At 58.1% G+C, this 46,511-nt stretch carries 45 protein-coding genes; 25 read left to right on the top strand and 20 right to left on the bottom strand.

Features of this window, described 5'->3' with window-relative positions; genetic code table 11:
- The 12 genes from PHX69_RS02100 to PHX69_RS02045 form a co-directional block, all read right to left on the bottom strand.
- Positions 1-847, bottom strand: an 847-nt coding sequence (locus PHX69_RS02100; RefSeq protein WP_288042149.1) for an EscU/YscU/HrcU family type III secretion system export apparatus switch protein, incomplete at its 3' end; no start/stop codon positions are given.
- An 87-nt stretch (positions 848-934) separates the two neighbouring features.
- Positions 935-1,573 carry a protein phosphatase CheZ gene (locus PHX69_RS02095; protein ID WP_119014148.1) on the bottom strand — a complete coding sequence of 213 codons (639 nt, stop codon included), beginning with the start codon at positions 1,571-1,573 and terminating at the stop codon, positions 935-937.
- Between the two features lie 11 nt (positions 1,574-1,584).
- On the bottom strand, positions 1,585-1,971 hold the full coding sequence (gene cheY, locus PHX69_RS02090) for a chemotaxis response regulator CheY (RefSeq protein WP_119014149.1): 387 nt from the start codon (positions 1,969-1,971) through the stop codon (positions 1,585-1,587).
- Positions 1,972-2,034: 63 nt separating this feature from the next.
- Positions 2,035-2,979 carry a flagellar motor protein MotB gene (motB, locus tag PHX69_RS02085; protein ID WP_288042147.1) on the bottom strand — a complete coding sequence of 315 codons (945 nt, stop codon included), beginning with the start codon at positions 2,977-2,979 and terminating at the stop codon, positions 2,035-2,037.
- 9 nt (positions 2,980-2,988) lie between these two features.
- A complete protein-coding gene (gene motA / locus PHX69_RS02080; RefSeq protein ID WP_119014151.1) occupies positions 2,989-3,849 on the bottom strand; it encodes a flagellar motor stator protein MotA in 861 nt (286 codons plus the stop codon).
- 218 nt (positions 3,850-4,067) lie between these two features.
- Positions 4,068-6,917, bottom strand: a complete 2,850-nt coding sequence (locus tag PHX69_RS02075) for a beta strand repeat-containing protein (RefSeq protein ID WP_288042146.1) — start codon at positions 6,915-6,917, stop codon at positions 4,068-4,070.
- Between the two features lie 89 nt (positions 6,918-7,006).
- The gene (locus PHX69_RS02070; RefSeq protein WP_288042144.1) at positions 7,007-10,219 is read right to left on the bottom strand and encodes an Ig-like domain-containing protein; all 3,213 of its coding nucleotides are present in this window, start codon (positions 10,217-10,219) and stop codon (positions 7,007-7,009) included.
- A 313-nt stretch (positions 10,220-10,532) separates the two neighbouring features.
- A complete protein-coding gene (locus tag PHX69_RS02065; RefSeq protein WP_288042142.1) occupies positions 10,533-10,688 on the bottom strand; it encodes a hypothetical protein in 156 nt (51 codons plus the stop codon).
- Positions 10,675-10,956 carry a hypothetical protein gene (locus PHX69_RS02060; protein WP_288042140.1) on the bottom strand — a complete coding sequence of 94 codons (282 nt, stop codon included), beginning with the start codon at positions 10,954-10,956 and terminating at the stop codon, positions 10,675-10,677. Before PHX69_RS02060 ends, PHX69_RS02065 begins: the two co-directional genes overlap by 14 nt.
- Before the next feature lie 357 nt (positions 10,957-11,313).
- Positions 11,314-11,574, bottom strand: coding sequence for a hypothetical protein (locus PHX69_RS02055; protein ID WP_288042138.1), 261 nt, complete (start codon positions 11,572-11,574; stop codon positions 11,314-11,316).
- A gap of 136 nt (positions 11,575-11,710) precedes the next feature.
- Positions 11,711-12,046: a helix-turn-helix domain-containing protein gene (locus PHX69_RS02050; protein ID WP_288042137.1), complete on the bottom strand. Its 336-nt coding sequence runs from the start codon at positions 12,044-12,046 to the stop codon at positions 11,711-11,713.
- Positions 12,027-12,404, bottom strand: a complete 378-nt coding sequence (locus PHX69_RS02045; protein WP_288042136.1) for a type II toxin-antitoxin system RelE/ParE family toxin — start codon at positions 12,402-12,404, stop codon at positions 12,027-12,029. The genes PHX69_RS02050 and PHX69_RS02045 overlap by 20 nt, the downstream gene beginning before the upstream one ends.
- A gap of 281 nt (positions 12,405-12,685) precedes the next feature.
- Here PHX69_RS02045 and PHX69_RS02040 point away from each other — a divergent pair, with 281 nt between their 5' ends.
- Entirely contained in the window at positions 12,686-14,221 is a 1,536-nt protein-coding gene (locus PHX69_RS02040) for a class I SAM-dependent methyltransferase (RefSeq protein ID WP_288042134.1), read from the top strand.
- A 191-nt stretch (positions 14,222-14,412) separates the two neighbouring features.
- Here the strand turns inward: PHX69_RS02040 and PHX69_RS02035 are convergent, their stop codons facing one another.
- The 4 genes from PHX69_RS02035 to PHX69_RS02020 form a co-directional block, all read right to left on the bottom strand.
- Positions 14,413-14,703, bottom strand: a complete 291-nt coding sequence (locus tag PHX69_RS02035) for a HigA family addiction module antitoxin (protein ID WP_288042133.1) — start codon at positions 14,701-14,703, stop codon at positions 14,413-14,415.
- Between the two features lie 10 nt (positions 14,704-14,713).
- Positions 14,714-14,992 (bottom strand): type II toxin-antitoxin system RelE/ParE family toxin, encoded by a 279-nt coding sequence (locus PHX69_RS02030; RefSeq protein WP_288042132.1) that lies wholly within the window; start codon positions 14,990-14,992, stop codon positions 14,714-14,716.
- 373 nt (positions 14,993-15,365) lie between these two features.
- Positions 15,366-17,999: an Ig-like domain-containing protein gene (locus PHX69_RS02025; protein ID WP_288042131.1), complete on the bottom strand. Its 2,634-nt coding sequence runs from the start codon at positions 17,997-17,999 to the stop codon at positions 15,366-15,368.
- Positions 18,000-18,388: 389 nt separating this feature from the next.
- Positions 18,389-20,029 carry a flagellin N-terminal helical domain-containing protein gene (locus tag PHX69_RS02020; RefSeq protein ID WP_288042130.1) on the bottom strand — a complete coding sequence of 547 codons (1,641 nt, stop codon included), beginning with the start codon at positions 20,027-20,029 and terminating at the stop codon, positions 18,389-18,391.
- Between the two features lie 304 nt (positions 20,030-20,333).
- On the opposite strand from PHX69_RS02020, the gene PHX69_RS02015 reads away from it, so the two are divergent.
- From PHX69_RS02015 to PHX69_RS02000, 4 genes are all read left to right on the top strand, one after another.
- The gene (locus PHX69_RS02015) at positions 20,334-21,917 is read left to right on the top strand and encodes a flagellin N-terminal helical domain-containing protein (RefSeq protein ID WP_288042128.1); all 1,584 of its coding nucleotides are present in this window, start codon (positions 20,334-20,336) and stop codon (positions 21,915-21,917) included.
- 174 nt (positions 21,918-22,091) lie between these two features.
- Positions 22,092-23,591, top strand: coding sequence for a flagellar filament capping protein FliD (fliD, locus tag PHX69_RS02010; RefSeq protein WP_288042127.1), 1,500 nt, complete (start codon positions 22,092-22,094; stop codon positions 23,589-23,591).
- 63 nt (positions 23,592-23,654) lie between these two features.
- A complete protein-coding gene (fliS, locus tag PHX69_RS02005; protein WP_119014164.1) occupies positions 23,655-24,095 on the top strand; it encodes a flagellar export chaperone FliS in 441 nt (146 codons plus the stop codon).
- 3 nt (positions 24,096-24,098) lie between these two features.
- Positions 24,099-24,398 (top strand): flagellar protein FliT, encoded by a 300-nt coding sequence (locus PHX69_RS02000; protein WP_119014165.1) that lies wholly within the window; start codon positions 24,099-24,101, stop codon positions 24,396-24,398.
- Positions 24,399-24,602: 204 nt separating this feature from the next.
- Here PHX69_RS02000 and fliE read toward each other — a convergent pair whose 3' ends face one another.
- Positions 24,603-24,920 (bottom strand): flagellar hook-basal body complex protein FliE, encoded by a 318-nt coding sequence (gene fliE / locus PHX69_RS01995; RefSeq protein WP_119014177.1) that lies wholly within the window; start codon positions 24,918-24,920, stop codon positions 24,603-24,605.
- A 174-nt stretch (positions 24,921-25,094) separates the two neighbouring features.
- On the opposite strand from fliE, the gene fliF reads away from it, so the two are divergent.
- From fliF to fliR, 13 genes are all read left to right on the top strand, one after another.
- Positions 25,095-26,771 (top strand): flagellar basal-body MS-ring/collar protein FliF, encoded by a 1,677-nt coding sequence (gene fliF, locus PHX69_RS01990; RefSeq protein WP_119014166.1) that lies wholly within the window; start codon positions 25,095-25,097, stop codon positions 26,769-26,771.
- A 27-nt stretch (positions 26,772-26,798) separates the two neighbouring features.
- A complete protein-coding gene (gene fliG / locus PHX69_RS01985) occupies positions 26,799-27,794 on the top strand; it encodes a flagellar motor switch protein FliG (RefSeq protein WP_288042125.1) in 996 nt (331 codons plus the stop codon).
- A complete protein-coding gene (locus tag PHX69_RS01980; protein ID WP_288042124.1) occupies positions 27,778-28,584 on the top strand; it encodes a FliH/SctL family protein in 807 nt (268 codons plus the stop codon). Before fliG ends, PHX69_RS01980 begins: the two co-directional genes overlap by 17 nt.
- Positions 28,574-29,974 (top strand): flagellar protein export ATPase FliI, encoded by a 1,401-nt coding sequence (fliI, locus tag PHX69_RS01975; protein WP_288042122.1) that lies wholly within the window; start codon positions 28,574-28,576, stop codon positions 29,972-29,974. Before PHX69_RS01980 ends, fliI begins: the two co-directional genes overlap by 11 nt.
- 16 nt (positions 29,975-29,990) lie before the next feature.
- Entirely contained in the window at positions 29,991-30,440 is a 450-nt protein-coding gene (gene fliJ / locus PHX69_RS01970; RefSeq protein WP_119014168.1) for a flagellar export protein FliJ, read from the top strand.
- Positions 30,441-30,573: 133 nt separating this feature from the next.
- Positions 30,574-31,833 (top strand): flagellar hook-length control protein FliK, encoded by a 1,260-nt coding sequence (locus PHX69_RS01965; protein WP_288042121.1) that lies wholly within the window; start codon positions 30,574-30,576, stop codon positions 31,831-31,833.
- 166 nt (positions 31,834-31,999) lie between these two features.
- The gene (locus tag PHX69_RS01960) at positions 32,000-32,563 is read left to right on the top strand and encodes a flagellar basal body-associated FliL family protein (RefSeq protein WP_241524991.1); all 564 of its coding nucleotides are present in this window, start codon (positions 32,000-32,002) and stop codon (positions 32,561-32,563) included.
- 19 nt (positions 32,564-32,582) lie between these two features.
- A complete protein-coding gene (gene fliM / locus PHX69_RS01955; RefSeq protein ID WP_119014170.1) occupies positions 32,583-33,587 on the top strand; it encodes a flagellar motor switch protein FliM in 1,005 nt (334 codons plus the stop codon).
- Complete coding sequence (gene fliN / locus PHX69_RS01950; RefSeq protein WP_119014171.1) at positions 33,577-34,002, top strand: flagellar motor switch protein FliN; 426 nt, start codon at positions 33,577-33,579, stop codon at positions 34,000-34,002. The genes fliM and fliN overlap by 11 nt, the downstream gene beginning before the upstream one ends.
- A 7-nt stretch (positions 34,003-34,009) precedes the next feature.
- A complete protein-coding gene (locus tag PHX69_RS01945) occupies positions 34,010-34,357 on the top strand; it encodes a FliO/MopB family protein (RefSeq protein WP_119014172.1) in 348 nt (115 codons plus the stop codon).
- 67 nt (positions 34,358-34,424) lie between these two features.
- Entirely contained in the window at positions 34,425-35,141 is a 717-nt protein-coding gene (fliP, locus tag PHX69_RS01940) for a flagellar type III secretion system pore protein FliP (protein WP_132750473.1), read from the top strand.
- A gap of 11 nt (positions 35,142-35,152) precedes the next feature.
- Positions 35,153-35,422, top strand: a complete 270-nt coding sequence (gene fliQ, locus PHX69_RS01935) for a flagellar biosynthesis protein FliQ (RefSeq protein WP_119014828.1) — start codon at positions 35,153-35,155, stop codon at positions 35,420-35,422.
- 15 nt (positions 35,423-35,437) lie between these two features.
- Positions 35,438-36,208, top strand: coding sequence for a flagellar biosynthetic protein FliR (gene fliR, locus PHX69_RS01930; protein ID WP_119014838.1), 771 nt, complete (start codon positions 35,438-35,440; stop codon positions 36,206-36,208).
- Between the two features lie 21 nt (positions 36,209-36,229).
- On the opposite strand, the gene PHX69_RS01925 is transcribed toward fliR, so the two are convergent.
- Together PHX69_RS01925 and PHX69_RS01920 are read right to left on the bottom strand one after the other, a co-directional pair.
- Positions 36,230-36,859, bottom strand: coding sequence for a response regulator (locus tag PHX69_RS01925; RefSeq protein WP_119014829.1), 630 nt, complete (start codon positions 36,857-36,859; stop codon positions 36,230-36,232).
- On the bottom strand, positions 36,856-37,962 hold the full coding sequence (locus tag PHX69_RS01920; RefSeq protein ID WP_241525039.1) for a hybrid sensor histidine kinase/response regulator: 1,107 nt from the start codon (positions 37,960-37,962) through the stop codon (positions 36,856-36,858). Before PHX69_RS01920 ends, PHX69_RS01925 begins: the two co-directional genes overlap by 4 nt.
- Positions 37,963-38,139: 177 nt before the next feature.
- On the opposite strand from PHX69_RS01920, the gene PHX69_RS01915 reads away from it, so the two are divergent.
- From PHX69_RS01915 to PHX69_RS01885, 7 genes are all read left to right on the top strand, one after another.
- The gene (locus tag PHX69_RS01915; RefSeq protein ID WP_119014839.1) at positions 38,140-38,586 is read left to right on the top strand and encodes a hypothetical protein; all 447 of its coding nucleotides are present in this window, start codon (positions 38,140-38,142) and stop codon (positions 38,584-38,586) included.
- A gap of 52 nt (positions 38,587-38,638) precedes the next feature.
- A complete protein-coding gene (locus PHX69_RS01910; RefSeq protein ID WP_119014831.1) occupies positions 38,639-39,001 on the top strand; it encodes a response regulator in 363 nt (120 codons plus the stop codon).
- A gap of 39 nt (positions 39,002-39,040) precedes the next feature.
- A complete protein-coding gene (locus tag PHX69_RS01905; RefSeq protein ID WP_288042112.1) occupies positions 39,041-41,152 on the top strand; it encodes a chemotaxis protein CheW in 2,112 nt (703 codons plus the stop codon).
- 31 nt (positions 41,153-41,183) lie between these two features.
- The gene (locus tag PHX69_RS01900) at positions 41,184-41,672 is read left to right on the top strand and encodes a chemotaxis protein CheW (RefSeq protein WP_119014833.1); all 489 of its coding nucleotides are present in this window, start codon (positions 41,184-41,186) and stop codon (positions 41,670-41,672) included.
- A 90-nt stretch (positions 41,673-41,762) separates the two neighbouring features.
- The gene (locus tag PHX69_RS01895) at positions 41,763-42,659 is read left to right on the top strand and encodes a CheR family methyltransferase (RefSeq protein ID WP_119014834.1); all 897 of its coding nucleotides are present in this window, start codon (positions 41,763-41,765) and stop codon (positions 42,657-42,659) included.
- A 30-nt stretch (positions 42,660-42,689) separates the two neighbouring features.
- Positions 42,690-43,451, top strand: coding sequence for a chemoreceptor glutamine deamidase CheD (gene cheD, locus PHX69_RS01890; protein ID WP_374761701.1), 762 nt, complete (start codon positions 42,690-42,692; stop codon positions 43,449-43,451).
- 15 nt (positions 43,452-43,466) lie between these two features.
- A complete protein-coding gene (locus tag PHX69_RS01885; RefSeq protein ID WP_119014836.1) occupies positions 43,467-44,564 on the top strand; it encodes a protein-glutamate methylesterase/protein-glutamine glutaminase in 1,098 nt (365 codons plus the stop codon).
- Between the two features lie 25 nt (positions 44,565-44,589).
- Here PHX69_RS01885 and PHX69_RS01880 read toward each other — a convergent pair whose 3' ends face one another.
- Complete coding sequence (locus PHX69_RS01880) at positions 44,590-46,485, bottom strand: ATP-binding cassette domain-containing protein (protein ID WP_288042150.1); 1,896 nt, start codon at positions 46,483-46,485, stop codon at positions 44,590-44,592.
- Positions 46,486-46,511: the final 26 nt, after the last annotated feature.

Here is a 46,511-nt window from a genome sequence, read left to right as displayed (position 1 = left end):
CGCTCATGGTGTCGTCGTACTTCAGCGCCACGGCATAGTGGGTGGGGTTCATCACCACAAAGTCGGCCTTGGGTACGGCAGTGACGCTGGCGCCGTCGGCAATCTCGCGCTGGCGCTGGCGCTGGCGGCCCTTGATTTGCGGGTTGCCATCGGATTCCTTGTGCTCTTGCTTGACTTCCTGGTGCGACATCTTCAAACGCGACTTGAAGAAGAACAGCTGCAGCGGTACATCGATCAGCGCCGTCAAAAAAACCACCAGCAGCAGCATGGCCATGCCCCCGGCCAACCAGTTGGCCACATAGCGGATGGCCACTGGCGAGGGTTGCAACACCAGTGCAGCCATCTCCTCAATGCTGTTGCCCATGTATTTCCAGGCCACGAACGTGAGGATGGTGGTCATCAGCACCATCTTGGCCACGTTGGTCATTTGTTGTTTGGAAAACAGATTGGCCGCGCCCGAGAGTGGGTTCAGGCGGTTGAATTGCGGCGTGATGGGCTTGAAGCTCCACACCCAGCCGCCTGCGCCCACGGCGCTGATCAAGGCTGCGGCACTGGTCAGCAAGGCAAAAAGGGCACTGGCCACCAGCCCTACCAGCACCATGGCTTGCAGGCGTACCAGCATATTCGTGGGTGTGCGTACCGTGGTCGCGTCAAACAGCAACTGGTGGCTCATCTCCAGTTGGATGCGGTCCAGCAGCTGTGGTGCCAAGACCAGCATGCTGACGCCCCCCATGCCCAAAATGGCCAGGTGGGACAAGTCGCGCGAGCGTGCCGCTTGCCCGTCGGTGCGGGCTTTCTGGAGCTTTCGCTCGGTAGCGGGAAGATCGCGGTCTTGGCTCGATTCCATGATGGCATGACGTAATAGGTCATGCCATTGTCGTGAGCGGGTACGAAATCTAAAGCCTGAAAAGCGGCCTATGGGCCGCTCTTATTGTTAAAAACCCAAGCTGGCCAACAGGTCGTCCACTTGGGACTGGTTGGTAACGACATCGGGTGTTTTCTCCGGGTCAACCACCGGGCCCGCCAGATGTTCGTGCGGCACTTCTACGGGCATGGGAGCGACACCGGGCGGTGCGGTGTCAATCACCAACTGCACCAGTTGCTCTTCAATGGTGGCGGCCAGCGTCACCACGCGGGCAATCACCTGGCCCGTCAGGTCATGAAAGTCCTGGGCCATCATGATCTCGGTCAGGTGCTCATCCGAGGTCTGGGCAATCTTCTCCACGTCATTGAGGAAATTCATGATCTCCCCCTTGGCCACTGCCGCCACGGGATCTTTGACCAGCGCGGTAGTGACCCGGCGTGTTTCAGCAGCCAGGTGGTCGTTTTGGGACTTGGCCTGCTCCACGCGACTCAGCACCTTTTCGGCAGCCGCCCCGGTCAGTCGTGCGATGTACGACAGGCGACTTTGCGCATCGGGCAGCTCGCTCATGCTGCTGCGCAGTTTGTCGGCATAGCCCAGTCCGTTCAGGGAATCATGGAGCTGGCGGGTCAGCATCCCTATTCGCTGGTGAACATCGACCGGAACAGGTGTCACAGGTGCGGCAGGCGCAGGAGTGTTGCTGGTGTCCATGGTAGCGTGGCTCACAGCCCCTGCTTTTTGATGATCAGGTTGACCTTTTCTTCCAGTGTGGCCTTGGTGAAGGGTTTGACGATATAGCCGGCAGCGCCGGCCTGCGCCGCAGCCACGATATCTTCTTTGCGCGCCTCAGCAGTGACCATCAACACTGGCAGATGCTTGAGCTTTTCGTCGCTCTTTACTTCTGCCAGCAGCTGAAAGCCATTCATATTGGGCATGTTGATATCAGTGACCACGAAATCGAACTTGCTGTTGCGCAGCTTGTGCAAGGCGACCACACCATCCTCTGCCTCATCGGCATCGGAAAACCCGCTTTCCTTGAGCAGGTTGCGCACGATGCGGCGCATCGTGGAGAAGTCATCGACGATCAGGAAGCGAAGGGCAGAAGACACGTGAGACCCTTTCGGTCGGAAATTACTGTATTTGCTGTCATGGGGTAGGTGGGTAGTGCCTGTTTATGGCTTGGCACCACCAGCGGGGGGATTTTCCTGCTTTTCATTGGGCAATTGTGCCGTGGGGAGGACAAGCGCGCTTTTACTCAGCAATCTTTCTTCGGCCTCGCGTGTCAGCACCGTGATGGTGATGCGCCGGTTGGCTGGTGCGCGCGGATTATCGGGTTCCATCAAGTCGCTGTCAGCCAGGCCCACCACGCGCGCCAGTTTGGCATCGGGCATGCCTGAAGTCACCAGCTCCCGGCGCGAGGCATTGGCCCGGTCGGCGGACAGCTCCCAGTTGCTGTAGCCTCGGTCGCTGTTGCCATAAGGCACTGCATCGGTGTGGCCTGCCAGGCTGATACGGCTCTCTACGCCACTGAGGGATGCCCCAATCGCATGCAGGATGTCGCGCATGTAAGGCTTGACCAGTGCGCTGCCGCTGTCAAACATGGGGCGGTTCTGGTCATCCACGATCTGGATTTGCAGGCCATCTGGTGTGACATCAATGCGGATCTGGGATTTGTATTCGTTCAGGCGTGGGCTTTGGGTGATGATGGCATCGATCTTTGCCCGCAGTGCCTTGATCCGTTCTGCATCCTGGCGGGCCTGCTCTGCACGGGCTTGCTCTGCGCTGGTTTTGCGCTGGGTGTTTTCATCGGAGTCCGAGCGCTTGACCTGGCCATGTACCTTGCTCAGGTCATTGCCGCCGCCCGGAATCACGCTGGAGCTGTTGCCTGCCCCCGAACCACCGGACATGGCCACCTTCATGGGTGAATTGAAGTAGTCGGCAATGCCCTGCAACTCGCCCTGCGCCGTGGAGCCCAGCAGCCACATCAGCAAAAAGAACGCCATCATGGCGGTCATGAAGTCGGCGTAAGCGATCTTCCAAGCGCCGCCATGGACGGCATGGCCGCCCTTCTTGACGCGCTTGATGATGATCGGCTGGAGCTTTTTTTCGGTGGCCATGGTTGCCGCTTATTTTTTGCCGCGCACGTACTCTTCCAGCTCCAGGAAGCTGGGGCGCTCGGTCGAGAACAGCACCTTGCGGCCAAACTCAATGGCAGTAGCCGGGTTGTAGCCCTGCATGCTGGCCAGCAGCGTGCATTTGATACACAGCAACTCTTTGGCTGCGTCGTCTGCCTTTTGCTCCATCAGGCCACCAAGGGGCTCGACGAAAGCGTAGGCCAGCAAAATCCCCAGGAAAGTACCCACCAGCGCCGAGCCCACCATCCCGCCCAGCACCGCCGGCGGTTGGCCCACCGAGCCCATGGTGTTCACCACCCCCAGCACCGCCGCCACGATACCGAAAGCAGGCAGGCCGCCTGCCAGGCGCGCCATGGCCGCCACCGGAGCGTGTGCCTCCTGGTGGTGGGTTTCGATTTCGTTGTCCATCAGGGCTTCGATTTCGTGGGCGTTGAGGTTGCCCGACACCATCATGCGCAGGTAGTCGGTGGTGAACTCGACCACATGGTGGTCAGAGCCCACAGTAGGGAATTTCTTGAACAGCTCGGATTCGTGTGGTGCTTCCACGTCGCCTTCGATGGCCATCAGGCCTTCTTTGCGCGCTTTTTGCAGAATTTCGTAGAGCATGGCCATCAGCTCCAGATAGCGCGCTTTGGTGTATTTGGAGCCCTTGAGCAAGGTGCCCATGGCCTTCATGGTGGCCTTGAGTACCTTGGGCTGGTTGTTGATGATGAATGCGCCAAAAGCCGCACCACCGATGGTGGCCATTTCAAATGGCAGTGCCTTCAGCACCACGCCAATGTTGCCGCCGTGCATGATGAACACGCCAAAGACGCAAACGAGGCTGACTAAATAACCAATGATGACGGGCATGCTGTGTGAAAACCAGAGGTGCTGTGGTGGCGGGTTGCAGGCGACGGTAGCGCTAAATGTATCGGATTGCTATTGCTGCAATTGTCCAAGAACCTTGTGAATCCCCCTTTTTTCATGTGATTGGTGCCTTGGTGGGTTGCCAGCAAACGCCCCCAACTTGCCAATTTATGAATTGCACCAGTGCCGCCTGCCTGGGGACAGGCGGGTGCGCAGTGGATTCAGGCCAGGTTGTCTGCGTGCACATTTGCCAGGCTCACGCCACTGAACGTGCCCACCAAGGTGATGCTCATGTCGTTGGCTGCGGTGCCGTCGGTCACGTAGTACACCCTGACGCCATCCGTGCCATCGGCTTCGCCCACCAGCAGCACAAAATTGAGTAGATCAATGGGATCGCTCTCGGCTGCGAAGGCACGACCCGATCCGAACAGTGCAGCCTTGGTCACTGCCTGCGTGCTGATGTCTGACGTAGTCAGCAACACCACCTGGTTTTCTATATTGAACAGCGCGATTTCGCCGGTCGATGCTGCCGCCACGCCGTCCTCTCCAATGGTGGTTCCGTCACCAGTCCGGTCATAGAACTTAGCCGCCGTCAGGAAGGAACCGAAGTCCAACGCATCGCCGCCCGCACCGAACGTGAAATCGGTGATGCTATCGGCACCGTTATTGGTCCCCGTATCCGCAAACACAAAGGTATCTGCGCCGACACCGCCTTGCAGGATGTCATTGCCAGCGCCGCCGGTGATCACGTCCACCCCATCGCCGCCGATCAGGGTGTCAGTCGCGCTGCCGCCGGTGATGGTGTCGGCACCCGCACCGCCTCTGATGTCGTTCCTGCCACCCGCAACACCCATCAAGGTGGTGGCGATGGCGCCGGTGATACCCGTCAGGTTGATCGCCCCGGTCGAGCTGGCGTGGCCGTCGCCCGACAAATCGATGGTGCGAATCGATCCCAGCTTGGCATCCGTGCTCTGAACGATGCTGTGCACGCGGATTGCGGCCGATTGGGTCTGGGCCACCAGCTGCTCCACAGTGACCGCACCCGCCAGGTCGTCGCCAGCTGCGAGGGCGATGGCGGCATTGACCTGGATTCGGTCCGCCGTGCCATCGCCGCCCGTGACTGCGTCCACCACCACATTGCCTGTCACAAAATCGGCCATCGCGGCGTACACAAAAGTGTCGTTGCCTGCGCCACCGTCCAGCGTGTCTACCCCAGTGCCGCCGGTGATGGTGTCGTTGCCTGAGCGGCCAGTGATGGTGTCATCGCCCGCACCGCCATTCAGGGTGTTGCCACCGGTGGTGCCAAAACTCAGGGTGTCGGCCTCGGCGGTACCGGTCATGTTCACGCTGCCAGCACCGGTAAACGTCTTGCTGGCCACCGCGTTGCCAACGCCAGCCGCCAGGCTTTGGCCTTCAGCTAGGGTGATGGTGGTCACGGTGGCCAGATCGGGCTTGGTGGCTGCTGTCACCCCATCGCGCTGGAAGGTGGCGATGGTTTTGCCCTCTACTTCCGCCGTGGTCACCGTGATGTTGCCGGTGGCGGGGCCGCTGAACGTGAGCTCGCCCGAAGTGACTGCCACCTCAAACGTGGGCGCATTGGGGTCGATGGTGAAGGCCACCACGTTGGATGCCGGGCTGAGGTTGCCCGCCGCATCGGTGGCTTTGACCGACAGCCGTTGTACGCCCGCCGCAACGGTGCTGCCTGTGGTGTCAAACGTCCACACCCCGGTGACGACATCGGCCGTGGCTTCGCCCAGCTTGGTGGTGTTGGCATAAATCAACACCGTCAAGCCCGGCTCGGCGGTGCCCGTCAGTGTGGCGGGCAGGGCCTTGAGCTTGAGCGTCTCGGGCGCCACCAGCGTTGGCGCGGCGGGGGCAAAGGTATCGATGGTGATGGTTTTTTCTGCGCTATTGGCAGAGCTGTTGCCCGCCACATCGGTGGCCACCACGCTGAGGATGTGCGTGCCCTCGGCCAGCTTGACCGAGGCTTTCCATTTGCCGTATTTGTCTACCTTGATGGGGTTGCCCAAAGCCGTGGCACCGTCGGAACCGCCGTACAGCTGCACCGTGGCACCCGCCTCAGCGGTGCCTTCGAGCTTTTGCGTGACCAGCTTGTCCACGGCCTTGAGCGCGCTGGTGATGGCGGGCACCTCAATGGCGGTATCCACCGTCAAAGTGACGGCTTTTTTGCTGGTGCTGGTGTTGCCCGCTGCATCGGTGGCCGTGGCCGTGATTTGGTGGATGCCATCGGCCAGCATCTTGGCGTTGGTTGGCGTCAGCGACCAGGTGCCGGTTTGGGCGTGGGCCACTGTGGTGCCCAGCGACGTCCCGTCGGCAAATACCTCTACGCTGGCGCCTTTTTCTGCCTTGCCCGACACAGTGGGCGTGCTGTCGCTGGTGGGCAGTCGGCTGGCCGTCACTGTGGGCGCCGCCGGGGCTTTGGTGTCCACCGTGTAAACGATGGTGCCAGTGGGCGTGCCAAACACCTTCTCGGCAAACTGCTCCCGGGCCGTGAGCTGGAACACGCCATCTTTGACCGCCGGTGGCGTGAACGTCCACAGGCCGGTGTTGGCATCCACCACCGCCTCGCCCAGCTGTTTTGTGCCGTTGAAGATAAACACCTTGGACGTGGTGCTGGTGGCCGCGCCCTGCAACACCGGCAGCGTTTTGCCAAATGCCACCGTGGGTGCCACCATGGCCAACGTGCCCACCTGGGCCGCGTCACGGAAATCCACCGTAAAAGTCTTCTCGACCGTGCTGGCGCCCAAAGTGCCAGTAGCAAAGCTGGCGGTGGTCAGGGTGAGCTTGAGCGCGGTTGCGTCATTCCCGTTGGCGTGGCTACCGGCATGGCCCGTGAGGCTCAACTTGGCCGTGGTTCCCGAGGTTTTAACCAGCACTGCGCTCAACCCCGTTGGCACACCCGTGTACTGCACGCCAGCCACCACGTCGCCGTTATCGCCGGCAAAAGTGCCGTCCGTCAGTCGCACGGTAATGTGGGTGGCAATCGTGCCGTTATTGCCAGCCGATTCAAGAAACTCGGTGCCGCTGGTGTCGATGGTGATATTGGCCATGGTGGTTGTCCCTTTCGGTGGGAGTTTGCGTAAATAAGAAGCCGTGCCCCTGCCGGGCCAGGCTGGGGCGATTCAGACGCTTTACAGCATCAAGTCAAGGCGAGGGTGCCATCGGCATACGAGAGGGTCTCTACACCAATCAGCTGCGCTGCGAAATAGCTCCCTACAACCAAGTAGCTGCCGTCTGTTTGCTTTTCGGTCTGGATGTTGCCCCATGCGTCATTGACGAACACCGTGTCGGTGCCAGTGCCGCCTTCTACGGTGTCAAAGCCACCCCCAAACAGGCTAATGATGTCGTCGCCAGCGCCTGTGCGGATGTAGTTGTCCACCGCGTTGTCTCGCACCGTGTCTGCTGCGCTGCCGGTAGTCACGTTCTCAATCCACACCCCGTGGGCAATGCCCACGTTGTTTTCTCCCGTGAACAAATGGTCGGTGAACCACTGGTTGGCATAAACACCCGCCACCCAGCTGTCCAGCCCCTTGTCGCCACCCCTTAACTGCTGGTAGTGCGCCTGTGTTGCTGCTGTCTGCATGGCGATGGTGTGCACATCGAAAGAACTGAGGGTTCCAGGCCGCAAATCCACCACACACACGCCGTCGGCAGTGGCTGCATTAATGCTGTCGGAGCCGCCAGCATCCCAAATAGTCAAATACCCTTTTTGATTGAACGATACGCTGTAGGTATTGTTCCCGATTGCGTGGCTGGTGTTGGCGCCGTACATGCTTTGCATGGCCGCAATATCCAGAATAGACCAAGAATCTGGTTTTGCGTCGCTGTCAGAAGTGTAGCTGTAGGTGTAGCCAGAACCCGTGGAGTTATAGAAAAATTCCGCCAGCCCGCTCTTGTTGTCCGTATAACTCATCACTGTGTAATCATAGTTATCCAGCGAATCTTCGAGGATATTCGGATTTTCGAACGGGTGCTTCAGGCCCATGGCGTGGCCAATTTCATGGATTACCGTAAAGTAGCTGTGGCCTCCCGCTGCATAGCTGGTGTCACGGTAATTGGTAGAGAGGAAAACATCTCCCGCATACGCGGGGGAAGTGCCTGGGTAATAGGCAAAACCGCCTACAGTGCTTTTTGTTGGTACTGCGTTGAAGCGTATGTCTCCCGTATTTCCTGCTGTTTCGGTGAACGTAACGGAAATCAACGACTCCAGTTTGTCGAATGCCTCTGCCACTACCGTTTTTTCTGTATTGTTCAATGTGCTCCAGCCGCTTGTCAAATTGCCATTGAGGGTTGCAGTATTAGAAACCCCAGAGTATTCAGAGGGAATGCTGGTATTAAAACTGTAATTTACGTTGCCAGAGTTCCACTTGTCAGTGGTTGCCAAAGAACTGTTATTGCTGAACAGCGTGCCAATATTGGTATCGGTATTGCTCTGTGCTGCGGCCAGGACGGCCAGGCTGGCGTTGCTCGTTACCTTGTTGGTGGCAGCCGTGGTGGCCAGCGTTGCCGCATCGTTGCCTGCCGCATCCTGAATCGCTGCGTTGGTTGCTGCGGCAACCACCGCAGGGGCTGCGTAGGCCACCTTGACCGACTGGCCTTCCGTGATGGGCGTTGTCAGTGTCAGTGTGACCCTGCTACCGCTGACGGTGACACCCGTGACAGCGTTGGCCGCCTCGCTGCCCGCCGTACCCGACAGGACGGTAAAAGCGCCCTTGTTCGGTGCTGTGCTGCCCAAATCCTCGCTGTAGGTCAGGACGATCTTGTCGCCCGTAAGGTTGGTCGCCGCAGAAACAAACTCGGGGGCAGTGGTGTCAACCACGGTCGGGGTGGTGTCGGGAGGTGCCGATCCACCCACCTTGAAGGTGTGCTCCACCGCCGTGGATGCCTTGCTGACGTTGGTCGCGGCATCTGTAGCGATGGCCGTGATCTTGAGCTTGGCTTCCTTGGTGACGGTGAATGCCGAGAGGTCGTTCACCACCCAGTTGCCACTCGCATCAGCCGTTGCCTCGAACACGTCTTTTTTGCTGCCGACCGTGATCTTGACCTTGGCACCGGCTTCAGCCGTACCTTTCAAACCGATCAAAGTGTCGCCAGATTTCACCAGCTCCAGCGTGGGCGTGGCGGTGAAGGTGTCGATGGTCACGATATCTGCCGCGTCGAGCACGCTGTTCTCGGAGACGTTGCCGGCTGCGTCCGTGGCGATCACGCTCAGCAAGTGCTTGCCATCGGTCAGCTTGACCGAAGATTTCCAAGTGCCGTCTTTGCCGATTTTGATGGCTTTGCCCAGGGCCAGCGAGCCGTCTTCGCCGCCGTACAGCTGCAGCGTGCCGCCGGTTTCGCCAGTGACCGCACCCGACAGGGTCACTGTGTTCTTTTTCGCCACGGTGGTGGCTTCCAGCGTGGGCGTGGCGATCGTGGTGTCGATGATCAAATCGACGGCTTTCTTGGTCTTGGTTTCATTGCCTGCGGCATCCGTGGCCTTGGCGGTGATCTTGTAGGTGCCGTCTGTCACCAGCTCTGTGTTCGCCACGGCCAGTGTCCAAAGGCCCTTGGCATCGGCAAAGGTGACGCCCAGGGACTTGGTTTGGGCTTCATCGGCAAACACTTCGACCATGGCGCCTTTTTCTGCCTTGCCAGACAGGACGGGTGTGGTGTCGCTGATGGCGCCCTTGATGGCGTTAACCGAGGGGGCTGCGGGCGCTTTGGTGTCCACCGTGAAGGCAAACCCAGCCGTCATGGCGCCTTTGCCGTCATTGGAAGCGCTGGCCGTGAGGCTGTACACGCCGTCTTTGAGCTTTTCGGTAGGCAGCTTGAACGACCAGGCGTTGCCTGTGACGGCGGCTTCGCCGATGGGCTTGGTGCCGCCGTTGTTGTAGATATAAACCTTGGTGACGCCGTCCGGGACAGCGCCCGTCACGGTGGGCAAATTGTCTGTTTTATAGACCTCCCCGGTGTCTGCACCACTTGGGGGCACCAGGGTCAGCGTGCCCGCTGGGGCTGCGGGCTTGAAATCGATGGTGAGACCGGTGGCGGACGGAAGTGCGTCACCTGCTGTGTAACCACTTGCGAAGGAGGTTGCCTTGAAGGCCACCCCCAAGTCATTGACAACGGCGGCGTGGCTACCAGCGGCACCCTTGAAGGTCAGCTTGGCCGTGGTGGCAGAGGTCTTGACCAGAACGGGGGTTAATCCTGTTGGAACACTGCTGAACGTGGCGTCCACTTCATCGCCGTTGTCGCCCGCAAAGGTGCCGTCAGTGATCTTGAATGTAAGGCTGTTGGCGATGGCGCCATTATTGCCAGCGACTTCTTCGAATTGGAAGCTGCCGGGAACGGCAGTAATTGCAATAGCCATCGTAGTTACCCTCTCAGTGAGATATTTCGCGAATAAAGAACCGTGTGCCCGGGCGCGCTTGCTTTGATCCGAGTGGCCTTGTTGTACCAGCTTTCCAAGAAACCACCAGCTTTATACCGGCGGTAGCGGCTCTGCCTTGTGCATCCACCGCCAGCCCCGTGCCCCGTAGCCCGCACGACACCCGCCCCCGCAGCGCACGCCACCCCATGAAAAAAACCGCCCGCCCCCCGGAGGGACAAGGCGGTTTGGGTGGCCGGGCGGTGTGGCCAGTTGTTATCAAAAACAATAGCTGCTCGCGCTTTCCCTGTAAGGGCTAGAGGCCGATTTGGCCTTTAATTGGAATCTGACCCCGGTTTTTATTGAGGGTGTCCAAGGCTGCGTGCCGCTCGGGCTTTTGCAGCGTGAGCAGATTGTCCTGGAAGACCGGGTTGTTCAGGTCGAGCCTGACCTTGGCTTCACTGCTCGCCATGCGAAAGACGCTTCAGCGTGTCATCGGTACTTGTATCCGATGCGCCATGGGCGACGGACCAGGCCATGGCCGCTTGCAGATCAGCTGCCGTCTTGGGTTCGTGCAGCCAGCGTTCGTTGTCCGGGATCACGGTTGCGGTACGCACGATCCACACACCAGGCTCGCGCTCTTCCACCAACACCTGGCGGCCAGCGTATTGCTTGCCTAGCGAAATCTGGCCGTTGGTGCCGACAACCTTGACGGTGGGGGAGTGTGCTGTGATGGCCATGGTGAGGCTCCTTGATGGTTTTGCACGATATTTTAGTTTTGGTGCAGCACTAATTTAAGGTTGCAGTGGCCGTTTTTCGCCAGAAGAGCCAAAAAGCTGTTCCCATGAAAAAACCGCCCGACCCGAAGGGACAAGGCGGTTTGGGTGGCCGGGCGATGTGGTCGGTTCTTATCAAAAGTAATAGCTGCTCGCGCTTGCCCCGTAAGGGCTAGAGGCCGATTGGGCTCTTAATTAGAATCTGACCCCGGTTTTTAACGATTGCGGCGATGAAAAACCCCCGCTCCTTTGCAGGAAGCGGGGGTTTGGTGGGCTTTTGCCAGCACCGCCTACCGGGGCAGGCGGTGGCTGCGGGAAGCCTTAGGCGATGATGTCAGCCATGGCAATGCCATTCAGTGCAACACCTGTCAGCTTGATGATGTTGCTCAAATCAGTACCAGCAGCGCTGGTCACCACGTAAGAGTCCGAACCGACCTGACCGACGTAGAAATCCACAGTACCGTCCAGAGCCGTCTTGGCAGCGGTGATCAGGGTTGCAAGGTCTGCCACCGCAGCACCAGCTTCAACATAGTTCGTAGCGCTACCTACGGCACCCAGCTTCAGCTTGTCAGTGCCCGACACGAAGTCGGTAGGTAGCGCAATCCAGACTTTGGATTGGTAAAAATGCTACTTTTTTAATAGCTGCTAGCGCCCGCTTCGACTGGCCCGCCTTCCTTCAGAACTTGGCCGGGGTGGGCTGGGTTGTGCATGCCATTCATCATGCAAACGCCAACACGAGATGGCCCATGGGGGCCGCTGCTGGTTTTATCTTGATTTCGATGTCGTAACCGAGTCGGCTCAAGCACTCCATGAGTTTGTGCTCGGAAAGATGGGAAAAATCACCACGCACCATCTCCGAGACCTTGGATTGGCTGATTCCCATGCGGCAGGCGGCTTCGATTGGCGTGAGGCCAAGCTTGCGGATGGCCTGGGTGATTTCGATCACCAAGCCCGATTTGATTTGCAGCCGATCAGCTTGCACAAGCTCCAGATCAGCAAACACATTGCCAGAACTGTCTTCTATTTCGATACCGTCAATCAGGCGTTTTTTCATGGTCTAGCTCCTTTGCCCATGCTTGGGCCACTTTCAGCCGGGCATGAATGATGTCCATGTCTGCTTTGGGCGTTGCGGTGCCGCGTTTGCTCTTTTTTTGAAAACAATGCAGCACAAATACCGCTTCAGCAAACTTTACGGTATAGACGGCGCGATACGTGCCATCCGAATCGTCTTCAAGCACTTCCAGCACGCCGCCTCCACCAAACCCCCTGAGAACCTTGACCGCCTCATGCCGATCACCGCGCTGGGCAAAATTTAGCGCATGGCCCATAAAGCGTCGCACTGAAGCGGGAAGTGCCAGCAAATCTTTTTTGCTGCTGCCAACCCATTTGAGCGGTTTTTCTGTGGTGGTCATCTTTTTGATTGAAAGCTGGCCCCGCTTTCCCGTCAAAGCAGCTACGCCGCATTGTGCTTGTGTATCCACCAGTAGGGTACTTTTTTCATTTGCAGGGTCGGGATAAAAAAAGCTTCGTTTTTGATAGCTGCCTGCGCACGCCCCGTAAGGGCTAGAGGCCCGATTTGGCACTTGATTGGAGTATGTCCCCAATTGCCATAAGGCTAACCAATCAATAATAACGAGAGGCCGCCCTGACCCGTGGCCCAGCCCCCCACTTTTGCGCACAAGGAATCTGCTTCATGTCTGACTGGACCGCCGGCTACGTGGCCGATATTGGCTACACCTACGGCTACTACGCCGAACTCAACCCGCTGCGCGTCAAGCTCGCTTTTCTCAAAGCGGGCCTGGCGCTGCCCACCACGGGCACGGCCTGCGAGCTGGGCTTTGGCCAGGGCGTATCGGCCAACATCCACGCCGCCGCCTCGCTCACCCAATGGCACGGCACCGACTTCAACCCCAGCCAGGCGGCCTTTGCACAAGATTTGGCCGTTGCCTCGGGGGCCAACGCCCATCTGGTCGATGATGCCTTTGCCGACTTTGCCCAGCGCCCCGACCTGCCCGAGTTTGACTACATCGGCGTGCATGGCATCTGGAGCTGGATTTCGGATGAGAACCGCGCCGTGATGGTGGACTTCATCCGCCGCAAGCTCAAAGTGGGTGGCGTGCTCTACATCAGCTACAACACCCTGCCGGGCTGGGCCAGCTTTGCGCCCATGCGCCACCTGCTGACGCAGCATGCCGAGGTGCTGGGCTCGGACGGCAACGGCATCGTCAGCCGTATCGATGGCGCACTCGACTTTGCCAGCAAGCTGCTGCAAACCAACCCCGCTTTTGCCCGCGCCAACCCGCAAGTGGCCGAGCGCCTCCAACGCATCCAAGGGCAAAACCGGCAGTACCTGGCGCACGAATACTTCAACCGCGACTGGCACCCCATGCACTTTGCCACCATGGCCGAGTGGCTGGCACCGGCCAAAGTGCAGTTTGCCTGCTCGGCCAATTACTTTGACTACATCGACGGCATCAACCTCTCGGACGAACAACAGGCGTTGCTCGATGAGATTCCCGACCCGCTGTTTCGCCAGAGCGTTCGTGATTTCATGGTCAACCAGCAGTTCAGAAAAGACTACTGGGTCAAGGGCGCACGCCAGGCCAACCAGGCCGAACAGGCCGAGGCCCTGCGCCAACAGCGCGTGCTGTTGATCACCCCGCGCGATCAGGTTCCGCTCAAGGTCAGCGGCGCGCTGGGTGAGGCCAAAATGGCCGAAAACGTCTATGTGCCCATCCTGGACCAACTGGCCGACCACAAGCCCAAAACCCTGGCCCAGCTGGAGGTCGCACTGGCCGCAAAAGACATCCGTATGTCGCAACTGCTGGAGGCGGTGCTGGTGCTCATCGGCGCAGGAAATCTGGTGGCGATGCAGGACGACGAAGTCACGCGCAAAGCCAAAAAGCAGACCGACGCGCTCAACGCCCGCCTGATGTCGCTGGCGCGCAGCAGCAGCGACATCACTTACCTGGCCAGCCCCGTCATAGGCGGTGGCATGACGGTCCACCGCTTTGAGCAGCTGTTTTTGCTGGCGCGCAGCCAGGGCCAAAAAACGCCCGAAAGCTGGGCGCAGCTGGTCTGGAATGCCCTCAACGCCCAAGGCCAAAAGCTGCTCAAGGAAGGCAAGCCCCTGGAGAGCGCCGAGGAAAACCTGGCCGAACTGACCCGCCAGGCCAGCGACTTTGCCCAGCACCGCCTGCCGATACTGAAGGCGCTACAGATTGCCTGAGCTCGATGCCCGTGCGGCCCGCCCCCGCAACACCCGCCGTCCATAAAAAACCGCTCCAGCCCCGAGGGGGTCAGGCGGGTGGTGTGACGCGGTTTTCGTCAGAAAGCGCTATGTTTTTAATAGCTGCTTGCGCCCGGCCTGCAAGGGCTGGATGCCGGTTAAGCATTTAATTGGAATCTGCCCCCGTTTTTTTACGAGGCTACTTGCTTCAATCGCTCGATATGGGGCCGTTGCTGGTTACGCTGCGCTTGCCACAGGTCGTAAGCGGCCTGCATGCGTAGCCACATTTGTGCATTAATGCCAAGCCAATCCTGCAAACGTAAGGCCATATCCGCACTGATGGCAGCGTGGCCATTGAGGATGCGCGATAACGCCGCCCGCGTTACGCCAAGCTGCTGTGCTGCTGCCGTAATCGTTACTTCGGCTGGCCAGCCTTCCTTCAGAACTTCGCCGGGGTGGGCTGGGTTGTGCATGCCATTCATGAGCAATCTCCTAGTGGTAGTCCAGATAATCGACCAGCTCCGCGTCTTCGCCATCAAATCGAAAAATCAAGCGCCAGCTGCCATTGACAGTAATGGCCCAAAAACCCGACAAATCTCCTGTCAGCGGGTGCAAGCGCCAGGCGGGGAAATTCATCTCCTGCGCGCAGGTAGCAGAATCGAGTGCGGTCAACTGTGCGTGAAGTCGGTTGCCATGGTGGGGTTGAATGCCAGCCTTGCTACCCCTGCGATAGAAGGCTTCCAGGCCTTTGTGGCGAAAACTTCGAATCATGTGTCATTGTATAGCGCAGCTATACGTTTTGGGTGGCGCACAGCCCAAGCACGGTTATGTAGAGCGCCCCGAAGATTGGCCATACAGCAGCATCCACCGCCAGCCGCAGCCCCGCAGCCCGTAACCCGTAGGTTGGGTTGCACTAGCAACCCAACATTGCCCGCACAACCCCCGCCCCCGCAATGCCCGCCGCCCCATGGAAAAACCGCCACAGCCGAAGGGATAAGGCGGTTGGCGTGGGCCGGATGGTGCAACCCAACACCACTACGAGGCTGACCCCGGTTTTACAAAAAAATACCCCCGCAACCTGGAAGATGGCGGGGGTGTTGGGGGCCAGCGCTCCCCACTGGGGTGGGGAGGGGCTGTGGGGGCGTTAGGCGATGATTTCGAATTCGCTAAACACCAGAGCTGGCCTACCCGTGGAAGTGCCGAAAGTGCCGATCAGGACAGCAGCAGTAGCACCGCTGCCGTCAGCATCGTAGTACAGCGCGCCATTGGTGGTGTTGTACACGATGCGGCCTTCAGCCGTTGCAGCAGCGGTCAAGTCAGCGCCAGACTCAAACTCAGCGGCAGTCAATGCACCTTCTGAACCCAATGCTGTAAAGGCAGTCTTGGACAGTTGAATGCTGTCATCAGCAACCGAGTAGTCAGAAAACTTGCTCTCCCCAGACAGAGCGTCGGCGGTGAACTTCAGGGTATCGGAACCACCAAAGGTGAAGATGTAGTTGAAATCACCGACCGTGATGGTCTCGTTACCGGTTGTACCCAACGTCACCACCGGGACTGCGGGGGCTGTCGTGTCCCCAGTGGTGCTTGTCACGAGCAGCGTTGTGTTGGTCACGCTGGTCTGGGCCGTTACTTCGATCAAGGCCATGGTCGAAGAGAACGTTTGAGAAACGACCTCTGTGGCGCCGTTGTACAAGCTTGCTTTGACCCCATTCGCTTCTGTCAGCTGTACCGCTAATACGGCCGTCCCGGGGGTGATGGTGGAAATTGTCGCGTATACCGGCACATCACCGCCACCCGCTTCCTCAGTGGCCGGCACCAGGTTGGTAACTGCCTTATCGGTCAACGCCACTGCGTTGTTGCCAGCCTTGTCTTGAATGGCCAGGTCGTCGGCTTTAACGGTTGTCTCAGCTGCAGGGGCCGTGTACGTCACCTTGACCGTCTCGCCCGCCTTGACGGCATCGGTCAGCGTCAGCGTGACCTTGGCGCCGCTGGAGGTAACAGAAGCGGGCTCAATGTCTTTAGTCGTGCCCACGGTAACGTCGTACGCGGTCTTGGCTGCTGTGGCAGTAGCCAGCGCCTGGCTGTAGGTCAGAACGACAGACTTGCCATCGGCACTGGTTTCCGCAAACAGCAGCGTGGGGGCGGTCTTGTCCTCGGCCTTGGCGGTGAACTTGAATTCGTCCGCAGGGCTGGAAGCCTTGCTGACGTTGCCCGCTGTGTCTTTGGCGGTGGCCGTGAGCTTGAGGGTGCCGTCTTTGGTGGGGAGGGCGCCGGTGGGGTTGTCCAGCACCCACTTGCCGGTGCTGTCGGCAGTGGCTGTGCCCACTTCCGTGCTGCCGTTCTTCACGGTCACTGTGGCACCTGCTTCAGCCGTGCCGTACATGGTGGACCAGGTACTGCCTTCTCCTTCAGCCAGCTCCAGCGTGGGGACAGCGGTGCTGGTGTCAATGGTCTTCTCCAGAACCGCGCTGGCCGAGACGTTGCCGGCGGCGTCGGTGGCAATCACGCTCAGGTCGTGCTCACCCTCGTTCAGCTTGATCGATATTTTCCAGGAGCCGTCTTTGCCGATCTTGGCGACTTTGCCCAAGGCCACCGAGCCGTCTGCGCCGCCGTACAGCTGCACCGTGCCGCCGGTTTCGCCTTCTACCTTGCCAGACAGCACCACCGAGTTGCCTTTGGATTTGGTCGCGTCGATCGCCAGCGAGGACTCAGCAATCGTGGTGTCGATGGTCAGGTTGTCTTTGGTCTGGGTCTTGGAGACGGTAGCGTTGCCCGCTGCATCAATGGCCTTGGCCGAGATTTTGTAGCCGCCGTCTTTGGCCAGCAGGGTGTTGGAGCTGTCCACAGCCAAGGTCCACAGGCCCTTGGCGTCGGCCTTGGTGATGCCCAACAGGGTGACGTCCTTGGCGTTGGTAACGGCACCGTCCTTCACGATCGGATCGACCTGGGTCTCAGAGCTGTACACCTTGACGGTGGCGTCTTTTTCTGCCTTGCCCGTCAGCACGGGGGTGGTGTCGCTGATGGCGCCCTTGACGGCGGTGACCGAGGGGGCCGCAGGGGCTTTGCTATCGACCGTGAAGGCAAAAGGATTCGACATGACGCCCTTGCCGTCGGCACTGGTGCTGACGGTAACGATGTGCGTGCCGTCTTTGAACTTGCTTGCCAGGCCGCTCAGGTCGTAGGTCCACTCACCTGTATCACCAACTTTGGTGGTGATGGTTTTGTCGAGGATTTTGTCGTTGCTGTAGAAATAGAGCGTTTCGCCTTTGGTGCCCACGCCGCCAATGGTGGGCAGGTTGTCTTTGGCACCCGTTTTAGTGTTGCCGGCTGTGTAGAAGGCGGTGGTGTCTGCCCCTGCCTCGGGCACCAAGGTCAGGCCGGTGGTGACTTTGTTGTTGAAGTCGATGGCGAGGGCTTTTCCCAGCACGGAGGTTGCGAAGGTGGCGCCTGGTGCGAACTGGGACTCATCGAACCACAGCTCCAAATTTTCGCTGGCGACTGTGATGTCGTTTGTGTTTTCGTGGGCTGTCGCCGTGCCTTTAAAGGTCAGCCGGGCGGTGGTGGCGGAGGTTTTGACCAGAACGGGTGTCAGACCTGCTGGGACGCCTGCCATGTTCAGGACGTTGCCATCTGCATCCAGCCACAGCAGCGAATCACCGTTGTCGCCAGCGAAGGTGCCGTTGGCGATTTTGATGGTGATGCCATTGGCAATGGCGCCGTTGTTGATGGCGGCTTCTTTGAAGGTGGTGGCGCTGTAGGTGAGCGTGATGTCGGCCATGGTAGTTACCCTTTCAGTGGAAATTTACACAAATGAAGAACCGTGCCCGGGCGCGCTTGCTTTGTCTGAGCAGCCGCTGCCAGTGAACTTTGCAGACGCCGGGCCGTTCGCGTCTGCGTTGTGGGTTAAACATCCCCTATGGGGGCTTAAAGTCATCCTACTACACCAATGTTATCGGTCAAGGGTTACCAGAAGTTGAATGGTTTTTCGATTGTTTACCGCCATTTTTTGAATATGGCGGCTGCCCCATTGCCTGGGCCTTGCTGTAGCGGTGCTGCGGGTGTTTTTATGTAAAAACAGCCACCAGCGCTTGTGTGGCAAGCGTTGGCAGCTATTAAAAATGTAGCGATGAGGGTGCGTCTCCCAGAATGCAGAGCGCTGTTGGCGCCTTACTTCAGCAGCGACAGCACGCCCTGCGGAATCTGGTTGGCCTGCGCCACCATGGCGGTGCCGGCCTGTTGCAGGATTTGTGTGCGCGAGAGGTTGGCCGTTTCCATCGCAAAGTCGGCATCCAAAATCCGCGAGCGCGAGGCCGACAGGTTCTCGGAGGTGATGTTCAGGCTGGCAATGGTGGTCTCGAAGCGCGCTTGCAGGGCACCCAGGTTGGCGCGTTCGCTACTGATAAAGGCCAGGGCCGCGTCCACGGTTTTCAGGGACTGGGTGGCGCTTTCGAAGGTGGTGACGTCCAGGTCGGCTACGCGCTGCAGTGTGGAGCTGGCGACAGCTGGGTCTGTTGTTGCATCGGTAAAGAAGGCGCTGCCAAATTGCGCTGTTGCCTCATCCCGAACCGAGAAGGATTTGTCCGAGTCCAGCACCACATAGCCGCTGGAGGTGACGAACTGGTCGAGGTCTGTGGTAAGCAGTTGTTGGGCTGCGGAGCCTGGCTGGTCAGGGTTTTCTGGATCGAAGCCCAGCGGCACACCAGCGGCATCGAGCTTTTCTATGGTCACGTCGCCAGCGTTTTCGGCCGTCGTGGTGCCCAAGGTGATGTCGTTGCCGGTGGGGTTGGTCAGGATGACGCGCTGGCCGTCTTGCGACAATGAGGCCGTCACGCCGGTTTTGGCCGATTGCTCGTTCACCGCCTGCACCACGCCCGAGAGTTTGTCGGAGCCGGTGGTGTTGAGCACCTCGAACGAGAGGCTTTTCAGGCTGCCCCGAACGGCAGCTTCGCCCGCTGCGTCGGCGACATCGCTGTTGGGGGGCGGCAGGTTGTCAGACTGCAGCAGCAGGGTGTATTTGCCGGGGGCGCTGAAGCTCAGGCTGATCTGGGTGCGGGCGCTGGCGTTGACGCCGGTATCACCCGAGATGTTGTTGATTTTTTCGGCAATGGTTTGGGCGGTTTCCCGTGGGTTTTCGAGGTCGCCTTCCACAGACTCAGCCACGGCAATGCTGGCAGTGCCCAAGGCGCCAAAAATTTCCACTTTTTCCGATGCGGTCGTGCCGTTGGCAAACGGGTTGGCCAAGGCGGTAGGGTCTGCGGGTGCAGCACCAGCGCCGTTGGCCGGGGTGTTCTGGTTGTTGCCATACACGCTGGTGCGCAGGTTGGCCGTGGCCGCCACAATGGTTTGGTTGGCATTGGCGCCCACCTGGAATTGCGAGGTGCCAAAGGTGCCATCCAGCAGCTTTTGGCCGTTGAATTCGGTGGTTTGCGAGATGCGATCCAGTTCAGCCACCAGTTGGCCTACTTCTTTTTGCAGGGCTTGGCGGTCGCCAGCGCTGTTGGTGGCGTTGGCCGATTGCACGGCCAGTTCGCGGATGCGCTGCAAGATGTTGCCCGAAGAGCTCAGCGCGCCTTCAGCCACTTGGGCCAGCGAGATGCCATCGTTGGCATTGCGTGCGGCCTGGTTCAAACCACGGATCTGGCTGGTAAAGCGCTCGGAAATCGCCAAACCCGCTGCATCGTCTTTGGCGCTGTTGATGCGCAGGCCCGACGACAAGCGGTTGATGGAGTTGTTCAGCGAAGCCTGGCTCATCCCCAGGTTGCGCTGGGCGGTCAGCGATGCGATGTTGGTATTGATAGTTGAGGCCATTGCGGAAACTCCTGCGGGATGAAAACAAACACTGCCGGTTCAAACGTCCTCGCACCGGCGACTCTGTGGTAACGATGGAGGTGATTGTGGAGACCGCTGCTTTTGGCGTTGCGCCGATAAAGCAAAGAAAAACCTGCCAATCTTGGTGTTTGCGCCCTAAAGTTTTTGGCGCCCCGTCCGAAAAGCTTAGTAGCGGAACCAAGATGCTGTGTTGCATCAGGAACCCGGGCCCCAAAGTGCGTAGCATTAAGGCCCTGTTGGCGGCAACGCCATTTATGAGTCAGTTCTTTTTAGGAGATTTGCAATGGCTTCCACCATCAATACCAACGTCGCCACCTTGACTGCACAGCGCAATCTGGGTACCAGCCAAGCGTCGTTGAACCAGTCCATCAACCGCCTGTCGTCGGGCCTGCGCATCAACAGCGCCAAAGACGATGCGGCTGGCTTGGCCATTTCGGAGCGTTTCACCGGCCAAATCCGTGGTTTGAACCAAGCTGTGCGCAACGCTGGCGACGGTATCTCGCTGGCACAAACCGCTGAAGGCGCGCTGAAGGCGTCGGGCGACATCCTGCAACGGGTGCGTGAACTGGCTGTGCAATCGGCCAACGCCTCTAACAGCGCTGGCGACCGCCAAGCCCTGCAAAAAGAAGTAGGCCAACTGGTGGCTGAACTGGATCGCATCTCGCAAACCACCGAGTTCAACGGCGCCAAGCTGCTGGATGGCTCTTTTGGTACCCAGCAGTTCCAAGTGGGCGCCAACGCCAACCAGACCATCGTGGCGGCTACCGCCAACATGCGTACCAGCACCTACGGCAACAACCAGATGGATATAACGGGCAAGGCTGCCCAGAGTTTTACTACCGGCGATACTGCTATTCCGACCGGCATTGCAGAGGGCGACTTGACCATCAACGGCTTTGCCGGTTCCAAGACCATCGCCATTGCAGAGAACGAGTCGGCTGCCGCCACTGCTACCAAAATCAACCAGTCCAGCGACGAGACCGGCGTGAGCGCCACTGCACGCACCGAAGCGCGTCTGGACATGGTCAAAGGCAGCTACACGCTGGCCATTGCCTCGGGCGACAACACTACGCAAAAGGTGTCGTTCTCGGTGTCGGCAGCCACTTCGGATGGTTTGTCGGAGGCGATTTCTGCGCTGAACCAGCAATCGTCCAAAACGGGCGTGACCGCTTCGCTCAGCGACGACAACAAAGCCGTTGTGCTGACCAACGCCAGCGGAGAAACCATCAATCTTGCACTGGCAGGCACTCCTACTGAACGTGAAACTGGTGTGACACCGCAAATCCAGGTCTCCAAGCTCAACCAACAGGGCTATGCCAGCACTACCCCTGTAGTGTTGGGTAGTGATACCAACGGCGCTGCGATCGGTGGCTACCTGGTGCTGGATTCGGAAAAGTCGTTTAGCTTGGGCACAGCTACTGAGCCGGGTTATTTGGATGAGGCTGCTGCCGAGTACGGTGCGGTAGAAAGCGTGGATGAGACTACTGGTACTCCCACCATCTCGGGCACTGTGGTGACTACCGATGCGGATGTCTCCAAGTCTTCGAGCCTGCAAAAAGTGGCCGATCTGGACATCACCACCTTTAAGAAGGCCACTGAAGCGCTGAAGACTGTGGATTCGGCCCTGGCTTTTGTCAGCGGTACCCGCGCCGACCTGGGCGCTTTGCAATCGCGCTTTGAAACTTCGATTTCGAACCTGCAAACCAGTTCGGAGAACCTGTCTGCCGCACGTTCGCGCATTCTGGATGCCGACTTTGCGCAAGAAACTGCCAACCTGTCGCGCTCGCAGATCCTGCAACAGGCTGGTACCGCCATGGTGGCCCAGGCCAACCAGCTGCCACAAGGCGTGTTGGCCCTGCTGCGTTAATCGCGCCGCTGCCATGCAGCAATGAAGGTGGTGGCATTCAGGTGCCACCACCTTTTTTTATGCGCTACCAAGACCATAGCGCGCGAATTGGCAGGTTTAGCGGTGCATTTACCGTAGTTCAAAAAACACGATGCGCGCCATAATTTGCATTGCATCTGCTTTCAGGAGGTTTGTATGGCGACCCTTTCTTCACCCGGCATCGGAACCAACGGTCTTAACGTCAAGAACATCATTTCTGAGTTGGTCAAGCTGGAGCGGCGGCCGCTTGCCACCCTTGAGGTGCAGGCTGTCACCACCAAAACCAAAATTTCTGCTTTCGGGCAAATCAAGTCGCTGGTCTCGGAGCTGTCCGATGCTGCCAGCAAGCTGACCAGCGTGACGGGCTGGAACGCCGTTGCCACCACCTCGTCCGACAGCAAGTTTGTGAGTGCTACTGCAGTGGGTGGTACGCTGGCCACCAGCTTTACGGTGGAAGTACAAAGCCTGGCCAAGGCACAGTCCACCGCATCAGGCTCTGTCAGTGGCGCAGTGGGGGCGGGCAAGCTCAAGATTGAGTTGGGCAGCTGGGGGGCTACTACGCCGGGAGCCACTGGCACTTTTGTGCCCAAGGCGGGTACACCGATAGAGATCAATGTGTCGGCCTCCGACACCGTGTCCGATATTGCCAGCAAGATCAACGGCTCTAATGCGGGCGTTACTGCCACCGTCCTGACCGATGCCAATGGCCAGCGCCTGTTGCTGCGCAGCAAGGAGACCGGGCTGGAGTCAGGGTTTCAAGTGACGGCGCAAGATATCCAAAGTGGCTCGGGTACCCAGGCCGATCCGTATGTGTACGCCCCCGCTGATGCAGACAACACTGGCCTCTCGCGCTTGAGCAGCGCGCAGATCGATACTGCCGCCACCCAGTTGGCGGCCAACGCCAAGGCCAAAATCAATGGTATTGTCGTGGAGTCGTCCACTGACACGTTTGCCAATAGCGTCTCTGGTGTGACTTTCAAGGCGGAGCAGGTCACTGATGTGGGCAAGCCCATCACCATCACGGTGGCCAAAGACAACTCGGCCATCCAGGCCAACATCGAAGCGTTTGTCAAAGCCTACAACGGTATCAATGCGGTGCTGAACGAGGCCACCAAATACGACAAGGGTGCCAAGTCGGCGGGACTGTTGCAGGGTGACTCTACCGTGGTAGGGCTGCAAAACGCGCTGCGCTCGGCCATTCGGGAGGCGGGGGGCTCGGCACTTTTTAAGCACCTGTCAGACATTGGTGTGGTTCAAAAAACCAGCACCGACCCGGCCGCCACCGCCGCTTTGGGTGGTGAACTCACCTTGGACACCAGTAAGCTGAACAAAGCCCTGAATAGCAACGCCGAAGAGGTGAAAAAATTCTTCCGGGGCGATGACGCCACCGGCACTGAAGGCATGGCTGTCAAGCTCAAGGCGCTGACCACCAACTTGCTTTCCACTGACGGGTTTTTCAAGTCCAAAGAGTTGGTGCTGGAGGCCAGCCTCAAGCGCAATGCCAAGGATCAGGAACGTGTGAACGCACGGGTCAACGAATTTGAGAAACGCACCACCGCCCGCTACACCGCGCTGGACAGGCAAATGAGCACCCTCAACGGGCTCAATGCCTACATTTCCCAGCAAGTCACCGCCTGGAATAAATCATCGGGTTGATAGTGCCTTCAGTTTTTGCGGCAATGGCCGATAAATTGAACAAGTAACCCAAGGGATAGCAGCATGTTTACCGCCTACAACCCCCGCGCAGCCTCCGCTTACCAGCGGATCAATGTGGAAACCAGTATGCACACGATTGACCAGCACCAGTTGGTCAGCTTGTTGTATGACGGTGTTCTGGGTGCCATTACGTCTGCTCGCGGTGCTTTGGCGCGCGGCGACGTGCCGCTCAAATGCAGCAGCATCTCCAAGGCCATCCGCATTATTGAAGAGGGCTTGGGCACGGCGCTGGACCGCGATGGCGGTGGTGAGCTGGCGCAAAACCTGGGCGCGCTGTATGACTACTGCTTGCAGCGCCTGATACAGGCCAACATTCGCAACGATGACGCCATTCTGGAAGAAGTCGCGCGTTTGATTGAGCCCATCGCCCAGGGCTGGAACGAGATCAAGAAACCTGCCGCTGAGCGGCCACGTGCTTCCGGCACGGTGACGATGGAGACGTAAGCCATGCCAGCAATGCTGATTGATTACTACAAAGCCATAGAAGACAGCAGCGTCAAGATGCTGGAGGCGGCCAAGCTCAAAGATTGGGATGGTGTGGTGCGCTACGAAGGCGCTTGCGCGGTGCTGATCGAGCAGTTGCGTGCCAAGGCCACCGAAGAGCAGTTGTTGCCCGAGCACCGGCGCGAGAAGGTTCGCATCATGCAGCGCATTTTGCGCAACGATGCGCAGATCCGTTGTTTGGCAGAGCCTTGGCTGGCGCACTTTGAGCACATGTTTGAAGGCCAGCCGCAGATGGTGCACTGAGCGCAGCAGGCCGCGCGGGCTGCGCGCTCTCTTGTTTTTCCACGGCAAGCCCTGTTATTGCAACAGGGCTTTTTTGTGGGCGCGGCCCGCAGAGCACACGGCCCGGTCATCCACGCAAAAAAGGCCCAAAATTTGGGCCTTTTTGTGCTCTGGCCCTTGCGGGACGTGCGCTAGCAGCTATAAAAATAATAGTAATTTGGGCGCTCAGACCTGCATGTTCATGATGTCGGTGTAGGCCTGCACCAGGCGGTTTCGCACGTGCAATGAGGCTTGGAAGCCAATTTGTGCCTTTTGCATGGCCAGCATGGTCTCTTCCAGGCTGACGTTGGGGTTTTCCAGCTGCACTTCGCGTTGCAGTGCGGTGGAGTAGTTTTGCGACGCGCTGACCGATTTCAGCGCGCTTTTGAATTCGGTGTAGAAGCCTTGCTCCTGGGCGCCACCTTCAGGTGCAACAGAGGTGGCGCGGCGCAGCGATCCTGCGCCAGACAGTGGGGCGGTAACGGAGTTGATGCGGAGGTCCATGGTGGTCTTGCTCATTAAGGTGGCGATGGGTGCAATCGTAGGGACGACGGGCGCATTTATCAGGGCGAATAGATGGCCAAAGGTGGGGCTTATCTGGCGAGTGCGTTGGGGCGGGTTCCGAATAATCGAACGCACGCCAGGTCCGTCACCGGGCCCGTCATACTGGAAAAAAAGATGTCCGCAGTTGCTGAAATACCCCTCAATGCCAATCCGCCTGCCAGACCCGCCTGGTTGCAGCGCCTGACCGCTCTGGATCGTGGCCAGCGCTTGCGCTTGGGTTTGGGCGTGGTTTTGCTACTGGCTGCCATCGTGGCGGCGGTGCTGCTCAACCGCCAGCCTGATTACAAAGTGCTGTTTTCCAACCTCAGTGACAAAGACGGCGGAGCCATCGTGGCGCAGTTGTCGCAAATGAACGTGCCCTATAAGCACGGTGATGGGGGTGGCTCCATCATGGTGCCTACCGACCGCGTGCACGATGTGCGCCTGCGTCTGGCATCGCAAGGTTTGCCCAAGGGTTCGGTGTCAGGTTTTGAGCTGACCGAGGCCAACCGTTTTGGTCAGACGCAATTTCAGGAGCGGTTGAATTTCCAACGGGGGTTGGAGGGCGAGCTGACGCGCTCCATCCAGTCGCTGTCGTCGGTGCAAAGTGCCCGTGTGCATTTGGCACTGCCCAACCAGAATGGTTTTTTCCGCGAGCAGCAAAAGCCTTCGGCATCGATTCTGGTCAGCCTGTACCCAGGCCGTATCCTGGATCGCACGCAATTGGCGGGTATCGTCCATCTGGTGGCATCCAGCGTGCCTGAACTGGCACCTTCAGCAGTGAGCGTGCTGGACGATTCGGGCAAGTTGCTGTCCAAGTCGCCCGATGGCGCGGATGACAAGGGCTTTGATGCCCAGCAGCTGATGTATGTGCAGCAAATCGAGCAGCTCTACACCAAGCGCGTGATGGATATTCTGGAGCCGGTGATGGGCAAGAACAACATCAAGGCCCAGGTGACGGCGGAGGTGGACTTCAGCCGCACCGAATCGACCTCGGAGCAGCACCGTCCCAATTTGTCCACCGATGCCAGCGCCATCCGCAGCCAGCAGGTGGTGGAGAGCACCAACTCCCAGGATGGCAACACTGTGGCTACGGGCGTACCCGGGTCGGTGGCCAACCAGCCGCCCCAGCCAGCGGCGGCGCCCATCAACGGTGCCGCGCCGCAATTGGCCGCCGCCGGTGGCAGTGGCCAGCAGTCATCAAGCAACAGCAAGCGCGAGTCGATCACCAACTATGAGGTGGACAAAACGGTGCGTGTGACGCGCGGCAGCAGCGGCGCCGTCAAGCGTGTGAGCGCTGCGGTGGTGGTCAACTACCAAAATGCCGTCGATGAAAAAGGCAAACCCATCACCAAGCCTTTGACGCCCCAGCAGTTGGCACAAATGACGGCACTGGTACGTGAAACGATTGGCTTCAATGCTGAGCGTGGCGATTCGGTCAACCTGATGAACACTCCCTTCCAGATCGAGGAGATCAAGACCGAAGACGTGCCACTGTGGAAGCAGCCTGAAACTGTGGCGTTGGCGCAGAACTTTGCCTGGCCCATCGGTCTGGCCCTGTTTGCCGGCCTGCTGCTGCTGGGCCTGATGCGTCCGGCGCTGAAGGCGATGGCAGCGCCACCCGCTGCCGAGAGTTCCCAGCTTGATGCGCTGGAAGCCGAGGCTCTGGAGCGCCCAGCGCTGCCGTCGCCAGGCCCCGCCCAGCCTACGCCAGAGCAATTGCGCCTGGAGGATGCCCGTGCCCTGGCGCGCCAGAATCCGATTGCTGTGGCTAACATTGTGAAAACGTGGGTCAACGGCGACGCTGGCTGACCCCCTGCAACAGGATGGATTTTCACTATGGATGAGCAAGGTCTCAACGATGCAGCCATCTTCCTGATGTCATTGGGCGAGGAAGAGGCATCAGAGGTTTTCAAGCATTTCTCACCCAAAGAGGTGCAAAAGCTGGGCGAGGCCATTGCGCGCATGCGCTCGGTTTCGCGCGACAAGGTCGATGAGGTGATCAACAAGTTCACCAACGCGGCAGCGGCCCAGAGTTTGCTGGTGTCCGACACCAGCGACTATGTGCGCTCGGTGCTCAAGCGTGCGCTGGGCGACGACAAAGCTTCTTTGCTGATTGACCGTATCTTGCAGGGCGGTGACGTTTCGGGCATTGAGAGCCTGAAGTGGATGGACCCGCTGTCGGTGGCTGAACTGTTGCGTGGTGAGCACCCGCAGATCATTGCGGCCATTCTGGTACATCTGGAGTACGAGCAATCGGCTGCGGTGCTCAAGCAATTTACCGAGCGCCAGCGCAGCGAGGTCATGCTGCGCGTGGCCACGTTGGAAGGTATTCAGCCGATTGCGCTGAAAGACCTGAACGAGGTGCTGTTCAAGGTGCTGGCTGGGGGTGACAAGATTCGCAAGACGTCGCTGGGCGGCGTCAAGACAGCGGCAGAAATCATCAACCTGTTGGGCTCGAACATCGAGTCCTCAGTACTTGAGTCGATTGGCAGCCATGATCCTGAGCTGGCCCAAAAGATCATGGACAAGATGTTCGTGTTCGAGCACATGGTCAAACTCGATGACCGCTCTATCCAGATCGTGTTGCGCGAGGTGGCTTCCGAGACACTGATCGTGGCATTGAAGGGGGCATCGTCGGAGCTGATGGACAAGTTCCTGAACAACATGTCCAAGCGTGCTTCGGCGTCGCTGCGCGAAGACCTGGAGGCCCGTGGCCCGTTGCGACTTTCCGAAGTGGAAGAGCAGCAAAAAGAAATCATCAAGATCGTGCGCCGTTTGGCCGACGAAGGTCAGGTGGTGATTGGTGGTGGCGCAGATGACAGCTTCGTCTAAATACCGCAGCGCTTACACGCGCTTTATTCCCCGCGAAGAGCTGGGGCACGCTACACCGGTGCAGTTTGGTGCAGTGGATGGCTCGGGCCTGAAGATTTTTTCAGCGGAAGACAAGCTGGCCACCGAGCAGGCATTGCAAGAAGAACAGTTGCGCGCGCAGCAAGAGGCACACGCTGCACAGACGCAGCAAATGCTCTTGGAGTACCAGGCGCAGGCACAGCAGGATCGCGATACGGCTGTACAGCAAGCCCATGCCCAGGGCCAGGAGCAGGGCCGCGCAGAGGCTGCGCTGGAGTGGCAGCAGCGCCTGGATGAATACGTGGCTGGGCAAGGTCAAGAGGCCGCTTTGCGCCTGGAGGCGGTAGTGCAGACGCTGCAAGCGCAGTTGCAGGCTATGCAGCAACACATGGCGCAAGACGTGCTGGAGCTGGCTTGTGATATCGCCCGCCAGGTGGTGCGCCAGGAACTGCGCGCTAACCCGCAGGCTTTGTTGCCCGTGGTGCGCGAGGCGCTGGAGATGGTGGTGTCGGACGGGCGCCCCGCCACGGTACGGTTGCATCCGCAAGACCATGCTGCGGTGGCCGATGCCTTGCGTGCAGAAATGCCACAGGCCTCGGTGCAGTGGGTGGCCGATGCAGCGGTGGCGCCGGGCGGCTGCCTGGTCGATGCGGCTGGCACGGTGGTAAATGGCAGCCTGGAAAAACGTTGGCAGCGTGCGATTGCCCCTCTGGGGCTGGCTGCGGCGTGGGAGCCTGAGTTGGCGCCCGGTGGGGACGATGATGGCATCTGAAGATGCCTTTGCTGCGGAGCATTGGACGCAGTTCATGGCAGGTGCGCGCGCGCGCTTGGCCGATGGCGTGCCGCTGGAGACGCGCGGCACCCTGACGCGCCTGACCGGACTGGTGCTGGAGGCCTCGGGCATCCGTGTGCCGGTGGGCTCGCAGTGCATGCTGCAAATGCCGGGTCAGGAGCCGGTGCTGGCCGAGGTGGTGGGTTTTTCTGACGACCGTGCCTTTTTGATGCCAGCGGGCGATGTCCACGGTATGTCCAGTGGTGCCAGTGTGGTGCCAGCACCGCCGTATGTCCCGAGGCCACGTTTGGGTGAGCCCTCGCGGCCTGTCAGCCAAGTGGGCATGTTGCGTTTGCCCATGGGTGATGGTTTGCTGGGGCGCGTGGTGGACTCGCAAGGACTGCCGCTGGACCACGGCGGGCCGGTGCTGGATGTGGCGGCCGAGCCCATGGATCGCCGTCCCATCAACGCCATGGACCGTGACCCGGTGCGCGCACCGCTGGACACTGGGGTGCGCGCCATCAATGCGCTGCTCACGGTGGGGCGGGGTCAGCGCTTGGGGCTGTTTGCCGGTTCGGGTGTGGGTAAGAGCGTGCTGTTGGGCATGATGGCTCGCTATACCCAGGCCGATGTGATCGTGGTGGGGCTGATTGGAGAGCGGGGCCGCGAAGTCAAAGAATTCGTGGAAGATATTTTGGGCGCTGAGGATCGGGGGCGTGCTGTGGTGGTGGCTGCGCCAGCAGATGCCCCGCCGCTGTTGCGTATGCAGGGTGCGGCGTATGCCACAGCGGTGGCCGAGCATTTTCGGGACAAAGGCAAGCATGTATTGCTGCTGATGGACTCGCTCACGCGCTATGCCATGGCACAGCGTGAGATCGCCCTGGCCATTGGCGAGCCACCGGCCACCAAGGGTTATCCTCCATCGTGCTTTGCCAAGCTGCCCGCGCTGGTGGAGCGCAGCGGTAATGGTCTGCACGGGGTGGGTTCGATTACCGCCTTTTACACCGTACTCTCCGAGGGCGACGACCAGCAAGACCCGATTGCCGATGCAGCCCGCGCCATTTTGGATGGACATATTGTGTTGTCGCGTGCACTCGCCGAGATGGGGCACTTTCCGGCAATTGATATCGAACAGTCGGCATCGCGCGTCATGCACAACGTGGTCAGCCGTGAGCATTTTGAGCTGGCGCGGCAGTTCCGGGCCACCTATTCGCGCTACCAAAAGAGCCGTGATCTGGTGCAGGTGGGGGCTTACATGAGTGGCTCCGATCCGCAGCTTGATGATGCCATTCGCCGCCAGCCGGCCATGGCTGCGTTTTTGCAGCAGGGCATGTTTGATGCCTCCTCCATGGATGAGAGTTGCGCTGCCATGGCCCAGGTACTGAGGTAATGGGAGGGCCGAACCCGTGTCTGCACTGAAAGGCCTGATGGTGGCGGTGGAAGTAGCAGAGCGTCAGCGTGATGCTGCCCGCCAGGGAGTACAGAATGCGCGTGCGGCGCACCAAGCTGCCCAGGGGCAGATGGAGCAGTTGCAGGGGTATGCCAACGAAACCGAAGGCCGCTGGGGTATGCGCGCCGATGCCACGGTGGCCCCGGAGGTGATGTTTCACCACTACCAGTTCATGGCGCGTCTGGCCCATGCCATCGGTTTGCAGACCACCGTGGTGCGAGATTACGAAGGGCGTGTGGCAGCAGCGCAACAAGGATTGCTGCAAACTGAGTTGCGCTTGGCCAGTTTGAAGAAACTTACCGACAAGCGTCGCCTGGAGCTGGAGCATGCCCAGGCCCGCCGCGACCAAAAGCAGACCGACGAACGGGCGGCCTTGCAGTACCGTAAAACATCAAATGGCCTCTAGCGGGCCGGGAGCAGCGACCATGGAGCAAGTGCGTATATCCAGCCCCCAGGCACCCCAGGGCAGTGCCCAAGCCAGCCGGGGCAAACCGGCATCTTCGGATGGATTGTCGGCAGCGGCCGGGTCAGGCGAGTTCTTGTCATTGCTGTCGGCGTTGGGTGGTGAGGTTTTGCAGGATGTGTCAGTGTCCGCGTCAGACTTGACTCCATCCACCACTTTATTTGGCGATGCTGCCTTGGCGCTGCCTGGTCAGGATCCACTGTTGCCGTTGGCCATTCCTGCAAGTGTGCTGCCGGAGCCTCCTGTCACTGACATGGCTGCTTTGCTGGCCTTGCAGGGCGGCTGGGGCGGTGTTGCATCGCCAGGGTCGCAGGTTGTAGCGGTGGGCGGGACAGGTACTGCACCGCAGGTGGGCGCCATCGCACAGTCTGTGTGGGGTGGGAGCGCCTTGGGACTGGGCAGTGCGCGCAACGCAGGGGGCGGGGGAGAGTTGGGGCTGGTGGCGCAAACGGCTGCGTTCGATACAGCCGCAGAGGAGCCCGTTGCCCATACGGCGCTCGCGTCTGCGCTGGGGGCGCGGCGCGCTGGTGCACGTGCGCTCGGCGCTGTAGGTACCGGCGATCTGGCTGCGGCCAGCGTCGCGCTGAAAGCAGGTGCCAGTGATCGCCAAGTGCTGGCGATTGGAGGAGGCTCTGGCGCACCGACAGCCTCAGTGCCGCCGATCGGTGCATCTGCCTTGGCGTCCTCTGATCGTCGGGAGTCTGCTGCTACCGCAGTGCCAGCAGGGCAGCCGCAGGCAGACATGGCGTTGGTAGCACCTGGCCCTGCCGCGCTGGGCGCGCCCGAATGGTTGCGCGGTGGACAAGGTCTTGCGCGTGGCAGCGAGGGGATTGCGCCGTTGGCGGGTGCAGGTAGTCAGGGCACCTCAGCTGCGTCCGCACCATTGCCCGATTCAGCTGAAGTGGGTCAGCCTTTTGACCCGTCTGCTGCGCTGGGGCCTGAAGACACTGTAGCGGAACAGGTGGCGTACTGGGTTAGCCAGAATATCCAGAATGCCGAACTGACGGTGGAACACGCTGGTCATCCGGTGGAGGTGAGTGTGGCGCTTACGGGCAAGGAGGCACATGTCACTTTCCGCAGCGACCAAGGCCAGACTCGTGAATTGCTGGATGCTAGCGTGGACCAGCTGCGTGAACTGCTTGGCCGTGAGGGGTTGGAGTTGTCTGGCGTCACGGTGGGCCATTCGGGGGGACAGGGGGGGCAGTCGGGAGAGGCAGGCGCACAGCGTGAGGGCCAGCGTGGCGCTCGCCAAGTGACTGTACAAGTTCCTGGCATTGCTGCCAGTGGTCAGCGCTCTGCGGTGCTAACCGATAAGGCTGTGGATGTTTTTGTCTAGGCGCTGACCTGTTTGCATGCAGGGGCGCGGTGGAATGCCAGTGGTTTATGCTTTTATTCTGGCTATTATGGGGGGCTGCATGTTGAATAATGCAGTCCATCACCCATAGGCTTGTGCGCGTCTAAAGCGCGTCGGCCCCTTCTGCTTGTCGCAAGGAATATCCAACGTGTCGACCCCCGCCCCGGCCGCCGAGCCCGCCACCAAGCCTGCCAAGAGCAAGAAGCTTCTCCTTATTGGCGGGGTGCTGCTGCTGTTGCTGATCGTCGCTGGTGGTGCTGCTGCTTGGTTCATGTCGCAAAAACAAGCGCTGGATGAGAACGGAGAGCCTATCGCCGCTGCACCCAAAGCTGCGGTAGCGCCGACCTTTTTGCCATTAGAAAACATGGTGGTCAATTTGGCCGACCCCGGGGGCGATCGCTTTGTGCAGCTGGGTATTACGTTGGAGCTTGCAGATGACAAAACAGCAGACAAGGTCAAACAGTACATGCCCAGTGTCCGCAGTAGCATTTTGATGCTGCTGTCGCAGCGCACTGCAGAAGACCTTTTGCTTCTGGAGGGGAAGGAAAAGCTGGCGCTGGATATTCAGCGCGAGGTGGCCCGCCCTCTGGGTTTCCGGGCCAACGAAGCACGCAATGCGCGTCCTGCGGATGCGGAAGGCGATGATCCGCCTCCGCGCAGGCAGCAAAATCCAGTTCGACGCGTTCTGTTTTCCAGCTTTATCATTCAATAACGCTGGTGAGGTTGCGGCGATGAGCGAATCATTTTTATCCCAGGAAGAAGTCGATGCCCTGCTGGAAGGGGTGACTGGCGAGAGCCAGAAAAACTCCGAAGAGGTGCATGAAGACGGTGAAGTCCGCCGTTACGATATTTCCAGCCAAGAGCGCATTGTTCGTGGGCGCATGCCGACGATGGAAATCGTCAACGAGCGCTTTGCCCGGAACTTCCGTATTGGCTTGTTCAATTTCATACGCCGCAGTCCCGAAATTTCGGTGGGAACGGTGGCGGTGCAGCGTTACAGCGCGTTCTTGCGTGAACTGGCGGTACCCACCAATTTCAACATTGTGGCCATCCGGCCCCTGCGTGGTAACGGCCTGATTGTGTGTGAGCCGTCGCTGGTCTTCGGCATTATCGATACCTTGTTTGGTGGTGTGGGCAAGTTCCAGACACGTATTGAAGGGCGCGATTTTTCGCCTACCGAGCAGCGCATCATCAATCGGCTGGTTGATGTGATTTGTGCAGAGTACAAAAAAGCTTGGCATGGCATTTATCCACTGGAGCTTGAGTACCAGCGTTCTGAGATGCAGCCCCAGTTTGCCAACATTGCAACGCCCAGCGAAATTGTGGTGTCTACCGCATTCCAGCTTGAGATTGGCGATTTGGCGGGGGCTATCCATATCTGCATGCCTTATGCCACGCTGGAGCCTATCCGTGATGTGCTTTATTCATCTACCCAGGGTGACTCCATTGAAGTGGATCGTCGCTGGGTGCGCGTGTTGACGCGTGAAATTCAGTCGGCAGAAGTGACGCTGGTGGTCGAGTTGGCGCGTGCTGATGCGACTGTGGAACAGCTGTTGGCCATGAAGCCTGGTGACTTTATTGAGTTGGATCGAGAACCCCGTATACGTGCATCCATTGGTGGCGTTCCTGTGTTTGAGTGTCAGTACGGCACACACAATGCAAAGTACGCCATTCGCATTGAAGAGTGTTTGCGCACCTCGGATCTGAGCTGGATGGGAGAAAAGAATGGCAAATGAAGAAAACAAGAGCAGTGCCGATGATCCGTTTGCAGGTTGGGCTGAGGCACTCGAAGAGCAAAAAAAAGTAGACGACAAAGATACTGAACAGGGAGGGCCACTCAGCGGTGAAGCGGTGCGGCCTTTTGCTGCAGCTGGCGATCCGCCGATCAATGACATCAACATGGTGCTGGATATTCCGGTGCAGTTGTCGGTGGAGTTGGGGCGTACCAAAGTACCTATCAAGTACATCCTGCAATTGGCCCAAGGCTCTGTGGTGGAACTGGATGCGCTGGCAGGCGAGCCTATGGATGTGCTCGTCAATGGCTATTTGATTGCGCAAGGTGAGGTTGTGGTAGTGAACGACAAGTTTGGTATCCGCTTGACAGACGTCGTTACGCCGTCCGAGCGCCTGCGCCGGGTCAGCCGTGGATAGTGGTGGCATGTCGCAGGCTTTGACAGCCGTGGTGCTGTTTGTCGGCGCCGTAGCTATGTTGCCGTGGCTGGTTCGGTACCTACAGCAGCGCCGCGTTGTAGCGCAGGCTGGTTTGGGGATGGCGGCGCGTGTATTGTCGGCGGTCGCGGTGGGGCCGCACCAGCGTGTGGTGACTGTAGAAGTCGGCCCGGATGGTGCAAGGGTCTGCTTGGTCTTGGGTGTTACAGCACAACAGGTGAGTTGTTTGCATGTGCTCCAACCTACAGTGCCTATACCCCCGGTGGGCAGTTTTACCCAAGTTATGGCGCAGGCGACGCAATCCGACGCTTATGGCGAAGAAAGTCGCCATGTTTAATCGCTGGCGGCTATACGGCATATCTGGTAGAGACTTGCCGCGTTATTTTGGCTTGCTGGTGCTGTGCATGGCTGGCATGGTTTGGCATATGCCGGTTTGGGCGCAGGCGGCTGGTTCCTTGCCTCTGTTGGTAGGAGCGGGAGGCCAAGGAACGAGCTTCTCGGTGCCGATACAGACGCTGCTCTTTTTTACGGCCCTGTCATTCTTGCCAGCCATTTTGCTGATGATGACTGGCTTTACACGCATTGTCATAGTGTTGTCGTTGCTGCGCCAAGCTTTAGGTACGCAGTCGGCACCACCCAATCAGGTAATTATTGGGCTATCGCTTTTTCTCACCATGTTTGTCATGGGCCCTACTTTAGACAAGGTGTATCAGGAAGCCTATTTGCCCTACACCACCAATGCCATCAGCTTTGAGCAGGCGGTAGAAAAGGCAGAAGCTCCCATGCGACAGTTCATGCTGAAGCAGACGCGGCAGTCTGATTTTTCGCTGTTTGCGCGATTGGCCAAACTTGAATCTTCAACTACTGCAGAGACTGCGCCCTTAAGGGTTCTGGTGCCTGCTTTTGTAACCAGTGAGCTGAAGTCTGCATTCCAGATAGGGTTCATGATCTTTATCCCTTTTCTGGTTATTGATATGGTGGTGTCCAGCATTCTGATGTCTTTGGGCATGATGATGCTGTCACCTGTACTGGTGGCGTTGCCATTCAAACTGATGTTGTTTGTGCTGGCTGATGGCTGGAATTTGCTGATTGGCTCGCTGGCTGCCAGTTTTGTCACTTAACGGGAGAAAGCATGACTTCGCAAATGGTTCTTACCATAGGGCGTGAGGCGCTGACGCTGCTGCTCATGATTGCGATGCCTGTGCTGGGCGTGGTCATGGGCGTGGGCTTGCTGGTGAGTATTTTCCAGGCTGTCACTCAAATTCACGAGGCTACCTTGGCTTTTGTGCCCAAATTGATTGCCGCAATGGTGGTGTTTTCTGTTGTTGGCCCATGGATGTTAAGCACGTTGGTGGACTACATCCGACGTACCATTGAGTCCATTCCAGCGATGATGGGATAGGTGAGTGGTACCAAGTTGATCACCTTTTCTGAGGCGCAGCTGGTCACGTGGCTGTCTCCGATTCTTTGGCCATTTTTACGTGTATTGGCGTTATTTTCTGTAGCGCCAGTGTTTTCGATGCGCGTGATTCCGATGCGCGCCAAGATTGGATTGGCTTTTTTCGTCTCTTTGTGCGCGCAAACCATGCTGGCGAACCAGCCGGTGGTTCCGTTCAACAGTCCTGCGGCACTGGGTGCTGTCATGCAGCAAGTGGGCGTTGGTCTGGCTCTCGGGTTTGCTGTGCGTTTGGTATTCGCCTCGGTGGAGCTGGCGGGTGAAATCGTTGGCTTGCAGATGGGGTTGAATTTTGCATCCTTTTTCGATCCGACCAGCAATGCACAAGTGAGCGCAGTAGCGCGTTTCTTTGGGCAAATGGCCATGCTGCTGTTTGTAGTCATCAATGGTCATTTACTGCTGATCATGGCGGTCGTGGAGAGTTTTCGGAGCTTTCCGGTGGATGGAAACTTCTTGCAGGCGCTTGCGCAGATGCGCCTTTATGCGCTGGGAACATCGCTGTTCTCTAGCGCTTTGTGGATTGCCTTGCCCATGATGGCGTTGCTATTGTTTGTCAACTTGACGATGGGCATCATCTCGCGTGTTGCTCCCCAGATGAACATTTACGCTGTCGGTTTTCCGGTCACGTTGACCGTCGGCTTGCTTGGTATTACAGCCACATTGCCCATGTTGGAGCAGCCCGTGCTGACGTTGCTACAGCAAGCCATAGACTTGTTTGCTGTTCAGCGGTAGAGCAGTGCTTTGAACAGGCTATTAAACCAACTGATTGCGTATGGCGTATACGGTGAGCTCAGCATTATTGGTAAGGCCGAGTTTTTCCAGTACCCGGGAGCGATAGACACTTACGGTTTTGGGGCTGAGCATCAATTCTTCTGCGATTTCAGACAGTCGTCTGCCAGTAGCAATTTTGAGCAGAGTTTGTAGCTCGCGTTCCGACAACGCTGAGTGGGGCATTTCTGGTACACGTTCTGAAACGCTCTCCGCCAACATTTGCGCTACTTCCGGGGTAAGGTATTTGCGTCCTTGCATGATAGTGCGCACTGCCTCTATCAATGCGACAGGGTCAGAGGCCTTGTTGGCATACCCTTGGGCACCAGCGCGCAGACAGCGCACTGCATATTGATCCTCCGGGTACATCGAGACAACCAGTACCTTGATTTCTGAGTCTGTCTCGCGCAGACTGGCCAATGCTTCCAGACCGCTACGTCCAGGCATGTTCAAGTCCAGTAGCAAGACGTCACAGGTTGCCTCACGAAGTATTTCGCGTAATTCGGCATAGCTTCCTGCTTCACCAGTGACTTGAATATCAGGCGCTTCTGTCAACGTGTCACGGATACCACGACGCACCACTGCATGGTCATCACAGAGTACTACCTGAATCACTGAGTCTCTCCCGTTGCTGATGCCACGGATCCTAGCGGTACCGACAAGATTACGGAAGTTCCGTGTCCCGGAGACCCACTGATGTCCAGCCAGCCGTTGACTGTTAACGCACGTTCTTGCAGGCCTTTGAGGCCAAATGCTTTTGGTTTGTCGAGCGCAGCAGGCTCCAAGCCCTGTCCGTTATCGCTCACTTCAAGCGTCAGCACACCTTCTGAGTCTGAGAGGTCAATACGCACTTGACTGGAGTTTGCATATTTGGAAATGTTGGTTAACGCTTCTTGTGCTGTACGGTACGCCACCAGTTGTACTGCATTGGGAACTTCAATGGTTTGTGAGCTGGTCCGTACTTGGGTGGGTACGCCCGTGCGGCGCTCGAAGTCCTCAGCGAGCCATTGCACAGCTGCGACCATGCCTTGATCTAGTATGTGTGGTCGCAGGTTCATCATGATGCGTTGGCTGGCACCAATTGCATGTTGCAACATGCTCGTGGCTGCTTGTGCATGTTCACGCACGTCTGTTTGTGTAGTGTGGCGGTCTATCCACGCTAGATCAAAGCGGATTGCTGTCAATGCTCCCCCAATGTCGTCGTGGATTTCACGCGCAATTGCGGCACGTTCGTTTTCTATGGAGGTTTGCAGGTGTTGGGTTAATTCGGCCAGCCGCTTTTGCGAGGCTGCCAAATCCCGTGCAGTCTGTTCCCTCAGTAGCCTGGTTTGATGTACTTCGCAGGCCCGCCGTATCACGTGGGGCAGGCGTGTCATGTCATCCTTGAGCACGTAGTCGGCAATGCCCAAACGCATGGCATCTACTGCGGCTGCTTCTCCAATGGCGCCTGAAAGCAAGATAAAAGGTGGGTGGTTATGCTGCTCAACAGTGATTTGCCAAGCATCCAGGGCTGTGAAGCCTGGTAGCCTGTAATCTGCAAGTATCACATCCACGTGAGTGCCTGTGAGCAGACGTTTGAACGACTCCAGGCAGTCTGCGTGTTGCACAGTGAATACCATGTCTGAGCGGCGCAAAACTGTGACTGCCAAGCGGTGATCTGCCAGTGAGTCTTCCAAGTGCAGAATACTGAGCAACTGCTCTGGTTCGGTGGGAGCCATGTGTAGCGCTATCATAGGATACAAATTGGAACAAGCAAGGGTTTGGGCGCTGTGATGGCCATAGGCCATGCCAAGGTGAAATAGGGTGCAGGAGCACGGTCGTAGTGCCGTTGTCCTGCAGGGTGTGGCACTGAATACGGATGCACCATGCAAGCTACAGGCAGCGATGGAGAAACAATGCAGTCAACACTAACAAGAACAGGACTCCCGGGAGTCCAGGTGCCTGTCATGGTGGCGGCAGATTTGCAGGATTCATTAATGGTGGTAATGCACGACCTGCACCGGCTGGAGGGGTTGCTGAGCCATGCAGCTGACAAGCTATTGGAAAATTTTGGACAGGCCAATGACGCTTTGAGTGACCCCGTTGTCGGAGAATCCGTTGAGCTTACAAATGCGCGCGCGGCGCTTCGACGTGCTGTCACAGAGCTACAGTTTCAGGATATGGCATCGCAGTTGATATGGCATACCACTAAAGTGTTGCAGGGGTGTGCGTTCAGGTTAGCAGCGGAAGCCATGGGACATGAAGAGGGCGAAGATGCTGCGCCATTTATAGAAATGGCACCAGATCGTCCCAACCCTGTGACTCAGAGTGAAATGGATGCTGGATCCATAGAGCTGTTTTGAACGGCACAATCCACTTTACAACGAATATTTTCAATTCTGCTGGAGCCTTTACATGCAATCGATTCTTGCCGTTGATGACTCTCCGTCCATGCGGAAAATGGTGTCTTTCACCCTGACCGGTGCAGGCTACCATGTAGTCGAGGCGGTGGATGGTGAAGACGCTTACGAGAAAGCGCAAAACCAAGACATCGATCTGGTGCTCGCAGACCAGAACATGCCTCGCCTTGATGGTATTGGGCTGACACGCAAGTTGCGTGAGCACCCTAAATTCAAGACGGTTCCCATCTTGATTTTGACCACTGAATCCAGCGACCAAATGAAGCAGGCCGGCCGCAGTGCTGGTGCCACTGGTTGGCTGGTTAAACCCTTTGATCCCAACCGGCTCATTGAAGTGATCCGGAAAGTGATTCGTTAATGGCGATGGACAGGTACACCACGTACACAGGAGCCCCCCATGGGTGAAACCTATCAAGAAGGCACTGGCGCAGGGGCGGATTTCGACCTCACCCAGTTTTATCAGATATTTTTTGAGGAGGCTGGTGAGAATCTGGATCAGATGGAGCGCATCCTGCTTGATCTAGACCTTACTGCTGCCAATGATGAGGAGCTCAACGGTATTTTTCGTTGTGCGCACTCGATCAAGGGAGGCTCTGCCACGTTCGGTTTTTCTGATGTGGCTGAGTTGACGCACCATATGGAGTCGTTGCTGGATCGCTTGCGCCGGCACGAAATTCAGCCGATTCCCGAGATGGTTGATGTATTGCTGGAGTCGGCTGATGCCTCTCGCAGCTTATTGGCTCGCCACCAGTCGGGCGGGCAAGGCGAGGCTGCATCTACCGCAGGCTTGGTGCGGCGCATCAGTGAATTGGCCTCAGGTGCGGTGCCAACACCTGTGCCTGCACCCCCGCCTGCGCCAGTTCAAGCACCCGCTCCGCAGGCACCAGCGCAGGCGCTGAGCGCACTGCCTCCGGGTGTTCGTCGCATTCAGGTGCGCATTGGCCCCTTGGATCGGCTTGAGCAAGCAGATGCTGTCAAAGAGTTGTTTCGTGATATTCCAGGGCTTGGCACTATCAGTGATTTGCCGAGCGATCAGGCACAAACACGCCTCTTCGCGGTGGAAACATCATCCACGAATGACGATTTATTGGACTTGTTTGCATTCCATGTATCCAAGGAGCAAGTTCAAATACACCCGGTGGGCGGCATTGAGCAACAAGAGCTCGTAGACTCAGGGGCAGTGTCTGCCAAAGAAGGTATGAATGAGGAGCCTTACGGTTTCTTTGGAGACGCGCCTGGCGCACCCGCCACCGGTGTGGTTGCGCCTGTCGTGGCTTTGCCCGTACCCGCGCCTGTGCCACCAGCTGCCAGTAGTGTCCCTAAGGTGGCAAGTCAAGCACAGATGGAATCCACTACGATTCGTGTCGCTGTCAACAAAGTGGATCAACTTATCAACTTGGTGGGGGAATTGGTCATTACGCAGGCTATGCTTGCACAAAACAGCCATGGTCTTGATGCCGCGGCATACCAGCAACTGCTAGCAGGATTGGCAGATCTGGATCGCAATACGCGTGACTTGCAAGAGTCAGTCATGTCTATCCGCATGATTCCCATGTCGGTTGTTTTCAGCCGCTTTCCCCGAATGCTTCGCGATTTGGCCAATAAACTGGGCAAAAAAGTCGATTTGGTGACGTTGGGTGAAGCCACTGAATTGGACAAGGGGTTGGTAGAGAAAATCACTGACCCTCTGACGCACTTGGTGCGTAACAGTGGCGATCACGGTATTGAGATGCCTGCTGATCGCTTGGCCAAGGGAAAACCTGAGCACGGCACCATCACGTTGTCTGCATCACACCAGGGTGGCTCCATCGTGATTGACGTGCGTGATGATGGCCGCGGCCTTTCACGCGAGAAAATTCTGCGCAAGGCGCGTGAGCGTGGCATGGACGTATCAGACCAGATGGCGGATGCAGACGTCTGGATGCTCATTTTTGCGCCAGGTTTTTCTACGGCCGAGGTGGTTACCGATGTTTCTGGGCGTGGCGTGGGTTTGGACGTGGTCAAGCGCAACATCGCAGCCCTGAATGGAACGGTGGAGATTGAGTCCACCGAAGGCGTAGGCATGAAAGTGTCGGTGCGCTTGCCTTTGACCTTGGCCATCATGGATGGCATGTCGGTCGGAGTGGGTGATGAGGTCTATATCTTGCCTCTTTCCTCGGTGGTCGAGTCCTTCCAGGTCAATTCCGACGATGTGAGCACGGTGGCGCAGGGCGCCCAATTGGTGAAAGTGCGCGACGAATACATGCCCGTGATTGCTTTGGAGCGTATCTTCCAGGTGCCCCGATGTGATCCTGAAAAATCGAGCACTATCATGGTTGTTGTAGAAGCTGACGGTAGTCGCGTGGCTTTGCTGGTGGACGAGCTGTTGGGGCAGCACCAGGTGGTGGTGAAAAATCTGGAATCGAATTACCGTAAGGTGCCGAACGTTTCCGGGGCGACTATCCTGGGCGATGGCAAGGTGGCCCTCATTTTGGATATTGGTGGCCTGGTTCGCCGGGCGCGTCATTGAGTGTGCCAACGTAATTTAAGGAGAATTCACCATGAGCGTAATAAGCAAGACGGGGGAGGCTGCCTCTTCGGGGGCACGTGAGTACCTCACGTTTCGACTAGATCAAGAGGAATATGGGATCGATATCCTCAAGGTCCAGGAAATACGGGGCTATGAGCCACCCACCCGCATCGCTAACGCGCCTGACTTCATCAAGGGCGTTGTCAACCTGAGGGGCACTATTGTCCCGATTGTGGATATGCGCTTGAAATTCAATTGCGCCCAGGTGGAGTACAACAGTTTTACGGTTGTCATCATCCTGAATTTGCGCCATCGTGTGGTGGGCATCGTGGTGGATTCCGTCAGCGATGTGATGGAGTTAGCACCCGATAGCATCCGGGCTGCTCCGGATATTGAGAGTGTTATCGACAACGGTTGTATTTTGGGGCTCGGCTCTGTCGGTGATCGCATGTTGATCTTGTTGGATATCGAAAAACTGATGTCCAGTGTTGATATGGGTTTGGTGGCTGTAGGCGATTGAGCCTGAGCGGTTGTCCCGGGTCGACACTGGTGCATCGCGATGTACCGATTACGGGGTGGCGACAAAAAATTGTTTCAGGATATACCGCGCATGCGTCAAGCTTCAGCAACTCCTCTTTCTAAGCGAGGTGATCCTGTACGTCCCGCAGGCGGTGAAGAGTCATCAGGGCCGTTGGAGCAGGGACGCGAGTTCGCTTGGTCTAACGCCGACTTTTTGCGGGTTCAGACGCTGATTTACCAGCGTGCAGGCATTAGCTTGCATGATGGCAAGCACGCCATGGTCTACAGCCGACTGTCACGGCGTTTGCGCGAAACGGGGCATGCCAGTTTTCGGGAATACCTCGACTGGCTGGAGCGCCATGATGGCCCCGAGTGGCAGGAGTTTGTGAATGCGCTGACCACCAACCTGACAGCGTTTTTCCGAGAGCAGCACCACTTCGAGATTTTGGCAACGTACTTGCGCTCAAAACCTGCAGGAACGCCTTGGCGAGTGTGGTGCAATGCTGCATCAACGGGAGAAGAGCCTTACTCTATTGTCATCACCGCCTTGGAGGCGCTGGGGGCCAAAGCACCATTCAAACTGACTGCCAGCGATATTGATTCGCGCGTGTTGGCCACTGCTGCACAGGGGGTTTATCGGATGGATGCGCTCAAAGGCTTGAGTTCAGAGCGGTTGCAGCGGTTTTTTCTGCGCGGAAAGGGAGGAAACGCTGGTTTGATGCGTGCCAAGCCCGAATTGCGCAATGCTATTGAATTCATGATCGTTAACCTCATCCGTGATGACTGGCCGTTTCGTGAGCCTTTCGATGTGGTTTTTTGCCGTAACGTCATGATTTATTTTGATGCCGCAACGCAGCGTAGCGTATTAGAGCGAATCCATCGGGTGCTCAAACCCGGTGGCATGCTCTTCGTCGGACACGCTGAGAATTTCAGCGAATCCCGGGATCTTTTCACCTTGCGTGGAAAGACCGTCTACGAACGCCGTTGACTGGTTTGCCAAGTTTCTGCGCCACGCTTCATGACCACCATTCGATCTGGTTTCTCTACCCCCACTTTCATGGCGCAAGTGGGTGCTGCTGCGCCCGTGGTTTCCGAGCGCCGCAGCGTACCGCGCATGGCACCGTTCGCTCCCGAAATGCGCAGCGGGAGTGGGGTGGTCGTACGTGATTCCTGTCTGGATGAGCTCAAGGCCCGGCCTCGTCGGCCTGGGCAGGCGGGTTTCTTCTTTTTTGACCACCACTTCCAGCACAACGCCGTCAAGGTGTTGCCGGGTGAGTATTTTGTCTCCAATGAAAGCATGGTGATCATGACTGTGCTGGGCTCCTGCATTGCGGCATGTTTGTGGGACAGTCGCATGCAAGTGGGTGGTATGAACCACTTCATGCTGCCCGACGGTGATGCCACAGATGTTTCTGGGCGTTATGGCTCCTACGCCATGGAATTGCTCATCAACGAAATGCTTAAGCTTGGTGCCAGACGGGAAACCATGCAGGCGAAAATTTTTGGTGGCGCGCAGGTCATGCACAATTTCACCACCATGAATGTGGGTGAACGCAATACGCAATTCGTGGTGAGTTACTTGCGCACAGAACGCATTCCTATTGTTTCCGAGGACGTGCTGGATATTTATCCGCGCAAAGTGGTGTTCTTTCCTGCAACGGGAAAAGCCATGGTCAAGCGCTTGGCGCATGCCCACCCCGATGTCCTGGCGCAGGAGAAGCGGGGCAGCGCTGCCACAGTGGTTCAAACTACTGCTGGTGGGTCTGTGGATCTTTTTTAAGGAAGAGTTTTGGTGATGAGCAGGAAAATCCGGGTGATTGTGGTGGATGACTCCGCGCTGGTGCGCAGTCTGCTCGCGGAAATCATCAACCGCCAGCGTGACATGGAGTGCATCGGCACGGCCAATGACCCATTGATCGCTCGCGAGATGATTCGGGAGTTGAATCCCGATGTGATCACCTTGGATGTTGAAATGCCGCGCATGGACGGTATTGATTTTTTGGGGCGCCTAATGCGCCTGCGCCCCATGCCCGTGGTCATGATTTCCACCCTGACCGAGCGCGGTGCCGAAGTGACTTTGAAAGCGCTAGAGTTGGGAGCGGTGGATTTTGTTGCCAAACCGCGCGTGGGCCTTGCCAGCGGCTTGAATGAGCTGGCCAGCCAGATCGTGGACAAAATTCGGGTCGCTGCGGTAGCGCAGGTGCGGCGTATGCAGCGTGAACCTGTGGGCACTGCCGCAGTGGCAAATGCTGCGCAGCCAACCGCTTCCACGGCCAGCCTGCTGGGGCGCTTATCCACCGAGAAACTGATTTTCATCGGTGCATCCACGGGTGGTACCGAGGCGATCAAAGAAATTCTGGTGCATTTGCCCGCCGACTGCCCTGCTATTGTTATCACGCAGCACATGCCACCAGGCTTTACCACCAGCTTTGCTGCGCGACTCAACGGTCTGTGCCAGATCACAGTCAAAGAGGCTGTGCATGGCGAGCGCATCTTGCCTGGGCATGCCTACATTGCGCCTGGTGGCAAGCAGTTTTATGTAGGCCGCAGTGGCGCCAACTATGTGGCTGTGGTGGACGATGGCCCTCCCGTGAACCGGCACAAGCCATCGGTAGAAGTGCTTTTCAAATCCGCTGCCAGCGTGGTGGGGCGCAACGCGTTCGGCATCATGCTCACAGGGATGGGGGCCGATGGTGCCACTGCCATGCGCGAGATGAAAGACGCAGGCAGTTACAACTATGTGCAGGACGAAGCCAGTTGCATTGTGTTTGGCATGCCGCGTGAAGCGATTGCCAAGGGTGCCGCCGATGAGGTGTTGCCCCTGGTGCAGATCGCGCCAGCGCTGGTTGCCAGGTTGCGTGGCACTTCTGATCGGGGTTACCACCGCATTTGAGCGCAGCGGCAGCACCCGCGCTGCCTTACGCTGACAGCTCCGTCCAGCGCTCCAGGGCGGCCATCAGCGCATTTTCTATCTCTCCTTCGCGCGCATGCAGTGCAGCGGCGCGTGCGCTATCGCTGCTGTACAAAGTGCCGTCGGCCAAGGCTTGCTGAATGGCCTGCTGCTCTGTCTCCAGTGCGGTAATCAGGTTGGGCAGTTGATCGAGCTCACGTTGGTCTTTGTAATTTAGCTTCTTTTTTGATAGCTGTTCGCGCTTTACTGGCAGGCTTTGAGCCGTATTTTTGTTAGTATTTTCTGAGATGGCTTGCGTGCTCACTTCGGGCAGTGATGCGGCTGCAATTTCACGGCTGCGGCGCGACTGGATCAGCCAATCTTGCACGCTGCCTTCGTATTCACGCCACAGGCCATCGCCTTCAAAAGCAATGGTGCTGGTGACCACGTTGTCCAGAAAAGCACGGTCATGGCTGACCAGAAATACCGTGCCCTCATAGGTTTGCAGCAAATCTTCAAGCAGATCCAGGGTTTCAATGTCCAGGTCGTTAGTGGGCTCATCGAGTACGAGCACATTGGCGGGGCGAGCAAAAAGGCGGGCCAGTAGCAGGCGGTTGCGTTCGCCACCGGACAGCGAGCGCACCGGCGAGTGCGCTCGCGCAGGAGAAAACAGGAAGTCGCTCAGATAGCTTTTGACGTGCTTGCGTTGTTTGCCAATTTCAATCCACTCGCTGCCCGGACTGATGAAGTCTTCCAACGTAGCATCCAGATCAATGGCGTGGCGCATCTGATCAAAATAAGCAACCTGTAGGTTGGCGCCTTGGCGTACCCGACCGTTATCGGCTTGCAACTCGCCCAGAATCAGTTTGAGTAGCGTGGTTTTGCCTGCACCGTTGGGGCCGATCAGCCCGACTTTGTCACCGCGCAGAATCGTGCCGCTGAAGTTGCGGACGATGGTTTTGGCGCCAAAAGTCTTGGACACACCCTCCAGTTCCGCTACGATTTTTCCGCTGGGGGCACCGGATGCCAGATCCATCTTGACGCTGCCCAAGGTGTCGCGGCGCGCAGCGCGGCTGGCGCGCAAGGCTTCCAGGCGCCCTATGCGGCTTTGGCTTCGGGTCCGGCGGGCCTCAACGCCTTTGCGGATCCAGATTTCTTCTTGTGCCAACAGCTTGTCAGCTTTTGCGGCAATGGTGTCTTCCTGGGCGAGCTGCTCTTGTTTTTGCAGCTGGTACTGCGCGAAGTTGCCAGGATAAGAGCGCAATTGACCTCGATCTAGCTCGACGATCCGGGTGGCCACCCGATCCAAAAAGACGCGATCATGGGTAATGGTGACAATACTGCCGCTGAAATCTACCAGCAGTTCTTCAAGCCATTCGATAGAGTCCAAGTCCAAGTGGTTGGTCGGCTCATCCAGCAGCAGTACATCGGGCCTGGTAACCAATGCCTGTGCGAGTGCCACCCGCTTGCGTGTGCCACCAGAGAGATTAGCAATGCGCGCTTGTGGATCCAGATGCAAGCGCTGCAAGGTTTCTTCTACCCGCTGCTCCCAGTTCCAGGCATCGTAGGCTTCAATTTGTGTCTGCAGCGCATCCAGATCGACTCCGTCAGCCCCACTCAGGTACTGATCGCGCAGCGTGATGACTTCAGCCAAGCCTTCGGAAGTAGCTTCGAAAACGGTTGCGGCTGGATCTAGTGTGGGTTCTTGTGCAACGTAGGCGATGCGTACGCCTTGCTGAAGATGGCGTGCACCATCATCTGGGTGAGCCAGCCCTCCCAGTATCTTGAGCAGCGAAGACTTGCCTGCGCCGTTTCGACCAATCAATCCCACGCGCTCTCCTGTCTCCAGAGAGAAAGTTGCGTGATCCAGCAGAGCTACATGCCCGAAGGCCAGCTGTGCATCTAATAAAGTAATCAATGCCATGGTGCGAAGGATTATCCGGTGCAAGT

It is taken from the genome of Simplicispira sp., assembly GCF_028687295.1.
Taxonomy (GTDB): domain Bacteria; phylum Pseudomonadota; class Gammaproteobacteria; order Burkholderiales; family Burkholderiaceae_C; genus Simplicispira; species Simplicispira metamorpha.
This window is presented reverse-complemented; position numbering and strand designations above follow the sequence as displayed.

Excerpts from the sequence above, each read along its gene's own strand:
- PHX69_RS02020 (WP_288042130.1), bottom strand. The coding sequence starts at position 20,029 with ATGGCCTCAACTATCAATACCAACATCGCATCGCTGACCGCCCAGCGC.
- PHX69_RS01900 (WP_119014833.1), top strand. The coding sequence starts at position 41,184 with ATGAGCGTAATAAGCAAGACGGGGGAGGCTGCCTCTTCGGGGGCACGT.
- PHX69_RS01895 (WP_119014834.1), top strand. The coding sequence starts at position 41,763 with ATGCGTCAAGCTTCAGCAACTCCTCTTTCTAAGCGAGGTGATCCTGTA.
- fliF (WP_119014166.1), top strand. The coding sequence starts at position 25,095 with ATGTCCGCAGTTGCTGAAATACCCCTCAATGCCAATCCGCCTGCCAGA.
- PHX69_RS01980 (WP_288042124.1), top strand. The coding sequence starts at position 27,778 with ATGACAGCTTCGTCTAAATACCGCAGCGCTTACACGCGCTTTATTCCC.
- PHX69_RS02040 (WP_288042134.1), top strand. The coding sequence starts at position 12,686 with ATGTCTGACTGGACCGCCGGCTACGTGGCCGATATTGGCTACACCTAC.
- cheD (WP_374761701.1), top strand. The coding sequence starts at position 42,690 with ATGACCACCATTCGATCTGGTTTCTCTACCCCCACTTTCATGGCGCAA.
- fliD (WP_288042127.1), top strand. The coding sequence starts at position 22,092 with ATGGCGACCCTTTCTTCACCCGGCATCGGAACCAACGGTCTTAACGTC.
- PHX69_RS01945 (WP_119014172.1), top strand. The coding sequence starts at position 34,010 with ATGTCGCAGGCTTTGACAGCCGTGGTGCTGTTTGTCGGCGCCGTAGCT.
- motA (WP_119014151.1), bottom strand. The coding sequence starts at position 3,849 with ATGCCCGTCATCATTGGTTATTTAGTCAGCCTCGTTTGCGTCTTTGGC.
- PHX69_RS01920 (WP_241525039.1), bottom strand. The coding sequence starts at position 37,962 with ATGGCTCCCACCGAACCAGAGCAGTTGCTCAGTATTCTGCACTTGGAA.
- fliS (WP_119014164.1), top strand. The coding sequence starts at position 23,655 with ATGTTTACCGCCTACAACCCCCGCGCAGCCTCCGCTTACCAGCGGATC.
- fliG (WP_288042125.1), top strand. The coding sequence starts at position 26,799 with ATGGATGAGCAAGGTCTCAACGATGCAGCCATCTTCCTGATGTCATTG.
- fliN (WP_119014171.1), top strand. The coding sequence starts at position 33,577 with ATGGCAAATGAAGAAAACAAGAGCAGTGCCGATGATCCGTTTGCAGGT.
- PHX69_RS01885 (WP_119014836.1), top strand. The coding sequence starts at position 43,467 with ATGAGCAGGAAAATCCGGGTGATTGTGGTGGATGACTCCGCGCTGGTG.
- PHX69_RS01905 (WP_288042112.1), top strand. The coding sequence starts at position 39,041 with ATGGGTGAAACCTATCAAGAAGGCACTGGCGCAGGGGCGGATTTCGAC.
- PHX69_RS02070 (WP_288042144.1), bottom strand. The coding sequence starts at position 10,219 with ATGGCTATTGCAATTACTGCCGTTCCCGGCAGCTTCCAATTCGAAGAA.
- fliI (WP_288042122.1), top strand. The coding sequence starts at position 28,574 with ATGGCATCTGAAGATGCCTTTGCTGCGGAGCATTGGACGCAGTTCATG.
- PHX69_RS01880 (WP_288042150.1), bottom strand. The coding sequence starts at position 46,485 with ATGGCATTGATTACTTTATTAGATGCACAGCTGGCCTTCGGGCATGTA.
- PHX69_RS02045 (WP_288042136.1), bottom strand. The coding sequence starts at position 12,404 with ATGACCACCACAGAAAAACCGCTCAAATGGGTTGGCAGCAGCAAAAAA.
- fliP (WP_132750473.1), top strand. The coding sequence starts at position 34,425 with ATGGCTGGCATGGTTTGGCATATGCCGGTTTGGGCGCAGGCGGCTGGT.
- PHX69_RS02065 (WP_288042142.1), bottom strand. The coding sequence starts at position 10,688 with ATGGCGAGCAGTGAAGCCAAGGTCAGGCTCGACCTGAACAACCCGGTC.
- PHX69_RS02075 (WP_288042146.1), bottom strand. The coding sequence starts at position 6,917 with ATGGCCAATATCACCATCGACACCAGCGGCACCGAGTTTCTTGAATCG.
- PHX69_RS02030 (WP_288042132.1), bottom strand. The coding sequence starts at position 14,992 with ATGATTCGAAGTTTTCGCCACAAAGGCCTGGAAGCCTTCTATCGCAGG.
- PHX69_RS02025 (WP_288042131.1), bottom strand. The coding sequence starts at position 17,999 with ATGGCCGACATCACGCTCACCTACAGCGCCACCACCTTCAAAGAAGCC.
- PHX69_RS02000 (WP_119014165.1), top strand. The coding sequence starts at position 24,099 with ATGCCAGCAATGCTGATTGATTACTACAAAGCCATAGAAGACAGCAGC.
- PHX69_RS02095 (WP_119014148.1), bottom strand. The coding sequence starts at position 1,573 with ATGGACACCAGCAACACTCCTGCGCCTGCCGCACCTGTGACACCTGTT.
- PHX69_RS02060 (WP_288042140.1), bottom strand. The coding sequence starts at position 10,956 with ATGGCCATCACAGCACACTCCCCCACCGTCAAGGTTGTCGGCACCAAC.
- PHX69_RS02015 (WP_288042128.1), top strand. The coding sequence starts at position 20,334 with ATGGCTTCCACCATCAATACCAACGTCGCCACCTTGACTGCACAGCGC.
- fliE (WP_119014177.1), bottom strand. The coding sequence starts at position 24,920 with ATGGACCTCCGCATCAACTCCGTTACCGCCCCACTGTCTGGCGCAGGA.
- PHX69_RS02050 (WP_288042137.1), bottom strand. The coding sequence starts at position 12,046 with ATGAAAAAACGCCTGATTGACGGTATCGAAATAGAAGACAGTTCTGGC.
- fliQ (WP_119014828.1), top strand. The coding sequence starts at position 35,153 with ATGACTTCGCAAATGGTTCTTACCATAGGGCGTGAGGCGCTGACGCTG.
- motB (WP_288042147.1), bottom strand. The coding sequence starts at position 2,979 with ATGGCCACCGAAAAAAAGCTCCAGCCGATCATCATCAAGCGCGTCAAG.
- PHX69_RS01910 (WP_119014831.1), top strand. The coding sequence starts at position 38,639 with ATGCAATCGATTCTTGCCGTTGATGACTCTCCGTCCATGCGGAAAATG.
- PHX69_RS02035 (WP_288042133.1), bottom strand. The coding sequence starts at position 14,703 with ATGAATGGCATGCACAACCCAGCCCACCCCGGCGAAGTTCTGAAGGAA.
- PHX69_RS01915 (WP_119014839.1), top strand. The coding sequence starts at position 38,140 with ATGCAGTCAACACTAACAAGAACAGGACTCCCGGGAGTCCAGGTGCCT.
- fliM (WP_119014170.1), top strand. The coding sequence starts at position 32,583 with ATGAGCGAATCATTTTTATCCCAGGAAGAAGTCGATGCCCTGCTGGAA.